Genomic DNA, 57,671 nt, shown 5'->3' on the forward strand with positions numbered 1-57,671 from the left:
GCCAGCATTTACTGAACATGCCAATGGAGCAAGGCCTTATCCTATCGGCTATCCCAGTTATTTTTACTTCATTTGGCTTTCATGGCTCAATTCCTTCGATAGTCAAATATGTAGGTTTAGACATTAAGACATTGCGCCGTGTGATGATTGCAGGTGCCTCTTTGCCATTAGTCATATACATCTTTTGGCAGCTATTAAGCCAAGGTGTCATGGAGCAAGAAGCCTTAGCACAAAGTGAAGGTTTACCGGGCTTTGTCATTGCAATTTCCAATATCGCACACAGTAGCCAAGTACATACCTTCGTTACCGTTTTTGCTGATCTTGCACTTGCAACTTCATTTCTAGGCGTAAGCCTTGGTTTATTTGACTTTTTCGCCGATGCCTTTAAACAGCAAGGCTCTGGCCGAGATAGAATAGTCACCGCTTTAATTACATTTACACCACCACTGGGCTTTGCGTTATTTTACCCACAAGGATTTATCATGGCACTAGGCTATGCAGCCATTGCTTTGGTTGTTTTAGCGGTCTTTCTGCCTGTTGCCATGGTATGGCAGCAACGAAAAAATCAAAATGAAGGCTATCAAGTACAAGGCGGTAACCTTGGTCTCATTTGTGCGGGCTTATGTGGTGTACTCATTATCTCTGCACAGGGGTTACAAATGTTTGGCTTGATCCCAGCTTTAGGCTAACACCTAATCACCAGCCCTAGATTAAGTTCTCAGCTTAACCTAGGGCATTATGTAATTCACCCTATACTACTTTTTACAATTCAAACATCGCTTTTAAAGCCTAGCTATGGATATAATTGATTAACTTACCAAGGAGTTGATTATGAGCAAGGTTACATTAGCAGTCGTGCCATTGTTGCTATTAACAGCATGTGGAAGCGAAAACGAAAAGCCCCTAGAAAAAACGAGCGCATCACAGTCTAACCCACCCACAGCGAAGGCTCCTGAACAGGACTGCGGTTCTGACTTTCATGCTGAAAGGTTTATAAATAAATTAGAATATACAGGCGTTTTTTGGCAGGCAGATAGTGACAGTTTACAAGCAAGACCTACATTACGCATTTATGCCGATAAAAATTCATTCAACGCAACGCATACTATCTCCTCTAACGATCCTCAATGTCTTCTTACTGCAACCATCTTCGGCTCGAACAATACAGAAGTTTGGCAGGGACAGAATAATTCTTCCTTTAAAGCAGGTGAGCTCTTTTATTATGCTCCGGAATTCCTTTTCAAAACAGAGTTACCCAATTTCGAATCCTTAGATGATTGGCGTAATCAAGGGCGTCCACAAAAAAGTGAACAGCAGATCACTGACGTTAGCCTAACAGTGCATTATCGGGATAAAGATGGCAACTTGATCACATTTGGCGAGCAAAATACAAATACGCGAACCATTCCAATAAGATGTAACATATCAAAGCTTGAACTTACAACAGGCATACAAAAAGTCGCTTGGGAAGTGAAAGACAAACTTAACCCAGCCTATTGTGAACAACAATTAGTAGGGCTTGAGAGCGAGCTGCATTGTTTAACAACGGGTATTAGTCAAGAGAACGACTTAGAAAGTTGTCAATTTGACTTAACTAACATTATATTGCCAGACCAATCTGGTAATAAATCCACAATATCAATATCTGGCATATTAGACTTTATGGAAAATGGCGTGAGCTTTACAGTTAAAGATATTGAGCTTTAAGCTGTACTAAAAACATATTGAAGGAACTTATATTCCTTCTTTTTTACCTCTGCTCTCATCCGTATACTTTTGAATGCCTCTGCCAACGTATAATATTAGAGGTGCAAAACAAAGAGCAACTGCGGAAAAATTCACAAACGGAAGGATCGTTTTATATAGATAAGTAGAGTAACTTAGATCCATCAAATGGCGATCTACTAATCTAAACAATTGAAGAAGTGGGGCAGGTAACACAACGAGCTGTACAAGCACACTCTGCCACATATACATTTTGTCTTTGATAGCCCAGTAAGCAACTATCGCTATGAAGACTATGTCATTAAGAGCCCAAATGATATATCTATAAACTTCATCATCATCAAATGCTTTAACTGGATTGTGAGTATAATTACCGACAATATAAAAGACCGCACAAAGCACAGAATACCGTAATGCCAGCTTATCATTTAATAAATAAAAGATAACCACAGCCAATACAGAAAAAAGCGTAAAGTAATCACCTAAGAGTACTAATAAATCTGTAAAGACCGTACCTTCTAAATACTCTACCATTTGAACTCTTCAACCTTATTTACTTTTCTTCACCATTGCCACTGTCATCGCCACCACCATTACCACCAGGCATATCAGCAAACTTGTATAGTTTAGACATAATAGAACTCCCTTAAAATTTGAAAAGTTAAAGCAAATATACGGTAGCCCAAATTGCGCTTAGACGCAACTTTTCTAGTTAGTTTCCCGCCTAACTTCAATAGGATCGGACTCTTTTGCTTTACCCTGTAAAATTGATATTTCAACCCGCCTGTTACGCTTTCTATCCGTGTCGTTCGCATTTGGTACTAAAGGTCGAGTATCTGCGTGACCAACTACAACCATTCGATTTTTATCGAAGCCACTGACTGTTTGCATTTCACTGGCTACTGCAACTGCACGAGTTGCCGATAAATCCCAATTATTGAAATACAGTTCATTGGAAACTTGAAAGTCATCGGTGTGCCCAGACACAGTGATTTCCCCAGGCACATCCTTCAGTAATTCAGCAATATCATGGATCACAGGTTTGAACTTGGGTTGTAAAAAAGCACTTCCAGATGGAAAAGAACCATTCTCTTGGATCCTGATAATAATTTGCTGCCCTAGTGATTCTAACTCAATGGCGCCATCCATTATTTGTTTTTCTAACTGCTGAGAAATCTTTTTTACCAGCTCGTTGACTTGTTCCTGATCTGCCGCAGAGACCGCTTGTGTCATTGATTGTTCTTGCGCTGTACTGGCAGATTCACCACCGCGTTTGTTACCTCGTTGCTCTTGACGACCACCAGCAGAGCTTTCTTCGCCCGCCTGAAACTCCAACATTTGCTGTGTCATTTCAACCGTCTGTTGTTGAATCGTTTCAATTGGGGTTGGCTCAGGTTTACCAGGTGTGAACTCCATGGCGATGACACTGGTTCCTTTTGGAATATCTTTTACTTCGATTTTATTCTGTACACCAAAAGCAAATTTCATTGACCCAGCTATTTGCTTAAATTTCAGAACATCCATTTCTGAAAACGCCAATAATAGAACGAAAAAGCACATTAGAAGTGACATCAGATCTGCAAACGTCCCCATCCATGCGGGCAGGCCTGGGGGCGGGCATTTACATTCGTTCTCGTCTGACATTATTTACTCCTCACCGCCATCACCGCGTTTTGACTCGGGTAGGTAGTTTTTCAAAATGCCTTCAATGACTTTCGGATTCTGACCATCTTGAATTCCCAAAATAGCATCTAAAATCAGGCGTTGATTTCTTTCTTCTTCGTCTTTTCTAAGCTCAAGCTTTACTTGTATAGGAATAGCAACAACGTTTGCCAAAAAAGCTCCGTATAGCGTGGTTAACAGTGCTACCGCCATCGCAGGACCGATAGCTTTGGGGTCATCCATGTTTGATAACATGGCAACAAGGCCGATAAGTGTACCAATCATACCCATTGCCGGGGCTATGTCCGCAAGAGACTTAAACAAACCTGCGCCCATTTCATGGCGATTAGCTGTGAGGGCGATGTCTTTTTGCAATGTTGCTCTAACAACATCCGCATCATGACCATCAACTAACATATCCACGCCTTTTCGCATAAACGGATTGGGAATTTCTGCTTCTTCTAAAGCAAGAAATCCACCTTTACGTGCAGAGTCAGCAAGCTCAACTGCTTTTTCGATTAACTCTTCAGGCGTTTCAATTTTGAACATAAACGCCTTACCGGCGACCTTACCAATGCCTAAAAACTGTGCAAGTGTAAAGTTGGACAAAACAATAAAAATTGAACCACCGAATACAATAACAACCGATGGCGTATTGTAAAACATGGCAAGTTGCCCATCACTACTGAGTACCATAGACATGACAATAAGGCCTATTGCACCAAGGATACCTATAACGGTTGCTAAATCCACACACCCTCCAAAGGCATTTATTCGTGAGATATCACGCAGTTATTCTTATACGTTGTGTTATCGGCAAGTTTCGCAATAACTTAATTCAATTATATTAAAAAGCCTTTAAATTGCGAGAATTAACCAAAACTATCAGATCATATTAACAGCTTAAAGCCGCAAAAAGTCTATCAGATGCTTTGACCTCAATCTTTATAAGCAATAAAATTACCCTCCTAATGCTTTGCTTGAGAGTAAAAAAGAGATGGCAGTTAAAAAACCTGAAAATATGAACTTTGAAGAAGCTGTCAATGAGCTTGAATCGATTGTTCAAGAAATGGAACACGGTGAGCTTACATTGGAGCAGTCTTTAAAGCAGTTTGAAAGAGGGATAAAACTTGCTCAGGCTTCTAATCAAAAGCTACAACAAGCAGAACAAAAGGTTAATATTTTACTCGCTAACGATGGGGCCAGCGCGCCAAGCGAGTTTTCAGAGCAGGTAGACTAGTTGCGTGGAACTACATGAAAGATTAAACATCGCAAAAAAAGATGTTGAAAAAACAATAAGTGCATACTTTGCACAAGATTTGGACACTGATCCCACTGCAAAAGCCGCTGCGCTGTATTCTATTAGCAATGGTGGTAAGCGTCTCCGTCCATTTTTAGTCTATGCGACGGGTGAAATGCTAGGTGCAAATATAGAAGATCTTCATATTGCAGCAGCTGCTGTTGAGTGTATTCATAGCTATTCTCTAGTGCATGACGACTTACCGGCTATGGATGATGACGACCTTAGACGCGGTAAGCCTACCTGCCATATTGCATTTGACGAAGCCCAAGCTATTTTGGCTGGCGACTCTTTGCAGACATTAGCCTTCGAATTTCTTTCATCACATCAGTTTCAGGTTCCTGCCCAGCAACAAATTGCGATGATTAAAGTGCTTTCCCGCGCTTCTGGTCTGCAAGGTATGGTAGGTGGGCAAGCCCTTGATATTGCTGCAACAGACAAGCAAATCTCTATTGAAGCGCTAGAAGACATACACAGATTAAAAACAGGTGCTTTACTTAATTGCGCCATAGAATTAGGCGCACTCTGTGCGACTAACATTTCAGATTTAACACGTAGTCAATTAAAGGATTTTGGCTTAGCTATTGGATTAGCATTTCAGGTTCAGGACGATATTCTAGATATTGAGAGTGATACAAGCACTCTGGGCAAACCTCAGGGCTCTGATTTAGAACATAATAAATCAACTTATCCGGCTCTGCTTGGTATGACTGGTGCTAAAGATAAAGCACAAACGCTTATTACCCAAGCGCTTGAAGCACTAGATAACATAGATGCAGACACTCGCTTATTAGCTGAGCTTGCCAAATATATTATCGCTCGGGATCATTGATTATCGCAAAGAACACATGACTATTTAATGACAAGTTCCCTTTAAATTTATAAAACTATCGGCAAGCTTTGTATATAATTGGGCAAGGTTTGCTAAGGATATTACGAATAATATGACTCTTGATAGTAGCAAGTATCCGTTATTGGCATTGGTCGATCAGCCACAACAGCTTAGGCAATTGCCTCAGCACAAGCTGAACGAATTTAGTGCTGAGCTAAGAAATTATTTATTAGACTCTGTCTCTCAAAGCAGTGGTCACTTGGCGTCTGGGTTAGGCACCGTTGAACTAACCGTCGCCCTTCATTATGTTTACAATACACCAGTAGATAGACTGGTCTGGGATGTTGGTCATCAAGCTTACCCGCATAAAATATTAACTGGCCGAAAAGAGCAGATGCATACTATTCGTCAAAAAGATGGTTTGCACCCTTTCCCGTTTAGAGAAGAAAGTGAATATGATACGTTCAGTGTTGGTCACTCGAGTACATCTATCTCAGCCGCATTGGCAATGGCAATTGCCGCAGAGAAGGAAGGCAAAAACCGTAAAACGGTTGCGGTGATCGGCGATGGTGCGATGACAGCAGGTATGGCTTTCGAAGCGATGAACCATGCCGGCGACGTCAAATCAGACATGTTAGTCATTTTAAACGACAACGAAATGTCTATTTCGGAAAATGTTGGCGCACTCAATAATCATTTTGCTCGTATTCTTTCAGGTAGCTTCTATACCAATATCCGCGAAGGTGGTAAAAAACTGCTTTCAGGCGTACCTCCTGTAAAAGAGCTCGCCAGTAAAGTTGAAGAACATTTAAAAGGTATGGTGATACCAGGCACGTTTTTCGAAGAGCTAGGCTTTAACTATATTGGTCCTATTGACGGTCATGATGTCGGTATGTTGGTCGATACGCTGCGTAATATGCGCAACTTAAAAGGCCCACAATTACTGCATGTGAAAACGCAAAAAGGAAAAGGGTATCAACCTGCTGAAGCCGATCCGATTGGCTATCATGCAGTACCTAACTTCAACCCAAGTATTCACTCTTTGCCAAAGAAAAAGCCTAGCGCGCCAACTTTCTCCAAAGTATTTGGTGATTGGTTATGTGACATGGCAGAGCAAGACCCCAAGCTAATGGCTATTACACCAGCGATGCGAGAAGGCTCTGGTATGGTGCGCTTTTCTAAAGAGCACCCAAGTCAATATTTTGATGTTGCTATCGCAGAGCAACACGCTGTGACTTTAGGCGCTGGTTTTGCTTGTGAAGGCTTAAACCCTGTTGTTGCTATCTACTCTAGCTTCTTACAACGTGCATATGACCAGTTAATTCACGACGTCGCAATTCAGAACCTCCCCGTACTTTTTGCGATAGATAGAGCTGGTATTGTCGGTGCTGATGGTGAAACACACCAAGGGGCATATGATTTGAGCTTCATGCGATGTATTCCTAACCTAGTAATTATGGCACCGAGCGATCTCAACGAGTGTCGACAAATGCTTTACACTGGGCACACGCTCAATCAGCCTGCAGCAGTTAGATACCCTCGAGGCTCGGCAGGTAGTGTTGAGCCAACAGCTGAGATGACGCAGTTACCTATCGGCAAAGCCAACACCATTCGTGAAGGACAAAAGCTCGCGATATTAAACTTTGGTACATTGCTAGATAATGCTCGCAGCGTCGCAGAGCAGTTAGATGCAACACTTGTCGATATGCGTTTTGTGAAGCCGCTAGATGATTCCTTGCTTGCTGCTCTTGCAAAAACACACACTCACTTTATTACATTGGAAGACAATGCCATTGCTGGCGGTGCTGGCAGTGCAGTTAGCGAGTATTTTGCGCAACAAAATATCGCACGCCCAGTTAAGCACTTAGGCATACCAGATGAATTCATCAAACATGGTACGCAAGCGCAAATGCACAGTGAAATGGGCCTAGACAGCGACGGGATCCTTTCTACTGCAAAAGTATGGATTGAACAGTAAATACACTAATGTAGTGACTGCATAAGTAGTCACTACATTTTCTAAAAAATATTCAGTACCCTCGCCTTTTAGTCACCTAGAATCAATCTACTAATTCAATATTAGCAACAATAAAATACTCTTAATCAGCTTAAAAATGCAGCTCAGTAGATATTCCTAATATCAGAACGCCCTTCCATTTAAAATTCAAAAGTTTTGGAAAAAACTTGCTGAAAATTAAAATAATCATTGAAAATACAATTACAATCATAGCCATACAAGCTAGCCTGCAATATAAATGACGTATTAAAATAAGTTAAAACGTTCTTTTATTGCACAATAAAAAATGAGTATGGGTAAAATTCAGTCCATATAAATACGGTTTTTAGTACATATATAACCCCTATGAAACATTTCATATTACTGAATGAACAATAGACAACCATGGGGTAGTGTGATAAAAATTTGTAAAAAATTACAATCTAAATCATAGATAAGTAGCACACTCTATAAGCAACTTCTTATGTTTGCTTGATTGTACTTATTCATGTTGGGCAATGAGTGGCATTCATTCAACTTGCCAAATAACTAGTTTTTCAGTGTTGCCTGGCAAAGCTGTAACAACGCGTCTTTAAGTATTGAAAACACATAACGGAATAGATGTTAAAAGGAAGAGGAAATGGTAGATTTTTTTGCAAGATATATCACTGGTGATGACCTACGAGCATTGCGAAAGAAAAAAGGGGTCACAACGGCAATCATGGCCAAGCATTTAGGTGTGTGCCGAAAAACTTACGAAAATTGGGAACGTGATGTAGGCCAACCCAAATTAAATCAGTTTTTCGCGATATGCGCATTTTGCTCTATCGACCTAAGCGAATTAATTACCAAGATAAGAGGGCACCAAAGCTCTTAACACAATCCTTCTTTACAGTAAGCACCCTACGCATACTGACGCCTGTGAAAGAGGTAATGCCATACAAGCATTATATCTCTTTCGCCTGCTTTAATTAGCTTAACCTGCAGGCAATTTTAGTTTTGCTACTTTTACACATACCTTCTTGTGTAGCCTAAATAATTCACTGTTGATAAACTTTCATGTTTTCCAAGTCTATGTAAAAACATCACCTTATATAAAATACACAACATGACCCTATTTTGTCGCTTGCATTTCACTTTGAATTCTTATCAAGATAAATTTCAATACAACATGATAAGGACAATAATGATGTTTAAAAAGCAATTAGCCAATATGGTCAGCATATTGTTTTTCACATTCCTAAGTACACATATCAGCGCAAATGACTACTCCGTAGGGGTCACCTATTTCACCGCTACCGATTATAGTCGAACCGAAAAGCTCACCTCTGAACACTCGGACTACCGAGATATTTTAATAAAAATTTGGTACCCCACCACCAGCCCCAATACAGCTTTACCCAGCTATTTACACTTTCATACCGAACAATATCCCTATTCAACAGCCACACCGTCAGAGCACCACACACAATTACATCACTACTTAAAAACGCTCCCTTTTGAACTAACTAAAAATGCCCCTCTGGCCGAGAGCTCAGCTCCCTTTCCTATTGTGATGTACTCACATGGCTATCAATCAACCGTTGAAGATAAAGAAATCTTAATGATAGAACTTGCCAAAAAAGGCTATATCGTTGTCAGTGTCGGCCACCCTCACCATGCTCAGTTTGTCACTCAGAGTCATAACCGGCATGCAATCTATGACAGTGACGCGCGAGCCAATGACTTTTATATCAGTGAATTAGCAGATGTGAGCTTTGATGAACTGGTTGCTGAATTAGACTCACTTGCAGGCATTGAACTCAATGATGAGCAAGTTGCCCGAGTTTACCAATTAATGAGCTGGACTGAAGGTGACCGCAAAGCACTCGATATGTGGGTGGCAGATATGCATTTTGCGCTTGATCAACTCACGCGACTTCAATATGGCCAATACTGGGGAATGCACTATATCGATGAGCAGTTAAAAACCTTTAAAGGCCAATTAGACCTAACTCGCTTGGCTGCGATTGGTCTTTCATTTGGGGGGCCAACTGTTGCCGCATTTTGCCAGCAAGTTTATCAATGCAAAGGGGCAATTAACTTCGATGGTCTGCATTTTAATTTGTCTCCTAATATGCCATCACGTAAACCTTATTTAATGATGCACTCAGAACTGCCACTTAACGGGGATTATAACGTGGTGTTTAATCAACAAGTTGCCGATACTTATATGCTGCAAATTGAAGGAGCATTACATTGGGATTTTTCAGATTATCCTTATGTGTTTCCATTTGACCGCAACCGACCTTTTTTAGGCAGTATAGATCCTTACCTTGTGACCGAGATCGTCAACTCAATCAGCCTGCAATTTATCGATGTCTATCTAAAAGAGACATCAACAAAAGCAGAGCTTGTGGAGCTACTTGAGAGTTACGCTCCCGTACAATTCAAGTACAAATAACAGCGTTGTGCTTACCCTTCTAATAAAAAGGGTAAGCCATACACTGCCTTTATATTTTTTGGCATTTCCTCCATTAAAGACAATACTTAAGCTCTAAACAGACGCCACATAATAGGCCCGCTCATGCCCAATCAAGCAAAAGACATGGAAGAAATGCTATTTTTCAGCCAAATGCTGAATGAGTGCTCCCCGCTCGAGTTGTTGAAGCAAATACTCATGCACTCACACCATGCAATTGTCATTACGGATGCTGATGCCAGCGCAGGCTATCGGATCATCTATGCAAACCCCGTTTTTTGTCGCCATACTGGATATGAATTGGCAGAGCTGGTTGGTATATCTCCTCGTATATTGCAAGGGCCAAAGAGTAATAAACGCATCATAGAAAAGCTCACCCCCGCCTTAAAAGAGCATGGCTTTTTTTATGGTGCATCGATTAACTACCGTAAAGATGGCAGCATGTACCCTGTTGAGTGGAATATATCTGAAATCAAAAATGAGCAAGGCGAAGTGACTCATTACATGTCTATGCAAAAAGACCTCAGTAACTTTCACCGACTTGCCAAACAAGTTAAAAAGAGTAATGAGAACTTTAAAGACTTTTACCTCTCAACCACCAAAAAAGATAAAGCACACGCTAATAAAGAGGTATTAGACTCATTAAAAGACAACCAAAAAATCTATGCGGGAGGTCTGAGAAACGATGAAAACGCTGATTTATTTGAAGATGCTTTTTTTGATTTTTCCCCCGATGAAATGGGGGCTTTAGGAAATAAAGTCGATAAAGGTGAGCTCAGCGCAGAAGAGTTCTGGCGGGAAAACCCCATTGATGATGAAGATGTATCTGCACTGATTGAATCAATACAAGAGGTAGATGTAGAGCTCGGTCTATTACAGTCTCAGGGGCAGAGTAAAGAGCGTCTTGAAAATATTGCCAATGGCTTTAAAGAGGTTGCCAACAACCTGTATTTCTGTGTCGAGTTCAATGATGGTGCCCTCATCATCGATGAAGTTGCCAACATACTGATGATCTTAGAAGAGAGTCATGAATTCCCCGTTGACGTACTTGTGACCTTCAATAAGGAAGTTTATGAGTGGTTAGACGGTGCGGTAATTACTAAAAATGCTGACAATATATTCGAGGGTGAGAACAATACTATTGCCGCAGGCAATCAACTGCTGCTGTTTCTAAAATAATTAAAATGGGCTGAACAACTCTGCTCAGCCCATCATGTTTAATTATCGCGCTTATGTTGCATATTTGCCATGTACTTACGCTTTCTTTTGGCGATTTTACTACGCTGTTCATCGGTCAGAATGTGGTGAATTGCATGCCGTGCTTCAAGCATAGTCAGCATAAATGCTTGCTTCTTCGGTGAATGTTCTTCTAATAACAACTGCGCCTGCGTTTTATCAAAGGTATCGGCTTCTATGATTGATTTAAACGCTTGGCGAGGCTTGCTCGGATAAGCCTCTTTTAAATCTTCAAGCTGTGCTTTGTAAGTTGCAAATACAGCTTTCAGCTTATCCTGCTGAGTTTGAGTCAGTTCAAGATGACGGATCGCCTTGTCCGATAGTAACCGTTTTTCTAAATGCGCAAACGGCTTCATTTGATGACGCTTTGCTTTTTGCTCATGACTTGTTGGTTCACTGGCTAACGTAGTGTGTGGGATCACCCCAACACTAATGCAACTTGCTAGTAGTAGGCTGGCTAATTTATTCATCAAGCTATCTCCGGTTGATTGTATTAATGCGAACGTTCGCTCTTACTCCTTTTAACTGAGCGCCCCTCGTATTCATGTCATGGTGAACTTTAGCAAGCCTAAAGCAAAGCAACGTCAAGCTAACGTAAAGTTATGTCAAAAGCGATAACAAGGCATCTCAGAGCTCCTATTTTCCCTAACAATGTGCAAATATTATTGAAATGGTGAAATCAATCTCAGATTTGAACCGATTGTCTGATCCGTATCTTTTAGCGTAAAGAAGTGTAAATTCAATTCGAAGCCTCTTATAGTTAAGTAAAATGATTTCATTAGACAATTGAAAAAGAAGCCGTTATGAGCACGTCAATTCTTATCATCGACGATGACCAGTCGCTGTGCGAGCTGCTGACAGAGTACCTAGAATCTGAACATTTTAATGTCGAGTGTAAACACGATGGTGAACAAGGCTTAGACTCAGCTTTAAATCACGAATACGGGGTTATTTTGCTTGATGTGATGATGCCTAAAAAGGATGGCTTCGACGTGTTAAAATCTCTCAGGCTTAAAAAAATGACCCCTGTGATCATGCTCACAGCAAAGGGCGATGATTTTGATCGAATATTTGGACTCGAGCTTGGCGCAGATGACTATATTCCAAAACCATTCAATCACCGTGAATTACTTGCAAGGATCAAGGCCATTACTCGCAGGGTTGCCCATTTAACTCAGCAAAGCGCTCCTTTACAACTTGAGTACCATGGCCTTGCACTGGATATAGCGTCGAGAAATGCCAGCCTCAACAATCAGGTCATCCCATTAACGGGCACCGAGTATGAAGTGCTATATCAGCTGATGAAATCAGCAGGTGAAATTGTGAGTAAACAAACCCTTTGCCAAAGCGTATTAGGCCGCCCTTTGGTTGCCTATGACCGCTCCGTCGACATGCATGTCAGTAATGTGCGAAAAAAACTGGCTCAATGCAGTGACCATACTTTTATTAAAACATTACGAGGCTCAGGATACATATTCCTCACAGCTTAATATGAGAAAATTTTTAGCGATAAAAGTCTTTTTTTGGTTTTGGCTAACCATACTTTGCACCTTATCTTTACTGATAAGCATTAGCTTTTTACAACCCGATATGTTGGCCAGTAAAGACATCTCACCGCCCATGTTGAAAAACTTATTTCATTTACAACGGTCATTGGAGCGTCATGTTGAGCGAATGCCAGAGAAGTCTATTGCGCAGATCATCTCAAATCGACGACATAACAAACGTGCAAAGGTATATCTCAAACATATAGAACCCGAGAAAAGTTTAGTCAGTGCTGAAGAGCTCTATGCCTACGACTTAGCCCTACTCAACTTTGCCATTAACGGTGAACCCAAAGCCATAAATACTGAAAAGTTCCGAGCTTATGGCCCTTTAAAAATGCATATTCGCGGTGATGAATTCCAATTATTTATGATTATAGATAACCGTGAAGATGACTTATTTCTCAAGGTTAGACTCATGCCACAATGGCTCAAACTCTCAATTATATTATTTGCCAGTATGTTGCTGAGCTACTGGTTTGCTCGGGGGCTTCTTAAACCGATTAAGCAGCTACAAACAGCCGCAGCCAAACTTGCCAATGGTGCCCTTAGCACACGTGCAAATGTCGATAACAAACGTCAAGACGAATTAGGCCAACTGGGCAAGGACTTTGATTCGATGGCGTCTCAGCTTGAATCTCAAGTGTTAAGTCAAAAACGGCTGCTTGCTGATATTTCTCATGAATTACGCTCTCCACTAACACGGCTGCAAATGGCAACAGGCATTGCTGCCAGTAAAGCCAGTGGCGATTTGGATAGCTATTTGCAGAGGATCGAAAAAGAGTCCCAACTGCTCGAGCATATGCTCAGCGATATTTTACAGCTCTCCAAACTGGAGTCTGGGATCAATCACTTCGAACCACACTCTATTTCAGTGATCGACTTGCTTACTCCTGTCATCAATGACGCGGATTTTGAAAGCCAACAGCTAGAGAAAACGCTCAGTACCAATGAATTACCAGATGCGATTATTGAAGGGGATGAGAGCCTGCTCAGCAGAGCAGTTGAAAACATTGTCCGCAATGCACTCAAGTACGCCAAAGGTCAAGTCACGGTCACTAGTCACATAGCAGAGAAAGCTCTGGTACTCACTGTTTCCGATGATGGTCCAGGTGTCAGTGATGACATGCTCGCTAAGCTTTGCATTCCATTTTATCGTGCATCTCAGTCAAGAACCCCAGATAGCAAAAAAGCTGGCGGCTTTGGTCTGGGTTTGGCAATTGCGCAACATGCGATAAAAGTGCATCATGGCCACATAGAATTTAATAATCGGCAAGGTCTTTGTGTGACCCTAACGATCCCATTGCAGCAGCTTTAATGTTTTATAGTCAAAGTTCTTCGCTTTTTGATAATCAATGTGCCATCGAACAGCACTGGCAAGTTGGTATTAAAGGGTATATCCACACTCAAGTTGGTAAAGTTTTTTATTTTCGTCACATTCCTGCGCAAGCAAAGTACACGCTTGTATTGGTAAACGGACGAATAGAAAGCGCTTATAAATATAGGGAACTACTTTGGGAATTGGCCCAGAATAATATTGGTGTTGTCACCTTTGATCATCCCGGACAAGGCTATTCTGAACGCCTATTAGCCAATAGACAAGTTGGCCATATTCAAAATTTTAAACAATACAGCGACGTACTTAGCCTCATTATCGCAGAGCAAGTTACGCCCCACACTACTAGTTGGCTTTTTTTAGCCCACTCAATGGGCGGCGCTATCGTGCGCCACTATCTCGAAAACACACCCAATACAAACGCAAAAGGAGCATTTTTCAGCGCACCGATGTTTGAGATAAATACAGCCCCCTACCCTGTTTGGTTTGCTAAGTTGGTGGCAAAAACCGCTTGCATACTTGGTAAAGCAAAAGACTTTGCCATAGGCCAGCAATCTTATCAGCCAAAATCATTTGAAGGTAATGAGCTCACCGGGTGTGATGAACGATATCAAGCATTCAGAGCACTCTATGAACAACATCGTGAGTTACAACTTGGCGGCGTGAGTTTTGGCTGGTTAAATGCAGCACTTTTTGAAACCAATAAAAAAAGGCAACCTATTTCACTGCCAATGGGTATCGCTAGCGCCGAGCATGACAGTATCGTCAATAGCCAAGCACACTTTGCATATGCATCGCAGCAAACGCTTTGTAAGGTAGAAAGCTATCCTGGCAAGCATGAACTGCTCTGTGAAGAAGACACAATTAGGCGTGCTGTACTGACGCAATGCTATGAATTTGCAGACTCAGTAACACTTAAAGAAACAGGATCTTGATGCACAAGGACATCGACCTCTCCTTCGCTATTTGCTTGGATCCGTGCCACCACTTCATCCGCAATTTGATGTGCCTCCATCAAGGGCATATCGTCATCAAGCTCTAGGTGAAGTTGCACAAACTTCACTTTCCCCCCTTGGCGTGTTCTTAAGTTATGCACGCCATACACGGCTGCGTGTGAGGTCGCAATCGCCACTATTTCAGCTTTTTCTTCCTCAGGAAGTTCCTTATCCATTAAGTGATCAGCACTTTCTCGAGCAATACCCCAGCAATTGTACAGTAAATATAAAGCAACCCCGATGGCAAACACAGGATCAGCCCAACCAATACTATAATGACTCAACATCATCGCGATAAGCACTGCAATATTAAGCAAGATATCGCCTTTGTAATGCATTGAGTCTGCTTTTATTGCTAAAGATTGTGTACGCTTTACAACTTGGTGTTGCACTGCAACCACGAGCAAGGTGCAAATAATGGCAAATATGCTTACCCAGACGCCCAGTAAACTCTGATTAATTTCAACGGGGTTAAACAAACGCTCAATACCATGAAAAGCCAGTAAACAGGCTGAACCAGAAATAAATGCAGCTTGACCAAGACCTGCGAGCGCTTCCGCTTTTCCATGACCAAACCTATGATCATCATCTGCGGGGCGAAGTGCATAACTCAAGACAAAAAAGCTCATCAGTGACGCGGTCACATCCAACATCGAGTCAGTTAATGAGCCCAACATTGCAGCACTACCCGATGAGAGCCATGCCCAAGCCTTTGCAGCGATCATCACACCAGCCATTATGATGGTGAAAATACTTGAAAAACGTACTAATGCGTCATAATCTCGCGCCACACTTCCCCCTTAATAACGCAGGTGACCACCTTCTCATCATACGACAGTTCAGCCAATTGGTAGAAACTTTATGTCAAAAAACAGGTAGCTACCCTATTTCAGTATCAGCAATTTACCTACTTCACAGACATAATCAATATTTAAATAGACTGTTCTACAAGACAAGAATTAATTAAAAAACTTATCACGGGCCGAGAACCTATTCATATTGTCTAGTTGCACAACGTCCAATAAGCTATACTGCGCTCAAATTGAGTTAGAGGTTAATCATGTTAGACATCGTTTTATATCAACCTGAGATCCCACCAAATACGGGCAACATTATTCGTTTATGTGCCAACACTGGCTATTCATTACACTTGATTGAGCCGCTGGGATTTGACTGGGATGACAAACGTGTAAGGCGTGCAGGACTGGATTACCATGAATTCAGTGAAGTTAAGCGTTACCCGTCTTACGAAGCGTATTTAGAACAGCGCAAGCCTAAACGTGTATTTGCATGCACAACCAAAGGTAAAGCTTACCACCATACACCAAAATACCAAGCCGGTGATACATTGTTGTTTGGACCAGAAACCCGTGGCCTGCCCGAAGAAATTATTTTTTCTCTACCAGAAGATCAAAGGCTCAGAATCCCAATGAAACCAGATAGCCGCAGCATGAACTTATCTAACGCGGTATCAGTATTCGTTTATGAGTCTTGGCGTCAGTTTGATTTTGATGGCGCGGTATAAAAGCCTAAATTAAATTAAGCCGACCATGAGTTCCAAAATCAAAAAAGCCGCTATTAAGCGGCTTTTTACTCTAGAATATTCGCTAGATATGAAGAGTTATAGCTTGTCTTCTACCTCTGCAAGGCCTTTATCTTCGCCTTCCTCATCTTTAATGGTTGCTTGAAGTAATAACATTTCACGTAACTTGCCTTCAATCTCATTAGCAATTGCCACGTTTTCTTTCAAGAACTTGATTGAGTTAGCTTTACCTTGACCAATCTTATTGCCATTGTAGCTGAACCAAGCACCCGCTTTGTCTACTAGCTTGTGCTTAACGCCTAAGTCGATAAGTTCACCCTGCTTAGACGAACCTTCACCATACATGATGATGAATTCCGCTTGCTTAAATGGAGGCGCAACCTTGTTTTTAACAACTTTAACGCGTGTTTCGTTACCAACAACCTCGTCACCCTCTTTCACAGAGCCGATACGACGGATATCTAAACGGACTGATGAATAGAACTTAAGCGCATTACCACCCGTGGTTGTTTCTGGGTTACCGAACATCACACCAATCTTCATACGAATTTGGTTAATGAAGATACATAGCGTGTTTGAACGCTTGATGTTACCAGTTAATTTACGTAGTGCTTGCGACATCAAACGCGCCTGAAGACCAACGTGAGAGTCACCCATGTCACCTTCGATTTCTGCTTTAGGTGTCAAAGCGGCTACCGAGTCAACAACAACAACGTCTACAGCACCTGAACGTACTAACATGTCACAGATCTCTAACGCCTGCTCACCAGTGTCAGGTTGAGATACGAGTAAGTCATCAACATTTACACCTAGCTTTTCAGCATATACAGGGTCAAGTGCGTGCTCTGCATCTACGAATGCACAGGTTTTACCCATTTTTTGTGCTTGGGCAATCGTTTGTAACGTCAGTGTTGTTTTACCTGATGATTCAGGTCCATAAATTTCAACAATACGACCAGTTGGCAGACCACCGATACCCAAAGCAATATCCAGTCCCAATGAACCAGTTGATACTGACTCTATGTCTAAAGCTTGGCTATCACCCAGCTTCATGATTGATCCTTTACCAAATTGACGCTCAATTTGCGACAATGCAGCATCTAATGCTTTTTGTTTGTTATCGTTCATCTGTTTCTCCAATCTAGCGTAATGCGAACAAGTATACTGTATAGAATTACAGTATCAAGAGCCTTTTACTGTTTTATTAAAGAAATTATTTTTTCCAAAATAAATTCAATAGCTTGCAATCTAACTTCCGCTCGCCCTTCAGGAAATACTTGCATAAATGTCTGTGTATTCCCCTGTATATCTATTGCAAACCATACAGTACCAACAGGTTTTTCTTTACTGCCGCCACTTGGCCCAGCAATGCCAGATACCGATATCGCAATATCTGCTTTACCAGCTGCTCTTGCTCCTGCGGCCATCTCAATGACTGTCTGCTCACTGACCGCGCCATATCGAGCAAGCGTTTGCTCTGATACGCCCAGTAATTCATGCTTCGCCTCATTGCTGTATGTGACAAAGCAACGATCGATATAGGCAGAGCTTCCCGGCGTATCTGTGAGCGCATAACTAATTCCACCACCAGTACAAGACTCAGCGGTAGTGATCACGAAGCTTTTATTCGTTAGAATAGCGCCCAATTGTGCCGCTAGTGCGGCGATTTTAGTGTGTATTTCCATACAAAAAACCTTAGGTAGAAGCATGTCATTAGATCTTTATTCTGAACATACTATAAAGCAACAAACACCTATGATGCAGCAGTATCTTAGGATCAAAGCCCAACATCAAGAGATCCTGCTATTCTACCGTATGGGTGATTTTTACGAATTATTTTTCGATGATGCCATTCGTGCTGCACAGTTACTCGACATTTCGCAAACACATCGCGGCAAAGCAGGTGGTAACCCCATTCCAATGGCGGGTGTACCCTATCATGCCGTAGAGAATTATTTGGCAAGGTTAGTGCAAATGGGTGAGTCAGTTGCGATCTGTGAGCAAGTTGGCGACCCTGCAACCAGTAAAGGCCCGGTTGAGCGTAAGGTTGTGCGAATCGTCACACCGGGTACCGTCACTGATGAAGCCCTACTACAAGAGCGTCAAGACAACTTGCTTGCTGCAGTGTGGCAAGATAAAAACAAATATGGCGTTGCCTATTTAGATATCAACTCTGGGCGCTTTAATGTTGTAGAGCTGGCAACGGACGAAGCGCTGATGTCAACGTTACAGCGCTTACAGCCGGCTGAATTACTTTACCCCGAGTCATTTCAAAATTTAATTGTACTTGAGCAAGTCAAAGGCTGTCGCCGTCGTCCAGATTGGGAGTTTGACTTAGACACCGCCAAACACCTACTTTGCCAACAATTTGGCACCAAAGACTTGATCGGATTTGGTGTCGAAGCGGCCTCTGCGGGATTAATTGCAGCAGGTTGTGTCATGCAATATGTCAAAGATACACAACGCACTGCACTGCCGCATATCAGAGCCATTACCTTAGAAAAAAATGAACACGCTGTGATTTTAGATGCAGCAACACGCAAAAACCTTGAGCTCACAGTCAATTTATCAGGCTCTATCGATAATACCCTGGCACAGGTACTCGATAAAACAGCGACGCCTATGGGGTCACGTTTACTTAAGCGCCGGATCCATACCCCAGTCCGTGACCGGGTTGAGTTGAATGCCCGTCTAAACGCCATCTCAAGTATACTCGATATGCATTTAGGTATTGAACTGTATGATGCCCTGCGTCAAATTGGTGATATTGAGCGTGTCGTTGCAAGACTTGCGCTGTGTAATGCAAGACCACGAGATTTAACGCGCCTTCGCAGTGCATTACAAGCACTACCGCCACTACATGAATTGTTAAATGAGAGTGATGATGCGCGCATCCAACAGATCAAAGCGCAATCTCCTGAGCTACCTCATTTACAAGATTTACTCGAGCGCGCAATCATTGATAACCCACCAGTATTGATAAGAGACGGTGGCGTAATTGCCACAGGCTACAATGCGGAATTAGATGAATGGCGTGCACTCAGTGAAGGGGCAACCGACGTCTTAGAACAGCTTGAGGAACGTGAGCGAGAACGAACTGGTATCAGCACCTTAAAAATCGGTTACAACAAGGTACATGGTTTTTATATTGAGATCAGTAAAGGCAACGCGCACCTAGCGCCACCTGAGTATATTAGACGCCAAACCCTTAAAAATAATGAACGCTACATTATACCTGAGCTAAAAGAGCACGAGGACAAAGTCCTAGGCAGTCAATCCAAGGCACTGGCACTTGAGAAACAGCTATATGAGCAATTATTTGAATTAATTGCTCCTTATCTAGAGCAGCTACAAACAATGGCTGCTGCACTGGCTGATTTGGATGTATTGAATACATTAGCTGAGCGCGCACAGACACTGGATTACTGTAAACCAGAACTCACCTCAAGCGATGAAATCAATATTCAAGCTGGTCGCCACCCTGTGGTTGAACAAGTCAGCAGTGAGCCCTTTATTGCAAACCCTGTACACTTGAGCAATGACAGAAAAATGTTGCTGATCACAGGTCCAAATATGGGTGGTAAATCAACCTATATGCGCCAAACCGCACTGATTGTATTAATGGCACATATTGGTAGCTTTGTACCTGCAAGCCATGCGCACATTGGCCAAATTGACAGGATCTTTACTCGTATTGGTGCAAGCGACGATCTTGCCTCAGGGCGTTCAACCTTCATGGTTGAAATGACTGAAACCGCTACCATACTCAACAACGCAACCGAGCAGTCTTTGGTATTAATGGATGAAATTGGCCGAGGCACCAGTACATACGATGGCCTATCACTGGCATATGCCACAGCTGACTACCTTGCAAATAAAATCTCTGCAAAAACATTATTTGCAACACATTACTTTGAGCTTACTGAGCTAGCAGAGCAACAATCTGGTCTTGTTAATGTGCATCTCGATGCCGTTGAGCATAATGACACGATAGCATTCAAACATACCGTACTTGATGGCGCGGCAAGTAAAAGCTTTGGTTTACAAGTAGCAGGCCTTGCTGGTGTGCCAAAAGCCGTTATCAAGTTAGCCAAACAAAAACTAACACTGCTTGAGCAACACCAAAGTGTCGTGGATGGTGTTCAGCCAACAACAATACCTCAACAACAAAGTTTAGTACTCAATTCTGAACCTTCTGAAGTAGAGCAGCTGTTAGAGTCTATTGACCCAGATGAGCTGACACCAAAGCAAGCACATGCTTTGCTTTATCAGCTAAAAGACAAGCTATAAAAAAAGGGCTGCATCATTGCAGCCCTTTTTCTTACATTGGGTAGAGCGTTAAAGTGTATGGTTATATTGCAAACCAAATACTGAAGCATGGCCTTTTGACTTAAAGCCCCACTCGCTACCAAAATTATCTTTTTCAATAAAGCGCTGCGTTTTACCTCTAATGATACTCACGCCAACATCTAAACTTGAATTTGCCGTTAACTGGTATTCTGCACCAAATGAGTACCAAATGCGGTCTGTATCTGGGATAGAAATAGACATATGGTTTTCATCCGCTGGCGACTCATCATACGCAAAACCGACACGTAACTTAAGTACTTCGCTCCACTGGTGATCAGCGCCAATTGAGTAACGTAACGAGTTACTGAAGTTTTCGTCCTTTGTGAACACAGTGCCAACATTTTCAACATTGGCCGCTAGCGTTTGGAAGCTATTCCAGCCAGTCCATAAAATGCTGTAATGTAGCGCAGTTTGTTTGTCTAACTTATGAGAGCCAGATACTTCAGCAATTGCGGGTAATGTTATTGCAACGCTACCAGGTAAAGCCTGTCCACCTGTACCATTGAAAGGCGCCACTGCTGGTAGCTGGTTACTGAAAGTGCCTTTAAATGTGATGTCTGTTTCACTGCGGTAGTGAAAACCAAAACGATTGTCTTCGTCAATGTTAAACACAGCGCCAACATTCCAGCCAAAGCCAGTATCATCACCTTCTAAATTCACGACTTCGGTCTCACTGGGCACACCCAGCGTATTTATACCTAAGTTTCTAAGGATTTTCGCGTCAGCATAAACATGGTTTAGTCCCAACGCAATGCTCCACTGCGCATTAACTTGATAGGACGCTGCAATACCAGTATTGATAGTCACAATTTCAGTTTCACCCGCAATTTGGCCTGCAACATAGTCATCTTCAAATTCTGTTGCCAAGCCAAATTGAGAGTACATGCCACCACCAACAGACCACTTGTCATTGATATTAGTCGTGATAAACGCGCTTGGTACAACCGCACTTGGCGCAATGCTGCTGTTATCCAACGCAGATGCTGGCACACCATTATTCGTGCTTGTGCCCTGTAAACTCACATCCGGTTTAACATACATCGTAGAGACACTTATTTGCGTACCATCTAATTTATTCATCAATCCTGGATTGCGAGAAACCACTGATGCGTCGTCTGCGACACTGGCCTCACCCGCGTATGCTCTGCCTAAACCTGATACATTTTGCTCAGCTAACTGAAATGCAGCGGCTAAACTATGCGTTGATGTGATCATTGCACCTGCACCTATCAGTGCAACCATAATTCTGTTCATTCTTGCCTCTTAATTTCTAACTGCAATAAAATTAATGGCTCGACACACTACAGAAATCTGAATTAAAAATCTTCAACTTTGACACTTTTAACTCACCAATTGCGTAAAATAAAAGCTTTTAATTACTTTTAGTGACAAGTCAGACCAGAATTTAAACATTTAGCACACAATTATAAATGAGACTAATTCTCAATATCATTGAACCAAGTGAGAGTTTCACATATACTCTTTGCCATTCAAGTGAGGAGAATAATCATGATGGTGTTATTGATTATGGCAGCGCTGCTGTTTTCAGGCGTCAGCGTGTACTGCCTTTGTAAAGCAAATTACTGTGCCTGCCAGCGTGCAGGGCAATGTGACAATCCAGTCAATCACTATTGGCTAGGTGCAATTATTGCAGCCTTGTTTGCTCTCGCTTGCTGCTGCTTTGCATTGCATAGCGAAAGAGGTACCTTACTTTGGATTGTATTGATGTCGAGCTGCCTTGCAGGCGCGCTACTTTCAGCCAAAGTACAAAAACTAAAGCGTTGCAAGCAGGCTAAACAAGCAAGTTCTCTTGCAACAGACGGGATAAATTAATCTGATAATCAATCGGCCTAACATTCGACACAATTTTAATGTCGTTTGTCGCGCTCAGATCCACATCTTTCAGTGTGATTTGATGCATGTGTTTCACATTATAAAAAACACGCACAATTGGAGAGGTCGGCGAGCCCTCGTTACCCGCCATCACGAGTCCCAAGCGATCATTGGTCAGCTTTACTAATGTACCAACGGGATGTATCCCAATACACTTGATAAACTTTTGCACCAATACCGCATCAAACTGGTCTTTATTAGATAATAAAAAGCGCAGCGCATGCACAGGCTCTATGGCTTTCATGCCAGGCTGATCCGATGTTAGCGTTGCATAGGTATCAACAATGGCCATAACACGCGCAGCTTTACTGAGCTTGTCTTCTGTAAGACCTCGAGGAAAGCCACTGCCATCAAGGCGCTCATGATGATTAACAATCATGTCTATCATCAAAGGCGTTATTCCTTTTTCTTCTTTAACCATAGCAACCGAGTATGCAACATGTCTTTGCATGTGACGTGTTTCATTGTCACTCAGAGGCGTTGCTTTTTCTTGAATACTCTGTGGGACCTTGCTCCTACCAATATCGTGCAGCATGGCAGCCATGGCCATTTGCTCTACCACATGAGGTTTCAAGCCAAGGTACTTGGCAAAGATGGTCATCAAAATAGTGCAGTTGATCATATGCCGCCAACTAAATCCGCGCTTGTCTTTAAGGCGGGTGAGAATAGCCATGACGTTACTATTTTGCGTTACAGAGGAGACAATCTCTTTGCTGACGTCATTCACCAAATGCATTTGCAGCGCTTCTCCGCCCAAAATATTGCCATAGATCAGCTGCAACCGCTTATTTTGCATTTCAAATTGATTTAACGCTGCTGAAAACAGTTCTGCGGTGGGCAGAGCATTGCCATCGGAGTTGGTGAGAAGCGCTTGAGGCTCTGCATCTGCTTCGATATCTGATACAGCATCAGCTTTTATCTCATCCATTGCCTGTGATGGCTTTAAAGGCGTATTCGCAGCGTCGGCCTTGATATAACGCTCAGGCACAGGCACCTGGCTTTGCTTGATGTCTATATTGAGCTCAAGTACACCGTCAGCCTCTAGCTGAGTAATAATCGCCGAATTACGCACCATCCCTCGTGACTTTAATTTAATATCTGCATCAGATTTTAATTTATGAACACTGTCCACAAACATACCTGGTACAAGTTCACTAATGGGAATTGTTGCGTGCATGGTTCCTAGGAGAAGCTTTTTTAATCAAACGCAATAATATGCATAGTTACGACAAAATTGTCTACTATAAGATAAAAATACAAGAATAAAGGATTAGAAAATAAGGGTAGAGAGAAGTCCATTTCTTTCTGCGGGCTCACAAACTGAGTGAATTAGTCTTGGAAGTAAGTACCCCAACCATCGTACTCAACGCCAGTTTGCTGTGCAATTGTCACTAGCTTTGTGACATCTTCCATAATGACTTCCGCATTTAGTTCAGCCTCAACAACAATATCAAAGCCCCAAATTTTTCCGCCATCTTCCAGCTCTAACTCTGCAGGCTCTTCTACATCATAACCGAGTTTAAATGCCGCTAGCGCGGCTTCTTCTAGCTTATCAAAGTTCTCACATACAAAATGATGCTCAACTTCATAAAGCTTTTCTGGATTAGAGCCATCTTCAAGAAGCGACTCAACAATGTCTTCACTGATCTCTTGCCAATTTTCCATCAGCTTTTCTCACCTTTATCTAATTGTGCGATTTCATCGGCCATCTTAGCATGAATGCGCACTGCATGCTCTCTTGCCGAGCAATCATCTGATAACTTAATCGGTGCCAACATCGAAATATAGACTTTGCCGTTATTCCAACGATTTAGCTTGATTTTATCTTTCGTTGAACTCATGCAGACTGGAATAATTGGCACTTGAGCATTTTTAGCTGCGTGAAAAGCACCTGTTTTAAATGGCAAAAGGCCACGTCCATAGCTGCGCGTCCCTTCAGGAAACATCCACAGTGACAAGCCTTTTTGCTTGATCTTCTCCACGGCTTTATCCAACGTACCCACAGCTTTTGAACGATTTGCTCTGTCAATTAAGATATTACCTGATAGCCAATAAAGCTGGCCAAAAAATGGGATCCATTTAAGACTTTTTTTACCCATACTCACTGTGTTTTGCGGTACTACAGCTGGCAAGGTAAATAAGTCATAGTTATTCTGGTGGTTAGCGACGTACAGTGCAGGGCCAACGTCAGCCACTTCTGGCGCTCTTTCTATCACTAACTCAACACCGATTACCTTGGCCATAGAGCCAAACCAAGAGGCGATAACGTGCACATTGTTACGATGGAATGGTCTTACAATACACAGTGCCAATCCAAACATACAACTAAAGATAATAAATATGGCCATGGCCAAAATTCGTAATAAAGCTAACAAACTCAGCGCTCCTAAAACTTGATCGATGCATTATAATCAAATAAGCGTACACTTGTAAGCTCAATTTTTTATGACACAAAAAAATACCGCCCCATAACTGGAGCGGTATTTAAAAAACTTGAATGCGTTAACGCTTAGCTCATTGCTGCTTGCAGCTTCTTCATGGCTGACTTCTCTAGTTGGCGCACTCGCTCTGCGGATACGCTATATTTGTCAGCTAAGTCTTGCAGTGTAGCCTTGTCTTCAGCTAACCATCTCGCTGCAACAATATCCTGAGAACGCTCATCTAGCGTCTTCATTGCCGCCAACAAACGATTCTGTGCCTGCTGCTGATACTGCTCTTCTTCAATTACTTCAGCAATGTCACTGTTTGAATCAGCGAGATACTGAACTGGTGAAAAGTTGCTGCTTTGCGTCCCTTCATCTTCATCAGACCCTAAATCGAAGCCCATATCTTGGCCGCTCATACGCGACTCCATTTCACGGACTTCTTTTTCACTGACACCTAGCTCAGAAGCTACAGTGCTCACCTCTTCTTGATTAAACCAACCAAGACGCTTTTTATTCTTACGCAGGTTAAAAAACAGTTTGCGTTGTGCTTTTGTTGTCGCAACTTTGACTATACGCCAGTTTTTAAGTACGTACTCATGAATTTCAGCTTTAATCCAATGCACTGCGAATGACACCAGTCTCACACCAACTGTTGGGTTAAAGCGCTTCACTGCCTTCATTAGGCCAATGTTGCCTTCTTGGATAAGATCCGCCTGCGGTAAACCGTATCCTGAGTAACTTTTAGCAATATGTGCTACAAATCTGAGGTGAGACATAATGAGCTGTTTTGCGGCATCTAGGTCGCCATTTTCATGAAGACGTGTAGCAAGCTTGTGTTCCTTTTCAGCGTCAAGCATAGGGATCGTGCTCACAGCCTGCAAATATCCTTCGATACTCGCACTTTGCTGTCCAACTGTTAACGCCATTGCATATGTGTCTTTACTCATTTTTCACCTCAGTGATAAATTCTTTTGTGTATGTTAGCACTCTAACCCTTAGAGTGCTAACTGCAATCTACTACTTTTTAAGACTAAAAATCAAGCTTTTTATTATTAACAATAAATGAACAACCAAGGTATTGATTTTAATGTAATTTTTAAACTGTAAAATGTAACAGAGTTTGTCATTAAAAGAACTGAGTGGCAGACTGCAAGTAATACAGTCTGCTAAAAGTGGATTTAAACCTTTTCAGGTTCAATTTCACGAATGTACTTTTGCACCGACAGATAAGAGCCAACAAAGCCAAGGGAAATGGCCAATAAGAGTAAGGAAAATAGTTCTGATACGTTTAGCCCCTCTAATACAAAGCTACTCTGATAAACGCCCACCACCAGTGACACAGCGGACTCTAGCCACCACAACATCAAAACAACACAGATAAAGGCCACGAACCCGCCAACAATACCATACCAAATCCCAGTCCATAAGAATGGAGTATGAATAAATGTATTCGTCGCGCCAACGAGTTTCAAAACTTGGATCTCTTCTTTTTTATCCATAATGGACAAACGAATGGTGTTACCAATAATCAATACCACTGCGCTAAGGAGTAACAGCCCAACGGTAAAAACACTCTCTTTCAGTAGTCCTAGTAAAGCATTTAGCCGCTCTAACCACTCAATATCAAGCTTACCAAACTCCACTTCACGCTCACTCTCTAACTTCTCAAGTAAGACTTGTGCGCTTTCAGCACCGCGATGGCGTTTAGTCGGTGTTACCAAGACCACGCTTGGGAGAGGATTCTCTTCTAAGTAATCTAGCGCTTGGCCAAATCCCGAAACTTGCTTGAACTCTTCTAACGCTTGGGATTGAGAAATAAAGCTCACTGAGTCAACTTCAGGATAGAGTGCCAAGCGTTTTACTAAAGTTTGCGTTTCTTGTTCACTGAACCCTTCTTTAACAAATAAAGAGATCTCCGCCGCTTCTTGAAAGCCACTACTGACTTTTTGGACGTTCTTAACAACCACATATAATGTAGTTGGTAACGTCAAGCTCAAACCGAGTACCAATATTGTCATGATAGAGGCCATTGGTGTGCGCCACATTTCACCTAAACTATGAACACCATGACGAAAAATCGTCAAAACAAAGAAGTACAGTTTTAAAAAAAGCGACTTGTCCTGACTATTAACCTGATTGCCTCGGCCTTTAAAGAGTAAACTCATAGCGGATCTCCTAGAAAATCACCTTTTAAAGGGTCTACAGCCAACGGGTCTTGAAGCATCCGGCCATGATCCAAGGTTAAGCTACGATATTTCATACGCGCGATCAGCCCTAAATCATGGGTCGCAATCAAAACCGATGTACCATGACGATTAAAATCCTCAAACAAGGTTAAAATCTCCATTGATAATTCAGGGTCTAAGTTACCAGTTGGTTCATCTGCCAATAATAAGGGCGGAGAATTAACAATTGCTCTGGCAATACCGACGCGTTGCTGCTCACCGCCAGATAATGTACTCGGCTGACACTTTATTTTGTCCAGTAAACCGACTTTATCTAGCGCAGCATGCACGCGCTTTGTGATGTGTTTACGGTGTGTACCTTCAATGACGAGGGGTAAAGCAACATTGTCAAATACGTTATAACGCTCAAGTAACCGGTGGTTCTGGAAAATAATGCCAATGTCTCGACGAACAAAAGGCACTTGTCGATTCGAGATACTATTTAGGTCAACATCGTTGATAGATACCCTACCTGCTGACGGACGCTCCATCAAACTGATCAGCTTTAACAAGGTGCTTTTACCTGCGCCACTGTGACCAGTTAAAAATGCGAGCTCACCTTTGCCAAGCTCAAAGCTCACTTTCTCGAGCGCTCTGTGACCTCCGGGGTAAGTTTTGCTTACTTGTTCGAATTTAATCATATACGACCTACAAAATGCGTATGTACTATCCTTATAGAGAAAAAGCGCCTCGATTAATCGGGCGCTTTTTTGCTTTTAACTTTTCTGTTCATCATCTTGGCTAAATAGCGCCTCGATAAAATCATCGCTCTTGAACGTTCTCAAGTCATCTATACCTTCACCAACACCGATATAGCGAATTGGAATTTTAAATTGATCAGCAACGGCGAAAATGACACCACCTTTTGCAGTACCATCTAGTTTAGTTAGCGTGATACCAGTTAAGCCAACTGCTTGGTCAAATAGTTTAACTTGACTAATGGCATTTTGACCCGTACCCGCATCAATCGTCAGCATCACTTCATGTGGAGCATCTGGGTCAAGCTTTTTCATTACTCTGGCAATTTTTTCAAGCTCTTGCATTAAGTTATCTTTGTTTTGCAAGCGACCCGCCGTATCAGCAATCAATACGTCTACATTACGAGCTTGCGCAGCCTGAAATGCATCAAACACAACTGACGCACTATCAGCACCAGTGTGCTGCGCAACAACTGGGATCTCATTACGTTCACCCCATACTTGCAACTGCTCAACTGCGGCAGCTCTGAAAGTGTCACCCGCAGCAAGCATCACTGATTTACCTTGTGACTGGAACTGCTTAGCCATTTTACCGATTGTGGTCGTTTTACCTACGCCATTAACACCAACCATTAGGATCACATATGGCTTTTTACCTGTATTGATCTCAAGCGGCTGCTCGGCATCTTTTAAGATCTCAGCCATTTCGCTTTTCATCAATTCATAAAGTGCATCACCATCTTTCAGCTGCTTACGGTCAGCGGCGTCTGTTAGGTTATCAATCAGCTTCATGGTGGTTTCAACACCTAGATCAGCGGTCAATAACTGGGTTTCAAGCTCTTCAAATAATTCGTCGTCAATTTTCTTTCCACGGAAAATAGACGCGAAGCCTGAGCCGATGTTTTCTTTCGTTTTAAGAAGCCCTTGCTTTAAACGTGCAAAAAAGCCCTTTTTCTTTGGTTTTTCGGCTTCAGCTTGCTCTTTAGCTAAACGCTCAGCTTCTTCACGCTCTGCCTGCTCTTTGGCTAGGCGCTCTGCTTCTTCACGTGCTGCCTGTTCTTTAGCTAGGCGCTCTACTTCTTCACGCTCAGCCTGTTCTTTAGCTAGGCGCTCTGCTTCTTCACGCTCAGCCTGTTCTTTAGCTAAACGCTCTGCTTCTTCACGTGCTGCTTGCTCTTTAGCTAGGCGCTCAGCTTCTTCACGTGCTGCTTGCTCTTTGGCTAAACGCTCTGCTTCTTCACGTTCAGCCTGCTCTTTGGCTAGACGCTCTGCTTCTTCACGTGCTGCTTGCTCTTTGGCTACACGCTCTGCTTCTTCACGTTCAGCCTGCTCTTTGGCTAGACGCTCTGCTTCTTCGCGCTCTGCTTGTTCTTTTGCTAAACGCTCTGCTTCTTCACGTGCTGCTTGCTCTTTGGCTAAGCGTTCCGCTTCTTCACGCTCTGCCTGCTCTTTGGCTAGACGCTCTGCTTCTTCACGCTCTACTTGCTCTTTTGCTAAACGCTCTGCTTCTTCACGATCAGCTTGCTCTTTGGCTAAGCGTTCCGCTTCTTCACGTTCTGCTTGCTCTTTGGCTAGACGCTCTGCCTCTTCGCGTTCTGCTTGCTCTTTGGCTAGACGCGCTGCTTCTTCACGCTCGGCCTGTTCATTGGCTAAACGCGCTGCTTCTTCACTTGCAGCTTGGTCTTTAGCCAGACGCTCAGCTTCTTCACGTTCTGCCTGTTCTTTGGCTAGACGCTCTGCTTCTTCACGTTCTGCCTGTTCTTTAGCTAGACGCGCTGCTTCTTCACGTTCTGCCTGTTCTTTAGCTAGACGCTCTGCTTCTTCACGTTCTGCCTGTTCTTTAGCTAGACGCTCTGCCTCTTCGCGTTCTGCTTGCTCTTTGGCTAGACGCTCTGCTTCTTCACGTTCTGCCTGTTCTTTGGCTAGACGCGCTGCTTCTTCACGTTCTGCCTGTTCTTTGGCTAGACGCGCTGCTTCTTCACGTGCTGCCTGTTCTTTAGCTAGACGCTCTGCCTCTTCGCGTTCTGCTTGCTCTTTGGCTAGACGCTCTGCTTCTTCACGTTCTGCCTGTTCTTTGGCTAGACGCTCTGCTTCTTCACGTTCTGCCTGTTCTTTAGCTAGACGCGCTGCTTCTTCACGTTCTGCCTGTTCTTTGGCTAAACGCTCTGCTTCCTCACGTTCTGCCTGTTCTTTGTCGGATTTACCAAACCCCAACCAAGATAAAAATTTGTTTTTCTTTCCCATAACCAACTAATACCATTAAAGTTTGTATTGTGATTTAGTAGCCATAACCGTATCTATGATCACCACCATTAAGCGCAAAGCTTCCCACGTTGCGATCGCGCGCATCGTCATTGAGCTGTGCATGCTAAAACTTTGGGGTTAGTACAAAGACCTTAATAATCACACAAAAGACTTTGTGATAATTGTTATAATCACTAAGTTAACGCCATAATATGCGCTTAGTGTATCATGTTCCAAGTAGATGAAAAATTTATAATCGAGTGCAACATACTCGATAGCGAAAATATATGAAAAAAAGAAAGCCTCAAGCCCGAACTGACGGTCATATTCGAATTATCAGTGGTAAATTTAAAGGTCGTAAGCTACCAGTAAAAGATGTTGAAGGCCTCAGGCCGACAACTGATCGTGTAAAAGAAACAGTATTTAATTGGCTGATGGCTGATACACGAGACGCCAATGTATTAGATTGCTTTGCCGGCTCCGGTAGCTTGGGACTAGAGTCATTATCTCGTTTTGCTAAGCATGCAACATTCATAGAATTAGATAAAACAGCTGCGACGCAAATTACACAAAATATACACACACTCGCGCTCGATAATGCACGAGTGATAAATACAAGTGCACTAGATTACTTGCGTAATAATGATGAACAACACACTTTTGACATTGTTTATCTAGATCCCCCATTTAGAAAAGACTTACTTTTTCCTTGCTGTGAACTACTTGAAAGTGCAGGATGGCTTCATGATGATTCATTAATTTATGTTGAATTTGAAAAAGAAGCACAGCCAAATTTTCCTGCTAACTGGCAGTTGTTAAAAGAGAAAAAGGCAGGCCAAGTGATTTGCATGCTTTTTAATCGAGGCCCGGCATAAAGCGTATAAAAAGCACACCGAGATTAACGCATGACACAATTATTCAGATCCGCTATAATTTGATCTTTACACGCGGTCTCGCTTCGGCTTACAATACCGCACCATTTTTGAACCAATTGACCATTTATCGGTCAATTTGAGCCAAGCTCATTATTTAGGTAGGTGAATTTTTAATGCCAGTAATTAAAGTAAGAGAAAACGAACCGTTTGACGTAGCACTTCGTCGTTTCAAGCGTTCATGTGAAAAAGCAGGTATCCTTTCTGAAGTTCGTCGTCGCGAGCACTATGAAAAGCCAACTGCAGAGCGTAAGCGTAAGAAAGCAGCAGCAGTAAAGCGTCACATGAAAAAGCTTTCTCGTGAAAACGCACGTCGCGTTAAACTATACTAATTAACATTTGGTCTTGTACATATGAGCTTATTAGCGACGCTAAAAGACGCCCAAAAGGAAGCAATGAAAGCCAAAGACAAACCACGTCTTACGGCAATCAGAGCAGCTCTAGCTGAAGTCAAGCAACGTGAAATTGATAACCAGACAACGCTAGACGATGCTGGTATCACCTCAGTGTTGGTTAAACTGGTTAAACAGCGTAAAGACTCTTTCACTCAGTATACTGATGCAGGAAGAGAAGACTTAGCACAGATCGAGGCTGGTGAAATATCAGTACTTGAGTCTTTCTTACCTCAGCCTTTATCTGAGGAAGAAGTTCTTGAGATGATCGATGCTGCTATCGCTGACACAGGCGCAGCTGGTATGCAAGACATGGGTAAAGTAATGGGTGTGATTAAGGCACAAGCTGAAGGTCGCGCTGACATGGGCAAAATCTCTGGTTTAATTAAGCAAAGATTAAGCGCATAACTACCCACATACAAATGTATGAAATTAGTAAACCGAGCCTTGCGCTCGGTTTCTTCGTATAAGCGTTAGGAAAACTATGGCTGGCAAAATTCCAAGACAGTTTATCGATGATTTATTAGCAAGAACTGACATCGTCGAGCTTATTGATGGCCGTGTTGGTCTAAAAAAAGCAGGAAAAGATTATCAAGCCTGCTGCCCTTTTCACAATGAAAAGTCTCCTTCTTTTACAGTTTCTAGAGATAAACAGTTCTATCATTGCTTCGGTTGTGGTGCCAACGGTAATGCCATCTCTTTTTTAATGGAATATGACAAACTTGAGTTTGTTGACGCCATTGAAGAGCTTGCCGGTATGTTTAATCTTGAGATCCCAAGAGAACAAGGTCTAGGTGGTCCGCAACGAAGCTTTGAAGAAAAAAAGTCAGATTATGACTTAATGATGCATACCGCACGTTTTTACCAACAGCAGTTAAATACTCATAATAATGCTGCACAAGTACAGGCTTATGTAAAAGGGCGTGGACTGTCAGAGCAAACAGTCAGTAAATTTCAAATTGGGTATGCTCCACCTGAATGGGACGCATTACTTGGTAAACTTGCTCGAAACCCAGCACAAAAGCAACAATTAGTAGAATTAAAACTTGCCAGTGAAAAAACACCTGGTAGGCAATTTGACTTTTTCCGTGATCGATTAATGTTCCCTATTCGCGACAAACGCGGACGGGTTATCGCCTTTGGTGGTCGCGTGATGGGTCAAGATCAAGGTCCAAAGTATTTAAATTCCCCGGAAACACGCATTTTCCACAAAAGCTTTGAACTCTATGGTTTTTACGAAGCAAAGCAGGCACATAAAAAATTAGAGCAAGTGCTGATTGTTGAAGGCTATATGGATGTCGTTGCCTTATCTGAGTATGGCATTGATTATGCCGTCGCAGCACTGGGTACCGCAACCACACTAGAGCATATGCAAACCCTGTTTCGAAATACAGATAAGGTGATTTGTTGCTATGATGGAGACCGAGCCGGTCGCGATGCTGCTTGGCGTGCACTGGAACATGCATTACCAAATCTTAAAGATGGTAAATCACTCGGATTTGTATTTTTACCGGACGGTGAAGATCCTGACTCTTTGGTACAAAAAGAGGGTAAAGAGCGCTTTGAAGAAAGGCTTGCTACGGCAGATGAGTACAGTAAAGTACTATTCAGCCGACTTTCTGAACAGTGTGATCTCACCACCGATGCAGGAAAAGCAAAGTTATTGGCGGAAGCTGTGCCACTGATCAATAAAATCCCCAGCGAATTTTATCAAGAATCTCTACTGACGACATTGGCAAGACTCATAGGCAGAACTCGAGAGCAGTTGACGGCAAAGCTATCAACACCGAAAAAACAGCATAATATAGAAAGAAAATTTAAAGTCACCCCAATGCGCCGCGCAATAGGCCTATTGTTACAGCATCCACAGTTAGCTCACTGTGTTGACTATCTGCCCGATCTCGCTCACATGCAATTACCCGGCATGGCGCTATTTTTAAGGTTGCAGTATACATGCTTAGAAAACGCACAATACACCACCGCACATATCTTAGAGTCCTTTAGAGACACACAAGATTATGAGCCTTTAAAAAAGCTCGCAACTTGGCAACACAATATACATGAAGAGGCTTTAGAAGAAGAATTTAAACATACTTTCAAGTTTATTGAAGACCAGTGTTTAAATCTGCGCTTAGAGACCTTACTTATTAAGGACAAAACAGAGGGCTTAAATAGCGACGAACGACTGGAATGTGCGTTATTAACACAAGCTTTAGGCTCTCGTAGAACTGGTCAAAATTAATTTTTGGTGTTATAATGTTCTATTCACTGCGTCAACCAAAATAACGCTGTTTTTAGCTGGCGCCCGTTGTATAAACTTTATCAGAGTGGAAGCAATAATCTCTATGGATCAATCTCCTCAGTCACAACTCAAACTTCTGATTCAGAAAGGTAAAGAGCAAGGTTACTTAACTTTTGCAGAAGTTAACGATCACCTTCCACAAGACATCATAGATTCGGATCAAGTCGAAGATATCATTAGCATGATCAATGATATGGGTATTCAGGTTTCTGAAGCTGCCCCAGATGCCGATGAGTTGATGATGCAAGAAACAACCACCGACGAGGATGCGGCAGAAGCAGCAGCAGCTGCGCTAGCAACGGTAGAAAAAGAAATTGGCAGAACAACAGATCCAGTGCGCATGTATATGCGTGAAATGGGCACCGTTGAGCTACTTACTCGGGAAGGCGAGATTCTTATTGCAAAACGTATTGAAGAAGGTATTAATCAGGTACAGATTTCTGTTGCTGAATACCCTGAAGCAATCACGTATTTGCTAGAACAGTGGGACAAATACGAAGCCGAAGAGATGCGTTTAAGTGACATCGTCACTGGTTTCTTCGACTCATTAGAAGACGATGAAGCGACTATCTCTGCAACGCACATTGGTTCAGAACTAAGTGACGAAGACTTAGATGATGAAGACGATGATGGCGATGAGGACGACGATTCTGAAGAAGGCGAGTCAGGCCCAGATCCTGAAGTTGCTCGTGAACACTTCGAAGAGCTTCGTACCCTATATACCAATGCACGCAAATGTTTTGAAGTAAAAGGCCGCAGTCATCCTGATGCACAAGCCGCAATCAAAGAAATTGGTGAGTTGTTCCGCAAGTTCAAACTAGTTCCTAAGCAGTTTGACCGCATGGTAAATAACATGCGTGAAATGATGGATAAAGTACGTGTTCAAGAACGTATCATCATGAAGCAAGCTGTTCAAATTGCAAAATTACCAAAGAAAACATTCGTTAAGCATTTTGCTAACAATGAAACAGACGTTGCTTGGATCGACGCTGAAATCGCTTCTGGTGACAAACATTCAGACAAACTTCGCGAAGTTAAGCCTGAAATAGAGCGTTGTATTAACAAACTCAAAGCAATTGAAGAAAGCACTGGCTTAAGTGTAGAGCGCATTAAAGACATCAACCGTCGTATGAGCATCGGTGAAGCAAAAGCACGCCGTGCGAAAAAAGAAATGGTTGAAGCAAACTTACGTCTTGTAATTTCAATCGCTAAAAAATATACCAACCGTGGTCTACAGTTCTTGGATCTGATCCAAGAAGGTAACATTGGTCTAATGAAAGCGGTTGATAAATTCGAATATCGCCGTGGTTATAAGTTCTCAACTTATGCAACTTGGTGGATCCGACAAGCGATCACACGTTCAATTGCTGACCAAGCTAGAACAATCCGTATTCCAGTACATATGATTGAAACGATTAATAAACTTAATCGTATTTCTCGTCAGATGCTACAGGAGATGGGTCGTGAACCTAGCCCCGAAGAGTTGGCTGAGCGCATGATGATGCCTGAAGACAAGATCCGCAAGGTGCTTAAAATTGCTAAAGAGCCAATCTCTATGGAGACGCCAATCGGTGATGATGAAGATTCACATCTTGGTGATTTCATCGAAGATACAACGATTGAATCTCCGATTGACTCAGCAACCATGGAAAGCTTGCGCGGTGCAACCAACGAAGTCCTTGCAGGCCTAACAGCCAGAGAAGCAAAAGTACTACGTATGCGTTTTGGTATCGATATGAATACGGACCATACACTAGAAGAAGTTGGTAAGCAGTTTGACGTAACACGTGAACGTATACGTCAGATTGAAGCGAAGGCACTGCGTAAACTACGTCACCCTTCTCGCTCTGATCTACTGAAGAGTTTCTTAGACGTTAAAGGCTAAGAGTAAAAAATACCAAAAAAGGCCGCATCATGCGGCCTTTTTATTTGAAATTAAATATGTGCGGATTGTATACATAATCAAGTAGGTGATCACAGTCAGCAACAGTTGTAGCCACTCTAAGCTGATGTGTCATTTATCGCGCAATGAAGACAAAAAGATATTTAATAGGAACAATATTATGGCTTGGATCCAAATCCGCATTGATGCTAACAAAGAAACAGCCGACCTGATCAGTGATTTATTAATGGATATTGGCTGTCCTTCAGTGACATTTATTGATGGCCAAAACACGCCTGTATATGAACCTAAGCCAGGCGAAGTCATTTTGTGGCCAGAGACAACCGTGATAGGCCTATTTGAAGCAACCCATGATATGCAATCAGTTGTTGATTACCTCACCGAGCAGATGCCTGAGGCGCCTAAATACAAAGTCGAACAGTTGGAAGACAAAGACTGGGAAAGAGAATGGATGGATAACTTCCACCCGATTAAGTTTGGTGAGCGTTTGTGGATCTGTCCAAGTTGGCGCGATATCCCAGATCCGGATGCAGTGAACGTACTGTTGGATCCTGGTCTTGCATTTGGCACAGGCACACATGCTACCACTTCACTATGCTTGCAATGGTTAGAAGCACAAGACTTAAGCGGTAAAACCGTGGTCGACTTTGGCTGTGGCTCGGGTATTTTAGGCATTGCAGCAATTAAACTCGGTGCAGAACGCGTGATCGGTATCGATATCGACCCGCAGGCACTTGTCGCAAGCAGAGATAATGCAGAGCGTAATGGTGTTGCTGATCAACTAGAGGTTTACTTACCTGAGAATCAACCTGAGTTTAAAGCCGATATCGTTGTTGCAAATATCCTCGCTCAACCACTTAGAGAATTGCATGAAATAATCCTTGGATTCTTAAAACCGCAGGGTGCAATTGCCATGTCTGGGATCTTAGAAGAACAAGCTCAATCTGTTGCTGATGTGTACGCACCATATATTGAGTTAGATGCAATAAAACAAGAGGGCGAATGGACACGAGTGAGCGGCATTACAAAACCATAACAAGTGTAACGACTATCTTCTGAGTTAGTATTCTATTACGCGTAAAGCCTGTACTTAACAGGCTTTACGCTTTTTTTACAGCTCGATAATCAAGCCCAAACCTACCTTATAAAAATTTTTTGACCAAAATTACAGCAATTTATACAGTCCTTCATATTGTTACCAAAAGTCAACCCAAAAAGTTCAAAAAAAAAACACTTATGTTCAATTTATAGCCTTTGATTTTTGCGAAAAAAACCGTAAACTTAGCGCCCCTTGAAATGAGGCAGATGAATAGTAGTGCGTATTGGTCCTTACCAACTTGATAACAATGTAATCGTAGCTCCAATGGCTGGTATAACCGACCGACCATTTCGACAGTTATGTCGACGCCTTGGTGCAGGGCTGGCGGTTTCAGAAATGTTGTCATCAAATCCAAAGGTTTGGAAAACTGATAAATCAATGAACCGCATGGATCACTCTGGTGAATCAGGTATACGTTCAGTGCAAATTGCAGGAGCTGATCCTGAACTTATGGCACAAGCTGCACAATTCAATGTCAAAAATGGCGCGCAAATCATAGATATTAATATGGGTTGCCCAGCCAAAAAAGTGAACAAGAAACTCGCAGGTTCTGCACTTTTGCAGTACCCGGATTTGGTTGAGGAAATAGTACAAGCTGTGGTTGGCGCGGTAGATGTACCTGTTACCTTAAAAATCCGGACAGGATGGGATCCTGACAACCGTAATGGTGTTGAAATTGCGAAAATAGCCGAGCGCAATCGTATTGCATCACTGGCTGTGCACGGGAGAACGCGTGCATGCATGTATAAAGGTGACGCAGAATACGACACTATCAAAGCGATAAAGCAATCGGTTTCTATTCCTGTTGTGGCGAATGGTGACATTACATCACCAGAGAAAGCCAAGCAGGTTTTGGATTATACGGGCGCAGATGCCATCATGATTGGTCGAGCCGCCCAAGGTCGTCCTTGGATTTTCCGAGAGATAGACTATTATTTGCGAACTGGAAAACACTTACCAGCACCTGAGGTTTCTGAAGTGCGTGGTATTTTGATGGAACACCTTGTGAACCTTCATCAGTTTTACGGTGAACCAATGGGTGCGCGCATCGCACGCAAACATGTATCTTGGTATTTGCAGTCCCACGACCAAGAAGGTCAATTTAGGCGAGTATTCAATGCACTTGAGGAGCCAGAGGCGCAAATCGAGGCATTAGAAAACTATTTTGAAACACTAGCAGCTAACTAAGAAAGAGACATAAAGATGTTTGAACAAAATGTGACTTCTCCTTTTATCACTAACGCTCATGTTCAGTCACAAGAGAAACCGCAACCACTACGCGATGCAGTTAAAAAAGCTGTCCACCACTACTTAAAGCAGTTAAATGGTCAAGACGTGCAAGATGTATATGAGCTAGTATTATCAGAGCTTGAAGCACCTTTACTAGAAGAAGTAATGACGTACACACGCGGCAACCAGACTCGCGCTGCGATCTTACTAGGTATCAACCGTGGTACTCTTCGTAAGAAGCTTAAAAAGTACGGCATGAACTAATCTGTACTGATTTTGAAAGCGTCCTTTTTTAGGACGTTTTCATCCACCTTCACTTTCTCAATAACCAATCACCTACCCCATCTAAACACACAAATTAAGGCATAATGTCCTCTAAAAGCCAAATTGGCGCATAAAGTTCAGTATTTCTCAATCTCGTTAACATCATTTCCATCGTTTTCTCATCCTAGTTGAGCTAAAATACAGCCTTTCTAAGCTAGCCCTTAACTAATCATTGAGGAAATCAAAACCATCATGGATATACATCGTCCTATTCGTCGCGCACTTTTAAGCGTGTCAGATAAAACTGGTATCGTTGAGTTTGCCCGTGCTCTTGCTGAGTCAGGCGTTGAACTTCTTTCTACAGGCGGTACTTGTAAACTCCTAGCCGACAACGGCATTCAGGTAACGGAAGTATCTGACTACACAGGCCACCCAGAGATCATGGATGGTCGCGTGAAAACTCTCCACCCGAAAGTACACGGTGGGATCTTGGGGCGTCGTGGCCAAGATGAAAACGTTATGGCAGACAACAACATCTCTGCTATTGATATGGTTGTAGTTAACTTATACCCCTTTGCACAAACTGTTGCAAAAGCTGACTGCAGCCTAGAAGATGCGATTGAAAATATCGACATCGGTGGCCCAACTATGGTTCGCGCAGCGGCTAAAAACCACAAAGACGTCACCATTGTAGTTAATGCCAGTGACTATGACCGCGTACTTGCAGAGATTAAAGACAACGATGGTTCAACAACGTATAAAACACGTTTTGATCTTGCAATTGCAGCCTATGAGCACACAGCACAATATGACGGCATGATCGCAAACTACTTTGGTAAGCTTGTCGCTGATTACACCGAAGAAGCGGCGGAAGAAACTAAGTTCCCACGCACAATTAATATGCAGTTTACGAAAAAGCAAGATATGCGCTATGGTGAAAACTCACACCAAGACGCCGCTTTTTATGTAGAAAACAACATTGAAGAAGCCTCTGTTGCAACTGCGAAGCAATTACAAGGTAAAGCACTTTCATACAACAATATCGCTGATACAGATGCAGCCCTTGAGTGTGTGAAAAGCTTTGAAGCACCGGCATGTGTTATCGTCAAACATGCAAACCCGTGTGGTGTGGCAGAAGACAAAGATATTTTAAGTGCTTATGACAGAGCGTTTAAAACGGACCCAACTTCTGCGTTTGGTGGCATCATTGCTTTCAACCGCGAACTGGATGTTGAAACGGCAAAAGCCATCATTGAACGTCAATTTGTGGAAGTCATCATTGCACCAAGCATTTCAGCAGAAGCTGCTGACATTGTCTCTGAAAAGAAAAACGTACGTCTTCTAGAGTGTGGTCAGTGGGAAGCGAAATCTACTGGCGTTGATATCAAGCGCGTAAATGGTGGCGTGCTTATCCAAGACCGCGACCAAGGTATGGTCACACTTGGCGACTTAACGGTTGTCTCTAAGCGCCAGCCTACTGAACAAGAGCTAAAAGATCTATTGTTCTGCTGGAAAGTTGCTAAGTTCGTTAAATCAAATGCGATTGTGTATGCTCGTGATGGCATGACTATTGGTGTAGGCGCAGGCCAAATGAGCCGCGTATACTCAGCGAAAATCGCAGGTATCAAAGCTGCAGACGAAAACCTTGAAGTTAAAGGCTCTGTCATGGCCTCTGATGCATTCTTCCCGTTCCGTGACGGTATCGATGCAGCCGCTGAAGCTGGTATCACAGCGGTTATTCAGCCAGGTGGCTCAATGCGCGATGAAGAAGTCATTGCTGCTGCTGATGAAGCAGGCATGGCAATGGTCTTTACCGGAATGCGCCATTTCCGTCACTAATCGATTAGCGCGAAACGTTTAACGTTTCGCGCTTTTTGTTTGCACCAAATTCAAGTATTCTGACCAAAAGACAATCACAATAACCTTGAAGGAACTGAATAATGAAACTAGGTATTAAAGCATTAATCACAGCAGGTATCGTCACTGCAATCGCAGGGTGTAGCAGCACAACAGGCTCTAGCAGCTCAAATGCAAGCATTGCCAAAGCGGTGCAAAGCAGCGAACGCGCAGAGAGTAATCGTGCCCGTGATAAATACCGTAATCCAGTCCAGACATTGGAGTTTTTTGGTCTAAAACCAAATATGACCGTTGTTGAAATCGCACCTGGTGGCGGTTGGTATACTGAAATCCTAGCGCCAACAGTAAAAGGCCAAGGCACTTTGTATGCAGCACACTTTCCAGCAGATTCTGACGTTGAATATTACAAAAGATCTTTAGCTGCGTTTAACGACAAAATTTCAAGTGACACACGTTACAGCGAAATTAAAATGACTGAGTTTTCAGCATTAACGCATCATGATATCGCACCTGCGGGATCTGCAGATATGGTATTAACCTTCCGTAATGTTCATAACTGGTACATGCGTCCAGGTGATGAAGGCGTGCTTAAGTCTTTCAAAGCATTCCATACAGCACTTAAGCCAGGTGGTATTTTAGGCGTAGTTGAGCACCGTTTGCCAGAGCACCGCGATACTGAAGATCAGAAGCGTTCAGGTTATATGAAGCAAAGCTATGTCATCGAAATGGCAAAAAAAGCAGGCTTTGAATTGGTAGCAAGTAGTGAAATCAACGCTAACCCATTAGACAGTGCAAACCACCCGCGTGGTGTGTGGTCACTGCCGCCAAGACTTGCGCTAGGTGACGAAAAGTCAGCGCAGTACAAGGCGATTGGGGAAAGCGACCGTATGACTTTAAAGTTTAAAAAGATTTAATAGGATACTTTGCCATGAATGTACTTGTCATTGGCAGCGGCGGCCGTGAACACGCGCTTGCGTTCAAAGCCGCTCAAAACCCATCAGTAAAAACTGTATTTGTAGCACCAGGTAACGCTGGTACGGCTTTAGAACCAAAGTTAGAAAACGTTGCAATTGGCGTTGAAGATTTAGATGCATTGGTTGCATTTGCTAAAGAAAACAAAGTTGAGCTCACTATCGTTGGCCCTGAAGCACCACTAGTAATAGGCGTTGTGGATCGCTTCCGCTCTGAAGATTTGGCTATTTTTGGCCCGACTCAAGCAGCAGCACAGCTAGAAGGTTCAAAGTCATTTACCAAAGACTTTTTAGCAAGGCATCAGATCCCAACAGCGGCTTACCAAACGTTTACTGACATTGAGCCTGCGATTGCTTATGTCAAAGAGCAAGGCGCACCGATTGTTGTTAAAGCAGATGGGCTAGCAGCAGGTAAAGGCGTTATCGTCGCGATGACCGAAGCGGAAGCGGAAGAAGCAATCCGTGACATGCTTGCAGGTAACGCATTTGGCGATGCAGGCAGCCGAGTGGTGATTGAAGAGTTCTTAGAAGGTGAAGAAGCGTCATTTATCGTCATGGTTGACGGTAAAAACGTGCTACCTTTTGCCACCAGCCAAGATCACAAACGTGCATATAATGGCGATCAAGGTCCAAATACAGGCGGTATGGGTGCATATTCTCCAGCTCCAGTTGTGACAAAAGACATTCACGACCGTATTATGAATGAAGTGATTTATCCAACAGTACAAGGTATGGCAGCTGAAGGCCACCCTTACACTGGCTTCTTGTATGCGGGCTTGATGATCACAGCCGATGGCACACCTAAGGTTATTGAATATAACTGCCGTTTTGGTGATCCTGAAACACAGCCAATCATGCTGCGTCTACAATCAGACCTTGTGTCACTGATTGAGGCGGCAAACCGCCAAGAGCTAGATCAAACTGAAATTCAATTTGATCCTAGAGCCGCTGTTGGTGTTGTACTAGCTGCAAAAGGCTACCCAGCTAGCTATCCAAAAGGCGATGCAATTTCAGGTCTTCAGGTTAATTACTCTGAAGGTGAAAAAGTATTCCATGCAGGCACTAAGCAGCAAGGGGATGATGTCGTGACAGCGGGTGGACGTGTTTTATGTGCTACAGCGCTAGGCCATACTGTAACAGAAGCACAAAAACGTGCTTATGCACTGGTTAAAGACATTAACTGGGACGGTGTAGAATACCGCACAGACATCGCTTATCGTGCTATAGCTCGTGAGCAGTGATCTTTAATTAGATGAATATACTAAAACGGCTCTCTATGAGCCGTTTTTTATTTACGATACCAAAACGCAAATAAAAACAAAAACCAATATCAATTTCAAACTATTGAAATATCTAATTTTTTTCAATTTACCATTGGTATTTTCCAACTGACTTGCTAGGATCTCCTTTTGTATCATCTTTAGGGGCGTAAAGATGCAGGGCACGTTAAGTAAACTAAAAGCCAGCCTTACCAATCCAATTCAATATCAGCTGCCAATTGGCGACGAGCTGGTTAATCTCAATGACTATTTTGACAAAGAAATTACCTTAACTTTTACGGGTAATATCTATTGCTGCAGTTGTGGTAAAAAAACCAAAAAAAGCTATTCTCAGGGCCACTGCTTTGTGTGTATGAAAAAGCTTGCTAGCTGCGATATGTGCATCATGAAGCCTGAAACATGTCACTATGATCAAGGCACATGCCGAGAGCCAGAGTGGGGAGAGGCCAATTGTATGATCCCTCATTATGTCTATTTAGCCAATACATCTGGCCTCAAAGTCGGCATCACACGCCATACACAGATCCCAACTCGCTGGATCGATCAAGGCGCGACCCAGGCATTACCAATTTTTAAAGTACAAACACGCCTCCAGTCTGGGCTAGTGGAAGTTGCCCTGGCCAATTTCATTGCAGATAAAACTAATTGGCGAAACATGCTAAAAGGCATTAATCCTGAAGTAGACCTCAAGCAAAGTGCACAAGAATTAATTCCTCAGATCCAAGAAAAGCTCGACGAGCTGGCTGAGCTATTTGGTGCAACGGCCATTGAACGTTTAGATGAAGAGGTTGTAGACCTTACCTTCCCTGTTGAGGACTACCCAACAAAAATTAGCTCCTTTAACTTTGATAAAGAGCCGACCGTGAGCGGTGTATTAAAAGGCATTAAAGGGCAATACCTCATTTTTGAAAAAGGCGTCATTAATATTCGTAAGTTTACTTCCTACGAAATCAATTTCTCTGCTTGATAGAACTCACACCAAGCCGCTTGTGAAAGCGGCTTGCAATACAAGTACCCCTGCATAGCATGGCAGCCTAACTTTTGTAAAAAGCGCATTTGCTCTTGCTTCTCTACCCCTTCTGCCACCACATGTAATTTCAATGCTTTGGCCATTGCCACAATCGCGCTGACAATTTCACTATTGCCATACTCATCAGGGATTTTTGCGATAAAGCTAGGATCAATTTTTAAAATATCTATCGGTAACTTAGTAAGATAACTTAACGCCGAATAACCCGTGCCAAAATCATCCAATGCAATGCTTACTCCCATTTTTTTGACACTGCTAAGCACATCCTTGGCACATTGAAAGTTACTAATAAAACAGCCTTCAGTGAGCTCCAGCTCAATTTGGTTTCCCTCTAACTCATACTTACTCAGGGCATTGTGCAATGTAGTAACAAGATCGCCCTGTGTTAAATGCTGCGCAGAAACATTAATCGCTAAATGCCTAACATCAATATTCATCTTTCGCCAATGTGCCAGCTGAGCACATGCCCTATCGATAACCCACTCATCTAACTTAACAATTAAACCCAGCTCCTCTGCCAATGGGATGAACTGTGCGGGGGAAATCATGCCAAGGTTAGGATCATGCCATCTTAATAAGCACTCCAAACTCGTTACACGGCCGCTAACAAGACACTTTAGTGGCTGAAAATAAAGCTCAAACTCGCCATTTTCAAGTGCACTTTGAAAGCGGCTCTGCATGGATAAGCGCTCAAGCGAACGTGCATTCATAGACGCTTTATACATTTGAAATGAATTCCGCCCCAGCTCTTTAGAGCGATACATGGCTACATCGGCGTGCTTCAGTAAGCTTTCACTGTCTGAGCCATCGTCTGGATACATAGATGCCCCCAGTGATGCTGTCGCAGCGACTGAAATATTTCCCAGATTAAAAGACTTATTAAATTGCAATAACAGCTTGTCAGCAAAGGACACAACAGAGTCCATATCAGCCACTTCAGTTAGAAGTACAACAAACTCATCTCCACCGAGTCGAGCAAGGGTATCTCCTTCTTTTAGAATACTTTTGATCCGCTCACTCACTTGCATTAGCAGTTTATCCCCAGCGCTGTGTCCGAGCGTATCATTCACTTCTTTGAAGCGGTCTAAATCAATAAACATAACACTGATTTTATGCTGGTCGCGATGCGCTGATGCCAATGCCATGGAGAGCCTGTCATAAAATAATCGGCGATTTGGTAGTCCAGTTAGTTCATCAAAATAGGCTAAACGCGCAATTTTTTCTTCTGCATTCTTTCGCTCAGTAATATCACTGAATATTGCTGCATAGAGGATTTCATCACTATAAGGGTCGTTAATTTCTATGATTGTGAGCCACTCAACATAAATATCTCCCGTTTTTTTCTTATTGCAGATCTCGCCTTGCCAAACCCCTTTTTCTTTTAACGCCGCCCACATTGTGTTGTAGTAGCCCTCGTCGTGCATACCTGAACTCAAAATGCTAGGCTTCTTACCTATCACCTCATAATCCTGATAGCCGGTTAATGCACTAAATGCGGGATTGATTTGAATGATTTCGCCGCTGCTGCGGGTGATCATAATGCCATCCAATGAAGCGTCGATTATTCTATTAGCAAGGTAGAGGTTTTTCTCAGATTTACGAAGGGCAATATCTCGCTGTGCTAGTACATTTTCTAACTCACTACAGTACGCTGTTTCTATTTCAGTAAGGACATTTTTTAGTGCTAATAAACCAACAACTTGGGTGGTAGATTTATCACGTACAACAAGGTGACGTATCGATTTCGCAGTCATCTTTCTATATGCATCAAATAGACTTTCATCCGGCGTCATAGACAGCATAGGAAAGCTTGCTAACTCCCAGCATGGCTGTTGCCAGTGCGGCTCTAAAATCGCATACGCAATATCACGCTGGGTAATAATGCCATACTCTTTCAACTGTTCGTGATAGACCAATACCGCTGTTGCTCGTTTATGTCGCATGACTTCAATCGCCTCACTAACACACTGACAACTGTCTAGCACACTCACATCGCTGTCAAAGTGATCTTCTATGGGGCGAAAGTGCAGATAATGATCCAAGCCTTGGTTACGAACAATATCGGATAAAGAGACAACGCCCGAAGGCTCATTATTGTAGTCTTTAACCAGTAAATGCCTGATCCCAAGTTGATGTAATTTGATGGTTGCTTCGCTAAGTGTCATATCAAGCAAAATATCATGAACGGGTGAGGTCATGACCTGCCTAATTGGCAGCTGGGAAAGGTGAATACGCTTTAGATCTAGTTTCACGCAATCAGACTCAGTCCATATGCCCACAATACAACCCTGATGCGTAACAAAGATCGAGCTGACATTGTGCTGACGCATTTTTACTAATGCATCATATAAACTGGTTGATTCATCACATGATAATAAGCTAGTCGAAAACACGTCTTTAATTTTCAGCTGACGTGAGTCACCTATCATAAGCACTTTCCTCGCATTCTAACTACCATCTTGAGTATACTAAGCTGTCTTTCGCTAACTTTGACTGAGAACAAATAATGACGATTAAATCATACCCATTAGTGCTGATATTCGACCAAAGTATAGAGTACATTGAGTGCGAAGAAGATTTACAAGAAAGTCTCTATTACCTGTCTGAAACCCAAACTAAAACAGCAACATGTATAGATTTCGAGGGCCGTTTTTCAGGGTTAAATGGACAGGGAAAAGCCCCGCTTAGTTATGAGTTTTTAACGCTATTAGTGCAACAAAAATTAGCTGAGGAAGGACAGTGCTGCACTGCAAAAATACAAATTACAGAGCTAGAACAGGTATTTAGTTTAATGAGAGAAACTGTGTAGACCGCTAGTATTCGGCAAGGGTTCTCACATGTGTTTCAACACTGCGACCGAGTGAGGACAGCTCATATCCCCCTTCCAAATAAGAGATGATACCGAGGCAGTCAAGCTCTTTACTCAATTGCGCAATCTGCAAAGTAAGCCAAGCATAATCGTTTTCAACAAATTTAAGCCCGCCCATATCATCTTCTAAATGCGCATCAAAGCCTGCGCTTATAATAATGAGCTCAGGTTGAAAGTCACGCAGTTTAGGCTGCCACTGCTGGGTGTATAACGCACGCAGATCGGTACCATCGCTGGCAGCTGGTAGAGGAGAGTTAACAACTGTATCCGTATTTTCTATTTCAGTATTAGGGTAAAACGGATATTGAAATAGCGAACAAAAGAGCACATTGGGATCTGATTTAACGATTGCCTGAGTGCCATCTCCATGATGTACATCAATGTCCAAAATAGCGATGCGTTTAACACCTTTACTTTGTGCATATTTAGTGGCTATTGCGACATTATTAAAGACACAAAACCCCGCAGACTGATCTTCATATGCATGATGGCCTGGCGGTCTCACTGAGCAAAAAGCGGCATCATGACGGCCTTCTAGCACTTCATCAACGGCCATTATCCCTGCCCCCACTGCTCGCTCTATGGCTTTTAACGAGTCTTTGCATAGCCAGGTATCACCATCTAAATCCACCAGCCCTTGCTCAGGGATAGAGTTTAAAACACGCTCAACATGTGCCTCATTATGAGCTAAAGCATAATGAGACACCTCTGCTTTAGGGGCCATCAAGTGCGTGACAGCAATATCCAACCCAGACGCTAAAATACGATCTGCAATAGCGTCTAAACGCTCTGCGCACTCAGGGTGTTCTGCCGTCATTTTATGTCTGCGGCAAAGTGGGTGAGATATAATCGCTGTACGCATATCGCTGTCCTTAAAATTCTGAATTAACAGTGTATCAAAGTAGACATTAGCGTACCTTGATACTTTGGTGTGATATTTAACGCCCCTAAACTTGCTTTATAAGATTACGGTACCGCCCTTAAATCTAAATTATGAAAATCAAAACTAAAGTCCGTAATCTTAGGGTTAACCCACTCCATATCAGCGCTTTGTACTTGCTGCTTGTCATTCAACTTAAAATGGATATAGGCATCTGCCTCAAGCAGCTTTTCATGCCACTTAACCACAAATGTATTGCCATCGTGATGATGCAATGTCCCTTTCAAAAGTTTTGTATGGGTAAAATCGATATGAAGCTGGCCTGCAATTTCCTCCACAATGACATCACCATACCACGGACTACGAAGAGTACCTGTGTAGTCGCTAAGTGGCAGGCTCGCTGTTTTCGTAGCCACCTTTTTCGGGCCCATATTAGCGTATAATGATGCGCGCTTTTGCTTAAACTCCTGATAACTATCTAATACCCAATCTCTGGGTTCTAAATCAAGTGCCTGTTCAAACACCTCATTGGTGATTGCTCTAATTGCAGGGTAAGCATGCTGGTTAGAGAGTATAACCACACCCAAACCTTTTTCTGGGATCATAGCAACTTGTGAACCCATACCTAAAATTCCACCCATATGACCCACGCGCTTATAACCAAAATAGCTTTCAACCGCCCAGCCTAGTGCATATCCTTTAAAATCTTGTTTAAACGCAACACGATCCGACTCATTAGGTATCCTCATTATCTGCGGGTGCCACAAGTACTGGTGTGTTTCAGGGTTTATTAATTGCTTGCTAGTCGGGGTTTTTCCTTTGTTTACCTGTGTTTGCAACCATTTTGTCATATCTGTGACATTAGAGGAGATGGCACCTGCCCCGCGAAAATCTTCCAAATAATCACCGACAAACTCTTCTAACTGTTCGTCATACTTAATTGTGCCAGTTGCAAAGTTTGTATTGCCTTTATCAATGCGAGAGAAAGACGCGTAAGAGTTGTTAATACCCACCAGTGGAAAAATCCGTGTTTCAATAAACTCGTGCCAACTAACACCACTTACTCTGGCAACGACTTCCCCGGCGACCACAAACATCAAATTGTTATAGTGATACTCAGTGCGTACAGGCGCGACAGGTTTGATATGTTTTAGCCCTGCTAAAATTTCTTTTATTGATTTGTCGGTATCAGGCCAGATCATTAGATCCCCAGCGCCTAATGCTAGGCCGCTGCGATGACTCAACAAATCACGAATCGTCATCTGCTCTGTCAACGCTTGGCTATAAAGCTGAAATTCAGGCAAATGCTTTGTTACCGGATCGTCCCAATTCAATTTACCTTCCTCGACCAGCATCCCAAGTGCTGTGGCCGTGAATGCTTTACTGTTAGATGCGATCCCAAACAGGGTATGTTCATCAACGATGTCACTCTTACCGTACTGTCTGATCCCATATCCCTTTGCTAAAACCACTTTGCCGTCATGCACTATCCCAATTGCCAGCCCAGGAATTTCAAAACTATCCATAGCCTGTTGAACTGATTTCTCAACCTCAGACAACTGAGGCGCCGTCAAAGCAACAGCGTTGCTACCCATTATCAAGGTCGTTGCACAGCATAACGTGCGCCAAAGAGCTTTTCTCATATCCATATTGCCTTATTTATATATATTTAATTCTAATACTTGTTTCTTTATATCCGCATCTGCGGTGCTTTTTTGCATCTTTATCATTTCAATATAGTCGCTTGGAAACCCGTGCTCTTGTGCCCCAACAAGGACGTGATGCGTATACCAATCGAAAGGGAGCTCTTTATTTATGAATGTATTCGCAACGTAACAATGCACGCAGGCATGGCTGCCTTTTCCCATCAATACGTTGAATTGAGCACGGTCATAACGCGACCCTTCGATATCATCTAAATGAGATATTTGCGCATGGCTCAAGACATATACCGCGCCATAAACCACGCTCTGCTCAGTACTTTTGATGATATTACACTTCGCAGAGCCATCAGTACTGAGCATATCAAAAGTAAGCTGATATCCTTGTAGTGTGGCAATTCCTTTTAGCTTAACGTGAGGTAGCCTCTGCTTGAGCCTTAGAGACGACAAATTTGAGCCGTATGCAAAATATAAATACTCGTCATTACCCATTTCTCCCCCTATAAAACAACGCGCATAGCCAGCAAGATTAAAACAACACCAATCCCACGATCAAACCAGTGTCCGGCACGATGGAAAAAACTTCTTACTCGAGATTTGGATAAAAACACGGACAATAACGAAAACCAAACCCAAGTTGCCAAAGCCATATACAAACCGTAAAAAATTTGTACAGCCTGTGGTGTTTCTGGATCAATCATGAGTGTAAATAATGAAAGGAAGAATAGCGTTGCTTTTGGGTTAAGGGCGTTCACTAAAAACCCTCGTCTTAGAGCTTTAAAGTCAGACTCACTATCTCTCGCCCCTTGGATAGATTCCATTGGCTCAACATTTTTTTGTGCTCTAAGGGCTTGCACTCCCATGTATGCTAAATAGGCACCCGCAGCATACTTGAATAAACTAAATAAATCTGGAGATTTTGACAGCACAAGTGCCACCCCCAACAAGCAGTATGAAACATGTACAAAAATCCCTAAACCGACGCCTGCACTGGTATAAAGCGCATTTCTTCGCCCTTGCTGTACACTTTGCTTTAACACAATCGCAAAATCAGGCCCTGGGCTTGCCACTGCAAAAAAGTGTGCAACAGCAATAATTAAAAACTCATCTAGATACTCAAGCACGGCTGCGATCCTCAAGGGCTAACAGCATAGGATCCGCAGAGGTCTGTAATATTTTTTTTAGTTGCTTTTGCGCTTTTTTGAACATGCCCTTTAAATGAGGCTTCAGATGCTTTCCGCCCTGTTCGTCGCCTTTAAAGTGACATACTAACGCATGCAAAAATATACTTTCCTGTTCATTAAGTGCTGCCTGACGGTTGGCATACGGGTTATAGCACGACCCGCATCCACCTCTAAAATGATAGGCGGTATTACATATCATGGTGCCAAACCCCATAAATATCGCCAGTACATCCGCTGCTACCGGTAAGTTTTGCTGACCGCCTGGCGGTACTTTACCAACTTGGTGAATGAGTATTAACGCCATACTTCCCGCCATACTTGCCACAAGATCTTGTGGTTGATTGATTTGGTTTGGATTATACGAGACGTGCACTGGTAAGCTTGGTTTATTGACTAATGCCACTTCCTCTCCTCGCAACCCGCCTGACAACGAAAAACGAGGAAATGTCTGCTGCATTGACATCATTTGCGGTGACGTTAAGGCTATCGGCCACTGTGTTAAACCTGCGTAGCTTCTGACTCGCTGAAAAACGGACTGAGCCATTTCATCGACGCTTGTGACACGATCGGGAAAATACTGCTCTGTTGGCTGCACAATCTGAGTATTTTTTAAAAAATACTCACTATCAAAATGCTCAGCCGCCCATAGAAACAGCTCGACCAAAGATTGCGACTCTTCAGATTCTAATAATGGTTTGGGTTTAAAAATTGATAACATATATTCAATCGACACGACCAGATAATCATTACTCAACACCTTACCAAGTCACATTAAGTTAAAGCAAGGTAAGCAGATGATTAAATAGCATTAAACCTTGTCTGGCTTTAGCCATCAGCTTTGTTTAGATTTGATTTCTGACTTGGATAAGCTGCAGAAGCCACTTATTATAGTCACCCTTCATAAGCAATTAAAACAGACTATGCCACATATCATTATCGAACACTCAGCTTCGCTGCAGTGTGACCTTACACATTTAACCCAATCTATACATCAAAGCACCATAGAAACTAACTTGTTTGATGAGCAAACCATAAAGACACGTCGAATTGCATTTGCTGAATGTATTCTTGGCAGTGGCAAGCTGGACTTTGTTCACATTCAAGTCCACTTATTGGTCGGTAGAACACAAGCGCAAAAACAAATACTCAGCGAAAAGTTACTTAGCACACTAGAAAGTTTATTGCCTGAATCGGTAAGTTTAAGCGTTCATCCGTATGATTTAGATCCTGCTATTTATCGCAAAAATTAAATCATTCATAATACGTAAGTATTTGGACCCGTTTAACAAGAGTAAATAAATGAAATTTCCATGTCGTATAGATAAATTTGTCAGCCACATAAATGAACTGCCTCGCAGCAAAGTAAAAATACTCATTAAAAAAGGAGAAGTGGCAATAAATGGCATTGTGACAAAAAAAAGTGACGTGCAAATAGGTGCTGATGACCTAATCGAAGTAAGTGGTAAGCAACTGAAGTATCTAGGTAAAAGGTATTTCATGCTCAATAAACCTCAAGGTTATGTGTGTGCTAATCACGATGAATTGCACCCCACTGTTTTTGACTTGCTTAATGAGCCGAACTTAAAAGATTTTCATGTCGCGGGTAGGCTAGACATAGATACAACAGGGCTGGTATTAATCACCAATGATGGCGACTGGTCACATCAAATCACCTCCCCAAAAAAACAAAAATTCAAGACTTACCTTGTTGAAACAAAAGAAATAATTACCGAAGAATCTTTAGAAAAACTACGCCATGGCGTCGCTTTACATAATGAAAAGCAACTGACCCGTCCAGCACAGGCAGAAGCGATTGATAAATATGCGTTACGGTTGTCGATCTGCGAAGGAAAATACCATCAAGTTAAGCGTATGCTCGCAGCCGTTGAAAACCATGTAGTTGAATTGCATAGAGAAAAAATAAGTGGCATCACATTGGACACCAATCTGGCACAGGGTGAATATCGCCCATTGACTCAGCAAGAAGTTGACATAATCAATGCAAAATAGGCCGCAATAAAGTCGTCATATGAGTAAAAATCATCTAATTTTTACTTATATACGGTTAAGCCCTACTTACATAGCGCGCTCAAACATGATAAATCATAAAGGTAGGAGTGCCATCAACTTTTAACTGACTCTGCTAAGGTGCATATTGTGTTTTCGACCCTGACTTTACGACTAAAAATAATCTTTTTCGCAGCAGCAATTTTTATCGCCTTAATTTCTGTTGCTGTGCTTGGGCTACAATCACTTCGCCATGCGAGCGAAACAGATAACATTGCACGCATTAATCAATTGATGAAAAGTACAGTCAACATCGTTGAGCAATTTGAAAACTTTGTCAGGTCGGGCGACTTAACCGAGCAAGAAGCCAAAAAACTTGCAGCCCAAATATTAAGAGAAAACAAGTATCACGACTCTGAATATGTCTATGTTGTTGATGAGCAACTAAACTTTGTTGCCGCACCTCATGACCCTCAATTACACGGTACAAGCTTCAATGATTTCAAAGACGCCAGCGGTAACAGTATTGGCAGACTGGTAGAGCGCAAAGTAGGAAATAACACCAATCGAATTATTACATACCACTGGAACTCTGAACGAAATGGTGAAGTTGTAGATCTCACCTCTGTTGTACAGAAAACGTCTCTATTTGGTTGGTACGTTGGCACCGGGATCAGCTACAAAGAAGTAGATGAAAGATATTGGGAAACAGCAAGCTGGTTACTAACCCTCTCATTGATCATTGCGATTGCACTCACTTTTACCGTTGCACGTTATGGCCTATCCCTCTCCAATAAGCTTGGCGCAGAACTCAATGATGTGCTCGATATCGTAAGGCAAGTGTCCCACGGTAATTTAACTTCGCGAATTGACACCTCAAATGCCAAAGATTACAGCATCATGGCAGCCATGCATTATATGCAAGATGGTTTAAAGGGCGTTGTGAGCGGATTAATGGTCGTCAGTGACAAATTAAAAGAACAGAGCTTTGATGGTGAGGCACGGTCCAATGACTTAGAAAGCTTAACTTTAAGTCTCAGTGAAGAAACACAGATGGTCGCTTCGGCTATTACCGAGCTCACCGCGTCAGCCCAAACTGTCGTGGAACATGCAGAACAAGCCGCATTCTCAGTTCAGGAAGCCGAAAACCAAGGACAAAATGCAGATAGGCTGACCTCCAATGCCACCGAAGCAATCGCCCTTTTAGAGCAACAGATAGACAGTGCTGGAAACAATATTCAAGCGCTCGATGAAGAGGTTAACAACATTGCAAACGTACTGAGTGTCATACAAAGTATTGCAGAGCAAACCAACCTACTTGCTCTAAACGCCGCCATTGAAGCCGCTCGAGCTGGAGAACAAGGTCGAGGTTTTGCCGTCGTAGCTGATGAAGTACGCCAACTGGCGCAAAGAACTCAGTCGAGCACCGAAGAAATTCATACCATGATAGGTAATTTACAATCAGCTACCCAAGAAGCAAAGTCATCCGTTGCTCTAAGTATCGCCACCAGTGAAAAGACAGTGACTATGTCATCGGAAGCAAGTGAAGCGTTACGTAGTGTCGCCACTTCATTAAGTGCTATTTCTCAAATGAGTGACCAAATAGCATTGGCAGCAAAAGAGCAGCTAACCGCAGGCGAAGATACCGCCAAACGAGTCGTGATCATCTCCGACACAGCTTCTCAAACAGCCAGTGTCTCGCAACAAGCACACACAGCAACAGACAGCATTAAAGCACAAGCGACACAGTTAGAAAGCGAAATGGCGAAATTTAAGTTGTAATATCACAAGATTATCATTAATCAATTTTACAAAATAGAATGGGGACATTCTACCTTTTCTATTTTGGGTAATTTTTTACACAAACTGGCCTGAATTTAGCATCTTATTTTTTTGTAAAAAAATGTTTAACTCCAAATTATTTGGTGTTAAATTCAATGAGTCACCCATATAAAATCGACCATTAAGTGTGAGGGTAACACCAAGAAACACTTCTTTTTTATTAGGCTTTGTGACGCTTCTTCTGGTAAAGCAGTAAGGCTTGCGTTGTGCCTGTTGCCATTGGAAACTAAAGAATGTTTAACATTCATTTAGCTGACTAGACGATAATGAAATAAGGATAATCACTATGAAGATGATTGCTAACAAACAATGCCGTTTAATTGCGGGCGGTTCAGGTTTATTAGGTCCAGCGGACCCTTTTTCAGAAGGGCGAAAAACCCGACAAGAGATGCTTGTTGTACATTCAAACCATAGGGCAGCATCGCCCATCAAAAACTCTTAATTAGTTTTTAAGTTAAGCATTATTTATGGCAAAACAGTTTGCATTCAAAGATCTACTACTGCCTTATGTAGTTATGGTAGTAGTGATCTTTATTATTCAAGACGCGACCTACTTCTTTTTTTTGGCTTATATATCAATTATTTCTTTAGTATTTTTGATAGGGCACAGACTAAGAGACGTTAACATATGTTCAATTTCATTCATTGCGATGATCCCAGTTTTATTTGAAAACATTATTTTTACAACTGGGTTAATTAGCTTAGTATCTACACCAGGTGACAGATTAATACAAAATAGCCTCATCTATGGCGTGCATTTGTTTAAGGAACTCATAATTTTAGTACCTTTGACATACCGAGTTGAGATTTCAAAGCGATTGTTTCCCAAACACAAAATACGCTACACCTTTGCTGATAGCATTTTACCCTGGCTATGCTTAATCAGCGCTGCAATTAGTTTTTTCGCATTAATCGAAAATTATATACGCAACGGTAAAGGCTACGATATGACTTTCTTTTATTATGCGTTCGATGTGACAGGTTACTTAAATTATTCAATATTTTGCGGTGTACTCGTTGTACTCACTTTTTTGACCTATAAAGAAGCCTATGATTTTAAAGTGCCTTCTATCCGGCGCTGATATATTAATGAAAAGGGTTTGTTAAAGGCAGCATATGACTGTTAGATAGCATGTTTAGATCAAAGTAACGCTGCAGTAATGCATTGTAAGCACCACTGTGCTTCAACTTTTTCAAACCTATTTCAAGGTTTTTAGCAAGCTCAGCTTTATCCTTGTTCACGAAAAAGTAAAAACGAGCAGGATAAGACAAATAGTAATCCGGCACTATCATGAGTGCAGGGTTATTTTGATTGAGTAACTCAGATTGTGCCTCAACGATAGAGCGAGGGAAATAATCCGCCTTCTTGTGTAAGACCATATCAAACATGGCTTGATAATTTACAATGGGTTTAACGCTCAAGCCATTGCTTGAAAGGATTTTTGTATCTGGCCAATCATGCCCTTGCACCGCAGTGAACCTGCTCAGCTGCGCTAACTCTGTAATACGTTTAAAGCGCTTATATTGTGCTTTATGAATAATGAGAACGCGCTTACCGATTAGGCCATCAAATAATGGAAATTTGACTGCTATTGCCAGCTTTTCTCTTGCTGGGCTTGTCATGCTCCAGTGCAAATCAACTAGCCCTTTACTTAAAGCCATTAGAGTGCGCTGCTGATGAGGATGTACTTTGACATGCTCAATGTTTACGTCGTATTCAGCTGCTTTCAAAGCTTGCTGTAACAACTCATACAGAAATAGGTCGCGATCATAAAGTGGACGCTGCTCTTTAGCGACATAAATTGTTTCTTTTACATCCTGTGCTGCACTCGTACAAGCCAAAGATAGTAAGCAAAAGCCAATAAACTGTCTGATCATCATCTTCCCCAAACCTATTAAGTTACTCAGTAACTACGACGGTATAAATTACTATATATAACATAAGCGAGAATTTCCCTTCGCCTTAAGTATATATATTTCATAATATATCGCCTTGAAGCAATAAGTTTGTTCACGAAAATTAAATTCACCGTATCATTCGCACAGATTATTCCACTCTTTGCTTATAATCTCAAAAGTCGTACTGTGTAATTGCATTAAAGATGATTAACTGCTGTTTCAAGCCTCACCATTGGCGCACTCGGCTTTCGACGATTACAGACAAATAAATAACTATTGCGATAACGCTTAGCTTCTTTTTTAGCATCTGTTGCCAAAGCCGCTACCTGGTGACTATTTTTACAGGACTCTACATCAGGGCTCACAAGACCAATAGATAAAGTCAGTAACGGTACAAATTGCTTTTGCCCTTCTCGATTAGTAGCCCAGTAGCCACCAGCTGCAACATGCTCAGGCGTAAATAGAGATTTAGAACGCGCTTCAAACTGCTCAATGATCTGATGGCAAAGCGACTCAGCATCGGCTTGATCAAACACCACCATAAAGTCATCTCCACCAATGTGCCCGACAAAGCACTGACTGTGCTGACATACCTGCAGAGTGACATCAGCTAGCAATTTAATGACACTATCTCCACTGGCATAGCCATACAAATCGTTAAACTGTTTGAAGTGGTTTAAATCAATATAAGCCAATGAAAAACGGTGCTTAGCACGAAGACGCTGTTCTATGGCCTCATTAATGGCGACATTGCCCGGTAACATAGTGAGCGGGTTTGCATGCTGCGCATGGCGGATTTTATCTTCAGTAATATGTTTTAAAATATCCCGAAGAGGCGCCAAGCCTATATACTCACCTTCTTTAGTGATAACAATATGTCGCCTAATATCAAATTCATTTTCAGTAATGAGCTGACTGACAAAATCTAACTGCTGTTGTTCATCAACGATCAGAGGCTGTTTATCCATCAATTTAACGACAGGCTTTTTATCAAATAATGCGTGACCATAAGGTGCCGCAAAGACCTCTGTAAGCTGATCCCTATGTAATAGCCCGACAGGCTGTCGCGCATCATTGAGCACTGCGAGACTTGTCAGGCCTTTATTCTGTTCAAAACGACGGTGGGCATCTATACACTGCGTACTCATATGAATCGCAGGCACATCGTGAGCCAGCCAGCCAATGGCCATGGACTGTTCGAATTGACTCGCAGCAGGTTCTGATTGAAATTGCGCATTGAGTATATCACGAGGATCAATCGCTAAATCGTTAGACTCAGCGCTAGGTCTTGCCAATAAAAACCCTTGCGCGTTTACTATCCCCATTTTTTTGAGCAATTTTAATTCTTCATCACGCTCTATACCTTCAGCAATCACAGCTGTATTGGTTGCTTTAGCAAGCTCAATGATGGACTTAAGAAACTCTCTTTTCACGATGCTTTGATCGCAGTAATCAATAAAATAACGATCTACTTTGACAAAATCAGGACAAAGTTCCGACCACTGCTTTAGCCCAGAGTAACCCGCGCCTAAGTCATCTATCGCAATTTGAAAGCCCAACTGACGATAATGCGATATGGTTTTTAGCAACAGAAAACCATCAT

Annotated in this window: 55 protein-coding genes (2 of these 55 cut by a window edge); 32 read left to right on the forward strand and 23 right to left on the reverse strand. The window is 42.4% G+C overall.

Translation table 11 applies throughout. The features are described 5' to 3' along the window. A protein-coding gene (locus L1077_RS05685; RefSeq protein WP_237135958.1) for an aromatic amino acid transport family protein crosses the window boundary here: on the forward strand, positions 1-689 show its 3' portion. It extends 511 nt beyond the left edge of the window; 689 of the gene's 1,200 nt are visible here — the last part of the coding sequence; its start codon lies off the left edge, out of view; the stop codon is at positions 687-689. A 142-nt stretch (positions 690-831) separates the two neighbouring features. After that, on the forward strand, positions 832-1,707 hold the full coding sequence (locus L1077_RS05690; protein WP_237135959.1) for a hypothetical protein: 876 nt from the start codon (positions 832-834) through the stop codon (positions 1,705-1,707). A gap of 27 nt (positions 1,708-1,734) precedes the next feature. On the opposite strand, the gene L1077_RS05695 is transcribed toward L1077_RS05690, so the two are convergent. From L1077_RS05695 to pomA, 3 genes are all read right to left on the reverse strand, one after another. Beyond that, entirely contained in the window at positions 1,735-2,259 is a 525-nt protein-coding gene (locus tag L1077_RS05695; protein WP_237135960.1) for a hypothetical protein, read from the reverse strand. A 174-nt stretch (positions 2,260-2,433) separates the two neighbouring features. Next, positions 2,434-3,369, reverse strand: a complete 936-nt coding sequence (locus L1077_RS05700; RefSeq protein WP_063363179.1) for a flagellar motor protein MotB — start codon at positions 3,367-3,369, stop codon at positions 2,434-2,436. A 3-nt stretch (positions 3,370-3,372) separates the two neighbouring features. Continuing rightward, positions 3,373-4,140 carry a flagellar motor protein PomA gene (pomA, locus tag L1077_RS05705; protein ID WP_063363178.1) on the reverse strand — a complete coding sequence of 256 codons (768 nt, stop codon included), beginning with the start codon at positions 4,138-4,140 and terminating at the stop codon, positions 3,373-3,375. 244 nt (positions 4,141-4,384) lie between these two features. Here pomA and L1077_RS05710 point away from each other — a divergent pair, with 244 nt between their 5' ends. The 6 genes from L1077_RS05710 (at position 4,385) to L1077_RS05735 (ending at position 11,155) form a co-directional block, all read left to right on the forward strand. Continuing rightward, on the forward strand, positions 4,385-4,627 hold the full coding sequence (locus L1077_RS05710) for an exodeoxyribonuclease VII small subunit (RefSeq protein ID WP_237135961.1): 243 nt from the start codon (positions 4,385-4,387) through the stop codon (positions 4,625-4,627). A gap of 4 nt (positions 4,628-4,631) precedes the next feature. Beyond that, positions 4,632-5,519: a (2E,6E)-farnesyl diphosphate synthase gene (ispA, locus tag L1077_RS05715; RefSeq protein ID WP_237135962.1), complete on the forward strand. Its 888-nt coding sequence runs from the start codon at positions 4,632-4,634 to the stop codon at positions 5,517-5,519. A gap of 112 nt (positions 5,520-5,631) precedes the next feature. Next, positions 5,632-7,497: a 1-deoxy-D-xylulose-5-phosphate synthase gene (gene dxs / locus L1077_RS05720; RefSeq protein ID WP_237135963.1), complete on the forward strand. Its 1,866-nt coding sequence runs from the start codon at positions 5,632-5,634 to the stop codon at positions 7,495-7,497. Between the two features lie 658 nt (positions 7,498-8,155). Further along, positions 8,156-8,392 carry a helix-turn-helix transcriptional regulator gene (locus L1077_RS05725; RefSeq protein WP_039608355.1) on the forward strand — a complete coding sequence of 79 codons (237 nt, stop codon included), beginning with the start codon at positions 8,156-8,158 and terminating at the stop codon, positions 8,390-8,392. A gap of 309 nt (positions 8,393-8,701) precedes the next feature. Next, positions 8,702-9,958 (forward strand): alpha/beta hydrolase family protein, encoded by a 1,257-nt coding sequence (locus L1077_RS05730; RefSeq protein WP_237135964.1) that lies wholly within the window; start codon positions 8,702-8,704, stop codon positions 9,956-9,958. 123 nt (positions 9,959-10,081) lie between these two features. Then, positions 10,082-11,155 carry a PAS domain-containing protein gene (locus L1077_RS05735; RefSeq protein WP_237135965.1) on the forward strand — a complete coding sequence of 358 codons (1,074 nt, stop codon included), beginning with the start codon at positions 10,082-10,084 and terminating at the stop codon, positions 11,153-11,155. Positions 11,156-11,193: 38 nt separating this feature from the next. Here the strand turns inward: L1077_RS05735 and L1077_RS05740 are convergent, their stop codons facing one another. Then, positions 11,194-11,682, reverse strand: coding sequence for a Spy/CpxP family protein refolding chaperone (locus tag L1077_RS05740; RefSeq protein WP_063363172.1), 489 nt, complete (start codon positions 11,680-11,682; stop codon positions 11,194-11,196). A 333-nt stretch (positions 11,683-12,015) separates the two neighbouring features. On the opposite strand from L1077_RS05740, the gene L1077_RS05745 reads away from it, so the two are divergent. Genes L1077_RS05745 through L1077_RS05755 form a run of 3 tightly spaced genes read left to right on the forward strand, consistent with a single transcriptional unit; the run spans position 12,016 to position 15,027 of the window. Continuing rightward, positions 12,016-12,702, forward strand: coding sequence for a response regulator (locus L1077_RS05745; RefSeq protein WP_237135966.1), 687 nt, complete (start codon positions 12,016-12,018; stop codon positions 12,700-12,702). A 1-nt stretch (position 12,703) separates the two neighbouring features. Further along, complete coding sequence (locus tag L1077_RS05750) at positions 12,704-14,074, forward strand: ATP-binding protein (protein WP_237135967.1); 1,371 nt, start codon at positions 12,704-12,706, stop codon at positions 14,072-14,074. Then, complete coding sequence (locus L1077_RS05755; protein ID WP_237135968.1) at positions 14,074-15,027, forward strand: alpha/beta fold hydrolase; 954 nt, start codon at positions 14,074-14,076, stop codon at positions 15,025-15,027. Before L1077_RS05750 ends, L1077_RS05755 begins: the two co-directional genes overlap by 1 nt. Here L1077_RS05755 and L1077_RS05760 read toward each other — a convergent pair. Further along, positions 14,982-15,839, reverse strand: coding sequence for a cation diffusion facilitator family transporter (locus tag L1077_RS05760; RefSeq protein WP_440589539.1), 858 nt, complete (start codon positions 15,837-15,839; stop codon positions 14,982-14,984). The genes L1077_RS05755 and L1077_RS05760 overlap by 46 nt on opposite strands. Before the next feature lie 308 nt (positions 15,840-16,147). On the opposite strand from L1077_RS05760, the gene trmL reads away from it, so the two are divergent. After that, positions 16,148-16,612, forward strand: a complete 465-nt coding sequence (trmL, locus tag L1077_RS05765; protein WP_237135969.1) for a tRNA (uridine(34)/cytosine(34)/5-carboxymethylaminomethyluridine(34)-2'-O)-methyltransferase TrmL — start codon at positions 16,148-16,150, stop codon at positions 16,610-16,612. A 96-nt stretch (positions 16,613-16,708) separates the two neighbouring features. On the opposite strand, the gene recA is transcribed toward trmL, so the two are convergent. Both recA and L1077_RS05775 read right to left on the reverse strand, forming a co-directional pair. Beyond that, positions 16,709-17,758, reverse strand: a complete 1,050-nt coding sequence (gene recA, locus L1077_RS05770; RefSeq protein WP_063363168.1) for a recombinase RecA — start codon at positions 17,756-17,758, stop codon at positions 16,709-16,711. Positions 17,759-17,823: 65 nt separating this feature from the next. Continuing rightward, positions 17,824-18,315, reverse strand: a complete 492-nt coding sequence (locus L1077_RS05775) for a CinA family protein (RefSeq protein WP_237135970.1) — start codon at positions 18,313-18,315, stop codon at positions 17,824-17,826. Positions 18,316-18,337: 22 nt separating this feature from the next. On the opposite strand from L1077_RS05775, the gene mutS reads away from it, so the two are divergent. Next, on the forward strand, positions 18,338-20,920 hold the full coding sequence (gene mutS / locus L1077_RS05780; RefSeq protein ID WP_237135971.1) for a DNA mismatch repair protein MutS: 2,583 nt from the start codon (positions 18,338-18,340) through the stop codon (positions 20,918-20,920). Between the two features lie 48 nt (positions 20,921-20,968). Here the strand turns inward: mutS and L1077_RS05785 are convergent, their stop codons facing one another. Next, complete coding sequence (locus tag L1077_RS05785) at positions 20,969-22,234, reverse strand: outer membrane protein transport protein (protein ID WP_237135972.1); 1,266 nt, start codon at positions 22,232-22,234, stop codon at positions 20,969-20,971. A 255-nt stretch (positions 22,235-22,489) separates the two neighbouring features. On the opposite strand from L1077_RS05785, the gene L1077_RS05790 reads away from it, so the two are divergent. Further along, positions 22,490-22,813: a hypothetical protein gene (locus L1077_RS05790; RefSeq protein WP_063363164.1), complete on the forward strand. Its 324-nt coding sequence runs from the start codon at positions 22,490-22,492 to the stop codon at positions 22,811-22,813. Here L1077_RS05790 and L1077_RS05795 read toward each other — a convergent pair. The 7 genes from L1077_RS05795 to ftsY form a co-directional block, all read right to left on the reverse strand. Further along, positions 22,773-24,050, reverse strand: a complete 1,278-nt coding sequence (locus tag L1077_RS05795; RefSeq protein WP_237135973.1) for an HD-GYP domain-containing protein — start codon at positions 24,048-24,050, stop codon at positions 22,773-22,775. The two genes, L1077_RS05790 and L1077_RS05795, sit on opposite strands and share 41 nt — an antisense overlap. Before the next feature lie 152 nt (positions 24,051-24,202). Then, positions 24,203-24,538: a ribonuclease E inhibitor RraB gene (rraB, locus tag L1077_RS05800; protein ID WP_237135974.1), complete on the reverse strand. Its 336-nt coding sequence runs from the start codon at positions 24,536-24,538 to the stop codon at positions 24,203-24,205. After that, on the reverse strand, positions 24,538-25,248 hold the full coding sequence (locus tag L1077_RS05805) for a 1-acylglycerol-3-phosphate O-acyltransferase (RefSeq protein ID WP_237135975.1): 711 nt from the start codon (positions 25,246-25,248) through the stop codon (positions 24,538-24,540). The genes rraB and L1077_RS05805 overlap by 1 nt, the downstream gene beginning before the upstream one ends. A gap of 134 nt (positions 25,249-25,382) precedes the next feature. Continuing rightward, entirely contained in the window at positions 25,383-26,246 is an 864-nt protein-coding gene (gene rpoH / locus L1077_RS05810; protein ID WP_039608340.1) for an RNA polymerase sigma factor RpoH, read from the reverse strand. Between the two features lie 231 nt (positions 26,247-26,477). Further along, positions 26,478-27,464 carry a permease-like cell division protein FtsX gene (gene ftsX, locus L1077_RS05815; RefSeq protein ID WP_237135976.1) on the reverse strand — a complete coding sequence of 329 codons (987 nt, stop codon included), beginning with the start codon at positions 27,462-27,464 and terminating at the stop codon, positions 26,478-26,480. Further along, on the reverse strand, positions 27,461-28,165 hold the full coding sequence (ftsE, locus tag L1077_RS05820) for a cell division ATP-binding protein FtsE (RefSeq protein WP_237135977.1): 705 nt from the start codon (positions 28,163-28,165) through the stop codon (positions 27,461-27,463). Before ftsE ends, ftsX begins: the two co-directional genes overlap by 4 nt. A 75-nt stretch (positions 28,166-28,240) precedes the next feature. Next, positions 28,241-30,466, reverse strand: a complete 2,226-nt coding sequence (gene ftsY, locus L1077_RS05825) for a signal recognition particle-docking protein FtsY (RefSeq protein WP_237135978.1) — start codon at positions 30,464-30,466, stop codon at positions 28,241-28,243. A 287-nt stretch (positions 30,467-30,753) separates the two neighbouring features. Here ftsY and rsmD point away from each other — a divergent pair, with 287 nt between their 5' ends. From rsmD to L1077_RS05885, 12 genes are all read left to right on the forward strand, one after another. Further along, a complete protein-coding gene (gene rsmD, locus L1077_RS05830) occupies positions 30,754-31,341 on the forward strand; it encodes a 16S rRNA (guanine(966)-N(2))-methyltransferase RsmD (protein ID WP_237135979.1) in 588 nt (195 codons plus the stop codon). 173 nt (positions 31,342-31,514) lie between these two features. Then, positions 31,515-31,730: a 30S ribosomal protein S21 gene (gene rpsU, locus L1077_RS05835; protein WP_010362466.1), complete on the forward strand. Its 216-nt coding sequence runs from the start codon at positions 31,515-31,517 to the stop codon at positions 31,728-31,730. A gap of 21 nt (positions 31,731-31,751) precedes the next feature. Further along, positions 31,752-32,198: a GatB/YqeY domain-containing protein gene (locus L1077_RS05840; RefSeq protein ID WP_063361530.1), complete on the forward strand. Its 447-nt coding sequence runs from the start codon at positions 31,752-31,754 to the stop codon at positions 32,196-32,198. Between the two features lie 76 nt (positions 32,199-32,274). Beyond that, positions 32,275-34,032, forward strand: a complete 1,758-nt coding sequence (gene dnaG, locus L1077_RS05845) for a DNA primase (protein ID WP_237135980.1) — start codon at positions 32,275-32,277, stop codon at positions 34,030-34,032. Positions 34,033-34,135: 103 nt separating this feature from the next. Next, a complete protein-coding gene (gene rpoD / locus L1077_RS05850) occupies positions 34,136-35,977 on the forward strand; it encodes an RNA polymerase sigma factor RpoD (protein ID WP_237135981.1) in 1,842 nt (613 codons plus the stop codon). Between the two features lie 178 nt (positions 35,978-36,155). Beyond that, positions 36,156-37,031 (forward strand): 50S ribosomal protein L11 methyltransferase, encoded by an 876-nt coding sequence (gene prmA, locus L1077_RS05855; RefSeq protein WP_237135982.1) that lies wholly within the window; start codon positions 36,156-36,158, stop codon positions 37,029-37,031. Positions 37,032-37,310: 279 nt separating this feature from the next. Then, positions 37,311-38,282: a tRNA dihydrouridine synthase DusB gene (gene dusB / locus L1077_RS05860; protein WP_237135983.1), complete on the forward strand. Its 972-nt coding sequence runs from the start codon at positions 37,311-37,313 to the stop codon at positions 38,280-38,282. A gap of 15 nt (positions 38,283-38,297) precedes the next feature. Continuing rightward, positions 38,298-38,588, forward strand: a complete 291-nt coding sequence (fis, locus tag L1077_RS05865) for a DNA-binding transcriptional regulator Fis (RefSeq protein ID WP_010374122.1) — start codon at positions 38,298-38,300, stop codon at positions 38,586-38,588. A gap of 252 nt (positions 38,589-38,840) precedes the next feature. After that, positions 38,841-40,427: a bifunctional phosphoribosylaminoimidazolecarboxamide formyltransferase/IMP cyclohydrolase gene (purH, locus tag L1077_RS05870; protein WP_237135984.1), complete on the forward strand. Its 1,587-nt coding sequence runs from the start codon at positions 38,841-38,843 to the stop codon at positions 40,425-40,427. Positions 40,428-40,528: 101 nt separating this feature from the next. Next, a complete protein-coding gene (locus L1077_RS05875) occupies positions 40,529-41,359 on the forward strand; it encodes a class I SAM-dependent methyltransferase (protein WP_237135985.1) in 831 nt (276 codons plus the stop codon). A 14-nt stretch (positions 41,360-41,373) separates the two neighbouring features. Continuing rightward, positions 41,374-42,657: a phosphoribosylamine--glycine ligase gene (gene purD / locus L1077_RS05880; RefSeq protein ID WP_237135986.1), complete on the forward strand. Its 1,284-nt coding sequence runs from the start codon at positions 41,374-41,376 to the stop codon at positions 42,655-42,657. Between the two features lie 193 nt (positions 42,658-42,850). After that, positions 42,851-43,663 (forward strand): DUF2797 domain-containing protein, encoded by an 813-nt coding sequence (locus L1077_RS05885; RefSeq protein ID WP_237135987.1) that lies wholly within the window; start codon positions 42,851-42,853, stop codon positions 43,661-43,663. Here the strand turns inward: L1077_RS05885 and L1077_RS05890 are convergent. Then, positions 43,639-46,155 (reverse strand): EAL domain-containing protein, encoded by a 2,517-nt coding sequence (locus L1077_RS05890; protein WP_237135988.1) that lies wholly within the window; start codon positions 46,153-46,155, stop codon positions 43,639-43,641. The two genes, L1077_RS05885 and L1077_RS05890, sit on opposite strands and share 25 nt — an antisense overlap. Positions 46,156-46,232: 77 nt before the next feature. On the opposite strand from L1077_RS05890, the gene L1077_RS05895 reads away from it, so the two are divergent. Beyond that, positions 46,233-46,535, forward strand: coding sequence for a DUF4144 domain-containing protein (locus L1077_RS05895; protein WP_237135989.1), 303 nt, complete (start codon positions 46,233-46,235; stop codon positions 46,533-46,535). Between the two features lie 4 nt (positions 46,536-46,539). Here the strand turns inward: L1077_RS05895 and L1077_RS05900 are convergent, their stop codons facing one another. The 5 genes from L1077_RS05900 to L1077_RS05920 all read right to left on the reverse strand — a co-directional run bounded on the left by L1077_RS05900 (position 46,540) and on the right by L1077_RS05920 (position 51,038). Further along, a complete protein-coding gene (locus tag L1077_RS05900) occupies positions 46,540-47,457 on the reverse strand; it encodes a histone deacetylase family protein (protein WP_237135990.1) in 918 nt (305 codons plus the stop codon). Between the two features lie 104 nt (positions 47,458-47,561). Next, on the reverse strand, positions 47,562-49,118 hold the full coding sequence (locus tag L1077_RS05905; RefSeq protein WP_237135991.1) for a serine hydrolase: 1,557 nt from the start codon (positions 49,116-49,118) through the stop codon (positions 47,562-47,564). A gap of 12 nt (positions 49,119-49,130) precedes the next feature. Continuing rightward, complete coding sequence (locus L1077_RS05910) at positions 49,131-49,628, reverse strand: gamma-glutamylcyclotransferase family protein (protein WP_237135992.1); 498 nt, start codon at positions 49,626-49,628, stop codon at positions 49,131-49,133. A gap of 8 nt (positions 49,629-49,636) precedes the next feature. After that, on the reverse strand, positions 49,637-50,260 hold the full coding sequence (locus L1077_RS05915) for a LysE family translocator (protein WP_237135993.1): 624 nt from the start codon (positions 50,258-50,260) through the stop codon (positions 49,637-49,639). After that, a complete protein-coding gene (locus tag L1077_RS05920) occupies positions 50,253-51,038 on the reverse strand; it encodes a hypothetical protein (protein WP_237136118.1) in 786 nt (261 codons plus the stop codon). Before L1077_RS05920 ends, L1077_RS05915 begins: the two co-directional genes overlap by 8 nt. Positions 51,039-51,240: 202 nt before the next feature. On the opposite strand from L1077_RS05920, the gene L1077_RS05925 reads away from it, so the two are divergent. From L1077_RS05925 to L1077_RS05945, 5 genes are all read left to right on the forward strand, one after another. After that, positions 51,241-51,570 (forward strand): 5-carboxymethyl-2-hydroxymuconate Delta-isomerase, encoded by a 330-nt coding sequence (locus L1077_RS05925; RefSeq protein WP_063361516.1) that lies wholly within the window; start codon positions 51,241-51,243, stop codon positions 51,568-51,570. Between the two features lie 49 nt (positions 51,571-51,619). Continuing rightward, complete coding sequence (rsuA, locus tag L1077_RS05930) at positions 51,620-52,330, forward strand: 16S rRNA pseudouridine(516) synthase RsuA (RefSeq protein WP_237135994.1); 711 nt, start codon at positions 51,620-51,622, stop codon at positions 52,328-52,330. A 147-nt stretch (positions 52,331-52,477) separates the two neighbouring features. Next, positions 52,478-54,109: a methyl-accepting chemotaxis protein gene (locus L1077_RS05935; RefSeq protein ID WP_237135995.1), complete on the forward strand. Its 1,632-nt coding sequence runs from the start codon at positions 52,478-52,480 to the stop codon at positions 54,107-54,109. A gap of 346 nt (positions 54,110-54,455) precedes the next feature. Beyond that, positions 54,456-54,611, forward strand: coding sequence for a hypothetical protein (locus tag L1077_RS05940; protein ID WP_237135996.1), 156 nt, complete (start codon positions 54,456-54,458; stop codon positions 54,609-54,611). 25 nt (positions 54,612-54,636) lie between these two features. Beyond that, positions 54,637-55,251 carry a hypothetical protein gene (locus L1077_RS05945; protein WP_196760683.1) on the forward strand — a complete coding sequence of 205 codons (615 nt, stop codon included), beginning with the start codon at positions 54,637-54,639 and terminating at the stop codon, positions 55,249-55,251. Positions 55,252-55,255: 4 nt separating this feature from the next. Here the strand turns inward: L1077_RS05945 and L1077_RS05950 are convergent, their stop codons facing one another. Both L1077_RS05950 and L1077_RS05955 read right to left on the reverse strand, forming a co-directional pair. Beyond that, positions 55,256-56,050, reverse strand: coding sequence for a substrate-binding periplasmic protein (locus L1077_RS05950; protein WP_237135997.1), 795 nt, complete (start codon positions 56,048-56,050; stop codon positions 55,256-55,258). Positions 56,051-56,265: 215 nt separating this feature from the next. Further along, positions 56,266-57,671, reverse strand: the 3' portion of a protein-coding gene (locus L1077_RS05955) for a bifunctional diguanylate cyclase/phosphodiesterase (RefSeq protein WP_237136119.1). Its footprint extends 334 nt past the window's final position; 1,406 of the gene's 1,740 nt are visible here — the last part of the coding sequence; its start codon lies beyond the right edge, outside the window; its stop codon occupies positions 56,266-56,268.

The sequence above is a fragment of the Pseudoalteromonas luteoviolacea genome (assembly GCF_021654285.1).
Taxonomy (GTDB): Bacteria; Pseudomonadota; Gammaproteobacteria; order Enterobacterales; family Alteromonadaceae; genus Pseudoalteromonas; species Pseudoalteromonas luteoviolacea_J.

What these genes read in the sequence shown, in the direction of transcription:
- L1077_RS05690 (WP_237135959.1), top strand. Translation starts at nt 832, where the DNA reads ATGAGCAAGGTTACATTAGCAGTCGTGCCATTGTTGCTATTAACAGCA.
- L1077_RS05695 (WP_237135960.1), bottom strand. Translation starts at nt 2,259, where the DNA reads ATGGTAGAGTATTTAGAAGGTACGGTCTTTACAGATTTATTAGTACTC.
- L1077_RS05700 (WP_063363179.1), bottom strand. Translation starts at nt 3,369, where the DNA reads ATGTCAGACGAGAACGAATGTAAATGCCCGCCCCCAGGCCTGCCCGCA.
- L1077_RS05710 (WP_237135961.1), top strand. Translation starts at nt 4,385, where the DNA reads ATGGCAGTTAAAAAACCTGAAAATATGAACTTTGAAGAAGCTGTCAAT.
- dxs (WP_237135963.1), top strand. Translation starts at nt 5,632, where the DNA reads ATGACTCTTGATAGTAGCAAGTATCCGTTATTGGCATTGGTCGATCAG.
- L1077_RS05725 (WP_039608355.1), top strand. Translation starts at nt 8,156, where the DNA reads ATGGTAGATTTTTTTGCAAGATATATCACTGGTGATGACCTACGAGCA.
- L1077_RS05730 (WP_237135964.1), top strand. Translation starts at nt 8,702, where the DNA reads ATGATGTTTAAAAAGCAATTAGCCAATATGGTCAGCATATTGTTTTTC.
- L1077_RS05735 (WP_237135965.1), top strand. Translation starts at nt 10,082, where the DNA reads ATGCCCAATCAAGCAAAAGACATGGAAGAAATGCTATTTTTCAGCCAA.
- L1077_RS05740 (WP_063363172.1), bottom strand. Translation starts at nt 11,682, where the DNA reads ATGAATAAATTAGCCAGCCTACTACTAGCAAGTTGCATTAGTGTTGGG.
- L1077_RS05745 (WP_237135966.1), top strand. Translation starts at nt 12,016, where the DNA reads ATGAGCACGTCAATTCTTATCATCGACGATGACCAGTCGCTGTGCGAG.
- L1077_RS05750 (WP_237135967.1), top strand. Translation starts at nt 12,704, where the DNA reads ATGAGAAAATTTTTAGCGATAAAAGTCTTTTTTTGGTTTTGGCTAACC.
- L1077_RS05755 (WP_237135968.1), top strand. Translation starts at nt 14,074, where the DNA reads ATGTTTTATAGTCAAAGTTCTTCGCTTTTTGATAATCAATGTGCCATC.
- trmL (WP_237135969.1), top strand. Translation starts at nt 16,148, where the DNA reads ATGTTAGACATCGTTTTATATCAACCTGAGATCCCACCAAATACGGGC.
- recA (WP_063363168.1), bottom strand. Translation starts at nt 17,758, where the DNA reads ATGAACGATAACAAACAAAAAGCATTAGATGCTGCATTGTCGCAAATT.
- L1077_RS05775 (WP_237135970.1), bottom strand. Translation starts at nt 18,315, where the DNA reads ATGGAAATACACACTAAAATCGCCGCACTAGCGGCACAATTGGGCGCT.
- mutS (WP_237135971.1), top strand. Translation starts at nt 18,338, where the DNA reads ATGTCATTAGATCTTTATTCTGAACATACTATAAAGCAACAAACACCT.
- L1077_RS05785 (WP_237135972.1), bottom strand. Translation starts at nt 22,234, where the DNA reads ATGAACAGAATTATGGTTGCACTGATAGGTGCAGGTGCAATGATCACA.
- L1077_RS05790 (WP_063363164.1), top strand. Translation starts at nt 22,490, where the DNA reads ATGATGGTGTTATTGATTATGGCAGCGCTGCTGTTTTCAGGCGTCAGC.
- L1077_RS05795 (WP_237135973.1), bottom strand. Translation starts at nt 24,050, where the DNA reads ATGCACGCAACAATTCCCATTAGTGAACTTGTACCAGGTATGTTTGTG.
- rraB (WP_237135974.1), bottom strand. Translation starts at nt 24,538, where the DNA reads ATGGAAAATTGGCAAGAGATCAGTGAAGACATTGTTGAGTCGCTTCTT.
- rpoH (WP_039608340.1), bottom strand. Translation starts at nt 26,246, where the DNA reads ATGAGTAAAGACACATATGCAATGGCGTTAACAGTTGGACAGCAAAGT.
- ftsX (WP_237135976.1), bottom strand. Translation starts at nt 27,464, where the DNA reads ATGAGTTTACTCTTTAAAGGCCGAGGCAATCAGGTTAATAGTCAGGAC.
- ftsE (WP_237135977.1), bottom strand. Translation starts at nt 28,165, where the DNA reads ATGATTAAATTCGAACAAGTAAGCAAAACTTACCCCGGAGGTCACAGA.
- ftsY (WP_237135978.1), bottom strand. Translation starts at nt 30,466, where the DNA reads ATGGGAAAGAAAAACAAATTTTTATCTTGGTTGGGGTTTGGTAAATCC.
- rsmD (WP_237135979.1), top strand. Translation starts at nt 30,754, where the DNA reads ATGAAAAAAAGAAAGCCTCAAGCCCGAACTGACGGTCATATTCGAATT.
- rpsU (WP_010362466.1), top strand. Translation starts at nt 31,515, where the DNA reads ATGCCAGTAATTAAAGTAAGAGAAAACGAACCGTTTGACGTAGCACTT.
- L1077_RS05840 (WP_063361530.1), top strand. Translation starts at nt 31,752, where the DNA reads ATGAGCTTATTAGCGACGCTAAAAGACGCCCAAAAGGAAGCAATGAAA.
- dnaG (WP_237135980.1), top strand. Translation starts at nt 32,275, where the DNA reads ATGGCTGGCAAAATTCCAAGACAGTTTATCGATGATTTATTAGCAAGA.
- rpoD (WP_237135981.1), top strand. Translation starts at nt 34,136, where the DNA reads ATGGATCAATCTCCTCAGTCACAACTCAAACTTCTGATTCAGAAAGGT.
- prmA (WP_237135982.1), top strand. Translation starts at nt 36,156, where the DNA reads ATGGCTTGGATCCAAATCCGCATTGATGCTAACAAAGAAACAGCCGAC.
- fis (WP_010374122.1), top strand. Translation starts at nt 38,298, where the DNA reads ATGTTTGAACAAAATGTGACTTCTCCTTTTATCACTAACGCTCATGTT.
- purH (WP_237135984.1), top strand. Translation starts at nt 38,841, where the DNA reads ATGGATATACATCGTCCTATTCGTCGCGCACTTTTAAGCGTGTCAGAT.
- L1077_RS05875 (WP_237135985.1), top strand. Translation starts at nt 40,529, where the DNA reads ATGAAACTAGGTATTAAAGCATTAATCACAGCAGGTATCGTCACTGCA.
- purD (WP_237135986.1), top strand. Translation starts at nt 41,374, where the DNA reads ATGAATGTACTTGTCATTGGCAGCGGCGGCCGTGAACACGCGCTTGCG.
- L1077_RS05885 (WP_237135987.1), top strand. Translation starts at nt 42,851, where the DNA reads ATGCAGGGCACGTTAAGTAAACTAAAAGCCAGCCTTACCAATCCAATT.
- L1077_RS05890 (WP_237135988.1), bottom strand. Translation starts at nt 46,155, where the DNA reads ATGATAGGTGACTCACGTCAGCTGAAAATTAAAGACGTGTTTTCGACT.
- L1077_RS05895 (WP_237135989.1), top strand. Translation starts at nt 46,233, where the DNA reads ATGACGATTAAATCATACCCATTAGTGCTGATATTCGACCAAAGTATA.
- L1077_RS05900 (WP_237135990.1), bottom strand. Translation starts at nt 47,457, where the DNA reads ATGCGTACAGCGATTATATCTCACCCACTTTGCCGCAGACATAAAATG.
- L1077_RS05905 (WP_237135991.1), bottom strand. Translation starts at nt 49,118, where the DNA reads ATGAGAAAAGCTCTTTGGCGCACGTTATGCTGTGCAACGACCTTGATA.
- L1077_RS05910 (WP_237135992.1), bottom strand. Translation starts at nt 49,628, where the DNA reads ATGGGTAATGACGAGTATTTATATTTTGCATACGGCTCAAATTTGTCG.
- L1077_RS05920 (WP_237136118.1), bottom strand. Translation starts at nt 51,038, where the DNA reads ATGTTATCAATTTTTAAACCCAAACCATTATTAGAATCTGAAGAGTCG.
- L1077_RS05925 (WP_063361516.1), top strand. Translation starts at nt 51,241, where the DNA reads ATGCCACATATCATTATCGAACACTCAGCTTCGCTGCAGTGTGACCTT.
- rsuA (WP_237135994.1), top strand. Translation starts at nt 51,620, where the DNA reads ATGAAATTTCCATGTCGTATAGATAAATTTGTCAGCCACATAAATGAA.
- L1077_RS05940 (WP_237135996.1), top strand. Translation starts at nt 54,456, where the DNA reads ATGAAGATGATTGCTAACAAACAATGCCGTTTAATTGCGGGCGGTTCA.
- L1077_RS05945 (WP_196760683.1), top strand. Translation starts at nt 54,637, where the DNA reads ATGGCAAAACAGTTTGCATTCAAAGATCTACTACTGCCTTATGTAGTT.
- L1077_RS05950 (WP_237135997.1), bottom strand. Translation starts at nt 56,050, where the DNA reads ATGATGATCAGACAGTTTATTGGCTTTTGCTTACTATCTTTGGCTTGT.